Genomic DNA, 44,991 nt, shown 5'->3' with positions numbered 1-44,991 from the left:
TCCGAGACCCGCATAATCCACCGAACCGCCGTATACGGACCCGTACGTACGGTGGTGTGGGAGGGGCGACGCCGCGAGGCGTCCCCCTATCCCGATTTGGCGTTGGCCGAGAATTGAGAGAGACTGATCGTCCCCCGGGTCAGGATACCAGCCAGTTGAAGAACGCGATCGCGGCCCAGACCAGACCTGCGATCCAGGCCAGCATCACGATGCCGATGGTCGCAAGATATGCGATGCCGAGCGGGTCGGATCTTTCGCGTTGCGTCGGGGCGGCAACTCCGGCTGCGGCTTCTTGTGTCATGACGGGAAACACCTCCCATGCCTTCTCGCTCTCCTGGGAGCGATGAAGGCTGTTTAGCGGAGATGCCGGGCGCAGGCTGTGACGTACTTCACAGTTCGGTCTGTGTGGAGCGGCCTCTCGGCTTCGCGCGGCATATCCCTGGGGGTGGGTGGTAACCCCGCAATCATCCGGACGAAATTGCCATGCGTTTGTCCAGATCGTTCGGCTAGTCTGAGCCTCATGTGTACCAAGTACGATCCACAGCACGAAGCCGAGGCGGCGATGAAGCGCGCCGTGGCAGCCGACGGCCCCGACCGGCAGCGCCTCATCGAGCTGGCCCTGGCCTGGCATCAACTCGCCCGCGACCGGCGCGAGGATGGGGCGGATTGAGCGGACGCTCTCACGAGAAAAGCCCGTGTGCATACGAAAAACCCCGTGCTCGGGGGGACAAGCACGGGGCTCTCTAGGGCCGATCGGGGCTGGCAGATCGGCACCACTCAATATTCAACACGCTGATCGCAGGTTCGTTCCGCGTCCCTCAATCCATCCTCTCGGGATCATCAAGGGCGGCCGGGAGGAGCCGGTTGCGGTTCGCCGTAGGAACGTCCGTTCCCCGCCGGCGTTGAGCGGCCATGACCGACCCCGAATTACGCGCACAGTCCTTCGAGATTGCCTGGAAATATCTCGACCACTCCGGCCTGCTCACCGGTGAGCACAGGGAGGCGGCCCAGTTCATCCTGAACAGGATCGACCGCATGATGCTCCGCGGAGAACGGCGAAGATTGCTACTGTCAAACGCCGCGATCGATGCCTACCGGTTGCGGCCCGTGCTCGTGACGTTCGACGCCTGAGGCGAGCCGACGAAACGTGGCGTTAAGACTCGTTCCGAAGGCGATTTCCTGATCGCGATTCGTTTCAGAGAACGAAGCAGAGCGAGACCGTGAACAAACAAAAAGCCCCCGAAGGGGCTCACTGTTTCAGGCGGCTTCCGACTTCGGCACCGCGTCGGCATTCACCGAAAGCTTGACGACATCGCCTTCAACGGCACCGACATATTTCGTGTCGATGTAATGATGATGGTCCTTGTGACCCTCCGGGCTGTCCTTCCGCGTCAGCTTGATGCGGTTGCCCTCGACGCGATCGACGGTGCCGACATGGGCGCCGTCCTTGCCGATGAGTTTCATATGCTCTCTGATTTCGCTCATGTTGTTCTCCTTATGCAGCATTAACAGCGAGGACCGGTCTTCGTTGCAAAGCGGCAGTCGTGGTAGGACCCAGCGCGCCTCCGAAACGTTGAACGGCAGTTGCACTTTTCGGGTCCGCATGGAGAGCATTGAGGCCTATCTGGAACGGAAGCACAGGGAGATCAGGCTGTTGAACGATTGCCTGAGTCATCCGGTGCATCTCGCATGTCCGCGATCTGTCGACGACGTCATCAAGTCCAAATTCCGGGTCACGGCGGCGCTGCGGGCAGAGCACGAGTTGCATCAGTGGAAGGCCACGGAGACGGCCTGGTCGCACGCGGCGCCTCCCACCAGCGGCCCATTCACGTTCAGCTACGACTACCAGCGCGCCGACCTTAAGGTACGCGGTCCGTCATTTTATCAATGCGGCCGCACCGAACAGGCGATCTACACTGCCTCGGGCATGGCCGCGATCTCGGCTCTGCTGCTGGCCTCGACGCGGGTCATCGGAAAGGCCGATATTCTGGTGATGCCGGGCTGCTACGGCGAGACGATCGAGTTGATCGAACGCTTCGTTCCGCATTTGCGGCTTGTCAGCTTGAAGCTGCCGCTCGGCGATGCGTTGGCGCGGGCGGGCTCGCGGCGGATTCTGCTACTGGATTCATGCGTCCCGGCCGGCGCGTTCGAAGCGGCGCTTCGCGTTGATCCATCCGCGCTCGATCTGCTGGTTTTCGATACGACATGTTTTGCCGGCGGATCGGGCCGCATCCGGCGCGTGCTCGGTTGGGCCCGGCGATACGGAATCCCCGTCGTGATGGTGCGAAGCCATACCAAGCTGGATTCGCTCGGGGCGGAATATGGCCGGCTCGGTTCTGCGGCTTTCGTCAGACCGGGCGAGGGCGCGAACGCGTCGTTCTGCGAGCGCCTGGCGCGGGAAACGAGCGAGGCCGTGCGCCTGCTCGGCGGCGCGGCGCTCCCGGCGCACTTTCCGCCCTATGTGGGCACCGCCGCTTATTGGAGGCTGACAAGACAACGCATCGCCGCGATGCTGCGCAACGGCCGACGCATGCGCCGATACTTTGCCTCCGAATTGGCGCAGCTTTCAGCGGAGCTCCACTTCACCCACGGCCTCTATGTCACGCTGCGCGGCCAGCGTCCGCTCGACCAGGCCAGCGCGCAGCAAGCCGCCGAAGACATGAGCCGGGACCTGAGCGGGAAGGGATTTCCGATCCGCCACGCCGGCAGCTTCGGTTTTGATTTCGCCGCGACGGAGTGGTTTCACAACGCGACCACGGGTGAGTACAGCGTGCGGGTGGCGGTGCCCGATTTGCCGACGGAGCTGTGGGATGAGCTTGGCGCGGCCATCGCCGCGTGGTGGGCGTCGAGTCAATGACGGCTTGAAGATGAGTGAAAGAAGGGTGTCAGGTACGGCTGAGTTCGTTACTCTGGACCAATGACCAACCGGTCGGCCGATTTATTGCCGCGCCTGAATCAATCGGTCGCCAAGCATGCTTCCAAGGCCGGCTTCTGGTGGCCGCGACCCGCCCATGCCTGGACGGCGAAGGCGAGCTGATACTGACTCACCGCCGTGCCCGCGATGGAAGCCCGCGCCGTCTCGATTCGTTTTGTGATACCGCTGGAGCTCACGACGCCTGCGTCGATTGCCAAATACGACATTGCGATTACAGCCACCGCAGATGCGATCGCCATTCTCGTCCACTCGGATAGCGGCATCGGAGTCCTTATCGAGCTCAATTCGCCCGGCGGGTAGATAAGGCTGATCTGGCCGGTTGAAAGTTCGGGGTGACGCTTCCCACGCATTCGTGAAGGACGATGGATCGGCAGCTGCGCCGCATTAGGCTGCTTGGCGGACGCTGTCGCCGATGTCCCCGGTCTTGGAGACTGGCGATCCCGGCAGGAATCGAACCTGCAACCCTCAGAGTAGAAATCTGATGCTCTATCCAGTTGAGCTACGGGACCGTTTTGAGCCGCCCTGGTTTCGGGCCAGCTGTTCATCTACCATGCCATTATGAAAAATATCGTCTTTAGCCAAGCCTGAACCGAACCGTTTTCCTCGAAGCCGCGACAAAGCGGAACGGTGGGGTGTCAGGGTGCCGGGTTGAGCGGCAGCGGACTGGACGATGGATCACATCGCCGGGAACGCTTACCAGCTTCCGGGACACGGCCGACGGTCGACTGGTCCGGTATTGCTGCGCCATCAGGACGGCGTGCGCGGCGGTGTCTTGATCGGTCTCCTCTGGGCTTGCCTAGTCATGGCGAATACGACGATTTGCACCTTTGGTTCCATCGCCTTGAGTCCGTCACCTTTCCGCGCATTTCATGCGACAAGCGGCGTTCGTCCGCGATTTCCGGGAGTCCATCCATGATCGGTCTTGTTCGCGCCGTCACACTCTGCGCCACGCTGGCGTTCGGCCTTAGCGTAGCGCAGGCCGCCGACAAGGCCTTCAAGCGCGACGATCTCGCCGATTCCGCGATCAAGCTGGAGGCGCAGATCAAGGGCGAGGCGGGGCCGGTCGCCAAGACCCGCGCGAGCTTGCGCACCGACGCCGATGCTGCCTTCCGGCGCAATGACTATCGCACCGGCCTGTCGGTGCTCGGCCAGGTCGCGGCGACCGCGCCGGAGGATGCCGGCAACTGGCTGCACCTGGCAAAAGTCATCTTCCAGATCACGCCGAAGAGCTCGAGCGAGCAGACATTCCTGCTGGAGCGCGCCTCGACCGCCGCCTACATCGCCTATCAGCGCGCCGGTAATCCGGGCGAGGAGGCCGACGCGCTCGCCGTGCTCGGCAAGTCGCTGTCCGAACGAAAACTATGGCGGCCGTCGCTGGATGCGCTGCGGCTGTCGCTCGACATGCGCGAGGTCGCCGACGTCCGCGGCCAGTATGAGAAAATGCGCGACGAGCACGGTTTTCGGCTGCTCGACTACACCGTGGACTCGGACTCGGCGAGCCCGCGCGCCTGCTTCCAGTTCTCGGAGGAGCTGGCAAAACGCACCGATTTCGCGCCGTACCTCGCGCTGGCGGGCCAGGACAAGCCGGCTTTGTCGGCCGAGGGCAAGCAGCTCTGCGTCGACGGGCTGAAGCACGGCGAGCGCTACAACATTAATCTGCGCGCCGGCCTGCCGTCCACCGTGAAGGAGGGCCTGCCGAAATCGGCCGAGTTCAACGTCTATGTGCGCGACCGCAAACCGTTCGTGCGCTTCAACAGCCGCGCCTATGTGCTGCCGAGGACCGGCCAGCGCGGCATTCCCTTGGTCAGCGTCAACACGCCCGCGGTCAATATCAACGTGTTCCGGATCGGCGACCGCAATCTGATCAACACGGTGGTGGACAGCGACTTCCAGAAGACGCTGTCCAAGTATCAGCTCAGCGACCTCGGCGGTGAGCGCGGCGTCAAAGTCTGGACCGGCGAGCTCGCGACCGCGATGACGCTGAACCAGGACGTCACCACCGCGTTCCCGGTCGATCAGGCGCTCGGCGAACTCCAGCCCGGCGTCTACGTGATGACGGCCGCGGCCAAGGGGCCGGGCTCGGACGACGACTACCAACTCGCAACCCAATGGTTCATCGTTTCCGACCTCGGCGTCGCAGCCTATTCCGGCAATGACGGCATCCACGTGTTCGTGAATTCGCTGGCGTCCACCGACCCGGTCGGCAAAGCCGAGGTGCGGTTGGTCGCGCGCAACAACGAGATTTTGGCGACGCGCAAGACCGACGACAGCGGCCATGTGCTGTTTGAGGCCGGGCTTGCGCGCGGCGAGGGCGGCCTGTCGCCGGCGATGCTGACGGTCACGGGCGAGAAGGCCGACTATGCCTTTCTCAGCCTGAAGACCTCCGCCTTCGACCTGTCCGACCGCGGCGTTTCGGGCCGCGCGGTGCCTGCGGGCGCCGACGCCTTCGTCTATGCAGAGCGCGGCGTCTACCGCTCCAGCGAGACCGTCTATCTCACCGCTCTGCTCCGCGACGGGCAGGGCAATGCGGTCACCGGCGGGCCGATGACCCTGGTGATCGAGCGCCCTGATGGCGTCGAATTCCGCCGCGCTGTGGTGTCCGACCAGGGCGCCGGCGGCCGCACGCTGGCCGTGCCGCTCAACTCGGCCGTGCCGACCGGGACCTGGCGGGTGCGCGCCTTCACCGACCCGAAGGGCTCCTCGGTCGGCGAGACCACCTTCATGGTCGAGGACTACGTTCCCGACAGGATCGAATTCGACTTGTCTGCCAAGGACAAGCTGATCAAAGCTAACGCTCCAGTGGAGCTTAAGGCGGACGGTCATTTCCTCTATGGCGTGCCGGCCTCGGGTCTGGCGCTCGAAGGCGACATGCTGGTCGCGCCCGCATCGGAACGTCCGGGCTTTGCCGGCTACCAGTTCGGCGTCGCCGACGAAGAGACCACCTCGAACGAGCGCACGCCGCTGGAGAACCTGCCCGAGGCCGACGCCAACGGCGTTGCAACCTTCCCGGTCACGCTCGACAAGCAGCCGGCCTCGACGCGTCCCCAGGAAGCGCAGATCTTCGTCCGCATGGTCGAGACCGGCGGCCGCGCCGTCGAGCGTAAGATCGTGCTGCCGGTCGCACCCGTGGCCGCCATGATCGGCATCAAGCCGCTGTTTGGCGACAAGAACGTCGCGGAGGGCGACAAGGCCGAGTTCGAAGTCGTGTTCGTCTCGCCCGCGGGCGAGAGGCTTCGCCGCGACGGCCTGCGCTACGAGCTCCTGAAGATGGAGTCGCGCTACCAATGGTATCGCCAGAGCAATTATTGGGAATACGAGCCGGTCAAGTCGACGTCGCGCGTCGCTGACGGTGACGTCACCGTTGCCGCCGACAAGCCGTCGCGGATTTCGCTGACGCCGCAGCCAGGCCGCTACCGGTTGGATGTGAAGTCGAACGACGCCGACGGCCCGGTGACCTCGGTGCAGTTCGACGTCGGCTGGTATTCCGACGGCAGCGCCGACACGCCGGACCTGCTGGAGACCTCGATCGACAAGCCGCAATACGCTTCGGGCGACACCATGACCGTGTCGGTCAACGTCCGCAGCGCCGGCAAGCTGACCGTCAACCTGCTCGGCGATCGCCTGCTGACGACGCAGACCATCGACGTCAAGGAGGGCACCGCGCAGGTGAAGTTCCCGGTCGGCAAGGACTGGGGCACCGGCGCCTATGTGGTGGCGACGCTGCGCCGTCCGCTCGACACGGCCGCGCAACGCATGCCGGGCCGCGCGATCGGCCTGAAATGGTTCGGCATCGACAAGCGGACCCGCACGCTCCAGGTGAAGCTGACGCCGCCGGCGCTGATCCGGCCGAATGCGATGCTGAAGATCCCGATCAAGCTCGACGGGCTCAATCCGGGTGAGGACGCCAAGATCGTCATCGCCGCGGTCGATGTCGGCATCCTCAATCTCACCAGTTACAAGCCACCGGCGCCGGACGATTATTATCTCGGCCAGCGCCGCCTGAGCGCGGAGATCCGCGATCTCTATGGGCAACTCATCGACGGCATGTCGGGCACGCGCGGACAGATCAAATCCGGCGGCGACGCCGGTTCCGCCGAGCTCCAGGGCTCGCCGCCCGCGCAAAAGCCGCTCGCGCTCTATTCGGGCATCATCACCGTTGCCGCCGACGGCACAGCGGAAGTGAGCTTCGACATTCCGGAGTTCGCCGGCACCGCGCGCGTGATGGCGGTGGCGTGGACCGCGACCAAGCTGGGCCGCGCCAACGTCGACATCGTGATCCGCGACCCTGTCGTGCTGACCACGACCCTGCCGCGCTTCCTGCTCAACGGCGACCACGGCACGGTCGATCTCGAGATCGACAATGTCGAAGGGCAGGCCGGCGACTACGTCATCGACGTGAAGACGGGCGGCCCGGTGAAGATGACCGGCAATCCCGCAACCACGGTGAAGCTCGCCGCCAAGCAGCGCAATTCGTTCACACTCGCTGTCGACGCGACCGCGGCGGGGCAGGCGACGCTCGACGTCGACATCAAGGGACCGAATGGCCTGGCGCTGGCGCGCCACTATGCGCTCGATGTCAAGGCGGCAACCCAGGTGCTGGCGCGGCGCTCGATCCGGACGCTGGCGAAGGGCGAGAGCCTGACGCTGACCTCGGACATGTTCGCCGATCTCGTGCCGGGCACCGGCAGCGTCTCGGTCTCGGCGAGCCTGTCGACCGCGCTCGATGCGGCGACGATCCTCAAAGCGCTCGACCGCTATCCCTATGGCTGCTCGGAGCAGATCACCAGCCGCGCCATGCCGCTGCTCTATGTCAACGAGCTCGCTACGGGCGCGCATCTGGCCATGGATACCGAGGTCGACCAGCGCATCCGCGATGCCATCGAACGGCTGCTGGCGCGCCAGGGCTCGAACGGTTCGTTCGGCCTGTGGTCGGCCGGCGGCGACGACGCCTGGCTCGATGCCTACGTGACGGACTTCCTGACCCGGGCCCGCGAAAAGGGCTTTGTGGTGCCGGATGTCCTGTTCAAGACCGCACTCGACCGCATTCGCAATTCGGTCGTCAACGGCAACGAGCCGGAGAAGGACGGCGGCCGCGACCTCGCTTACGGTCTCTACGTGCTCGCGCGCAACGGTGCAGCGCCGATCGGCGATCTTCGCTATCTCGCCGACACCAAGCTCTCCAACCTCGCGACGCCAATCGCGAAGTCGCAGCTCGCGGCCGCGCTCGCGCTGGTCGGCGACCGCAACCGCGCAGAACGGGTCTATGGCGCAGCCCTCGACAGCCTTTCGCCCAAGCCCGTGCTGGAATTCGGCCGCACCGATTACGGCTCGCAGCTCCGCGATGCAGCCGCGCTGGTGTCGCTTGCCAGCGAAGGCAACGCGCCGAAGGCGACGCTGACGCAGGCGGTGTCGCGGGTCGAGACCGCGCGTGGGCTCACGCCCTACACCTCCACGCAGGAGAATGCGTGGCTGGTGCTGGCGGCGCGCGCGCTCGCCAAGGAGAACCTGTCGATGGAGGTCGACGGCCAGCCGGTCAAGACTGCGCTCTATCGCAGCTACAAGGCCACGACACTGGAAGGCAAGCCGTTGAAGATTACCAACACCGGTGACGCGCCGGTGCAGGCCGTGATCTCGGTGTCGGGCTCGCCGGTGACGCCCGAGCCTGCGGCATCGAACGGCTTCAAGATCGAGCGCAACTTCTTCACGCTCGACGGCAAGCCGGCCGATATCAGCAAGGTCAAGCAGAACGACCGCTTCGCTGTTGTGCTGAAGATCACCGAGGCGAAGCCCGAGTACGGCCACATCATGGTGTCCGACTATCTGCCGGCCGGTCTCGAGATCGACAATCCAAAACTGGTGTCGTCGGGCGACAGCGGCACGCTGGGCTGGATCGAGGACGGCCAGGAGCCCGAGGATACCGAGTTCCGCGACGACCGCTTCACGGCGGCCGTCGATCGGGCCTCGGATTCCAAGGCGGTCTTCACGGTGGCTTATGTCGTGCGTGTGGTCTCGCCCGGCAAATACGTGCTGCCGCAGGCCTATGTCGAGGACATGTACAATCCCTCGCGCTACGGTCGCACCGGGACGGGCACCGTCGAGGTGCGGGCGGCGAAGTGAGTGATGGCGAGATGAGCGATGTGGTGAGAGACCATTTGGATGGCCGGGATAAGCCCGGCCATGACGGAGCAAGGGGCAGGCGCCATCGCCTCCTCTCCGGCCTCGCGCTCACGCTCATCCTCGCCGTTGTCGGCTTCGTCGCCTGGGTCTACTCCCTCGGCCCGCTGCCCTTCGACGAAGCCCGCCAGGTCTCCACCACCATCGTCGACCGCAACGGCAAGCTGCTTCGCGCCTATGCGATGGCGGACGGGCGCTGGCGGCTGCCGGTCGAGACGAAGGCGAACGTCGATCCGACTTATCTAAAGCTGCTGCTTGCCTATGAGGACCAGCGTTTTTACGCCCATGACGGCATCGACCCGCTGGCGCTCGGGCGGGCCGCATTACAACTCGCCACGCGCGGCCACATCGTCTCGGGTGGATCGACCATCTCGATGCAGCTCGCACGGCTGATGGAGCCGCGGCGGCAGCGCTCGCTCTACGCAAAGCTGCGGCAGATAATTCGTGCGATGGAGATCGAGCGGAGCTTGAGCAAGGAGCAGATCCTCGATCTCTATCTCGCGCTCGCGCCTTACGGCGGCAACCTCGAAGGCATTCGCGCCGCCTCGATCGCCTATCTCGGCAAGGAGCCGAAGCGGCTGTCGCTGGCTGAGGCCGCGCTGCTGGTCGCGCTGCCGCAATCGCCGGAGACCCGCAGGCTCGATCGCTATCCCGATGCGGCGCGCAAAGCGCGTGACCGCGTGCTTGACCGTATGGTCGAGGAGCATCAGATCAGCCTCGACGACGCGACGCAGGCCAAGGCCGTTGCCGTGCCAAAGCTGCGCAAGCCGATGCCGATCCTGGCGCCGCACGCCTCCGATGCGGCGCTTGCGACGGCCAAGGACACGCCCGTCATCAAGCTGACGCTCGATGCCAACCTCCAAAAGGTGCTGGAGTCGCTGGCGCGCGACCGCGCCATTGCGCTGGGGCCGAACATCTCGGTCGGCATTATCGTGGTCGATAACGAGAGCGGTGACGTGCTCGCCCGCGTCGGCTCGGCGGATTATTTCGACGAGCGCCGGGCAGGGCAGGTCGACATGACCCGTGCCATCCGCTCGCCGGGCTCGACGCTGAAACCGTTCATCTATGGGCTCGCCTTCGAGGACGGTTTTGTTCATCCCGACAGTCTGATCGACGATCGGCCCGTGCGCTTCGGCTCCTACGCGCCGGAAAATTTCGATATGACGTTCCAGGGCACAGTGCCGGTGAAGAAGGCGCTGCAGATGTCGCTGAACGTGCCCGCGATCGTCCTGCTCGACCGCGTCGGCGCGAGCCGGCTGGCATCGCGGCTGCGCCAGGCCGGCGGCAATCTGGTGCTGCCCAAGGACGAGGCGCCGGGACTTGCCATGGGCCTTGGCGGTGTCGGCGTGACGCTGCAGGACCTCGCCCAGCTTTATGCGGGCTTCGCCCGGCTCGGCACCACCAAGCCGCTGCGCGAGGTCACGACTGACAGGGACGACCGCGAGCCGCTGCGGCTGCTCGATCAGGTCGCGGCCTGGCAGGTGGGCAATGTGCTGCTGGGCACCCCGCCACCGGAGAACGCGGCCCACAACCGCATCGCCTTCAAGACCGGCACCTCCTACGGCTACCGCGACGCCTGGTCGATGGGCTTCGACGGCCGCATGACCATCGGCGTCTGGGTGGGCCGGCCCGACGGCGCGCCGGTGCCGGGCCTGATCGGCCGGGTTGCCGCCGCGCCGATCCTGTTCGACGCCTTCGCCCGGACCGGCAAGATGCTCGTCCCGTTGCCGAAACCACCGAAGGGAACCCTGGTCGCCAGCAACGCGAAGCTGCCGTTGCCGTTGCGGCGGTTCCGCCCGGTCGGTGATCTGGTACGGGCTGGGGGCGAACAGGCTCTGCACATCCAGTTCCCGCTGAACGGCTCGCGGATCGATGTCGATCGCTCGGGTGGCGAGGGCGGTGCGGCCATGCCGGTCAAGGTCGCGGGCGGCGTCCTGCCCATGACCGTCATGGTTAACGGAACGGCGCTGGGCGAGATCGACGGACGGCGCCAGCGGCTGATCGATCCGCCCGGTCCGGGCTTTGCGCGGCTGACCGTCATCGACGCCACGGGCGCCGCGGACACAGTCGTCATTCGAATTCAATGACCCTGCCTCAAGCGGTTGTGGCAATAACGGTTTCAGCGTAAGCGGAACCAATGGCCGAGACCTACCCCACACCCCGTTTTGGAGCTCCCCGCGAGCCGAAATCCCCGGTGAATCCGGGTAGCCGGCTCGTGTCCATGTTCGACATCGCCACAGCCAGCCACGCCCGCGCGGTCGGCTTCCTTTTGGTTTGCGCGTTGCTGCTGTTCCTGCCGGGCTTCTTCACGATTCCACCGGTTGACCGCGACGAGGCGCGCTTTGCGCAAGCGACCAAGCAGATGGTCGAGAGCGGCGATTATGTCGACATCCGCTTCCAGGAGGACGTCCGCTACAAGAAGCCGGTCGGCATCTACTGGCTGCAATCGGCCGCGGTCGAGACGGCATCGGCGCTCGGCCTGCCGCGGGCCGAATTGCGCATCTGGGTCTATCGGCTCCCCTCGCTGATCGGCGCGATCGGCGCCGTGCTCATGACTTACTGGACGGCGCTCGGCTTCGTCACGCGGCGCGCCGCGGTGCTTGCCGCGCTCCTGATGAGTGCCTCCGTGCTGCTCGGCGTCGAGGCACGGCTCGCGAAAACCGACGCGATGCTGCTGTTCTGCGTGGTCGCCGCCATGGGCGCGATGGCACGGGCCTATCTGTCGTGGCAGCGCGCCGAGGACGAGACGCATCCGCCCTGGAGCTGGCCCGCGATCTTCTGGACCGCGCTCGCCGTCGGCATCCTGATCAAGGGGCCGTTAATCCTGATGTTCGCCGGCCTGACCATCGTCGCGCTCGCGATCCAGGACCGCGACGCCTCCTGGCTATGGAAGCTGCGTCCGCTCTGGGGCCTGATGTGGATGCTGGTGCTGGTGCTGCCCTGGTTCGTCGCGATCTTCTGGCGCGCGGGCGATGCCTTCTTCGCCGATTCCGTCGGTGGCGACATGCTGAGCAAGTTAGGCGCCCAGGAATCCCACGGCGCGCCGCCTGGACTGTATCTGGTGCTGTTCTGGATCACGTTCTGGCCCGGAGCGCCGCTGGCGGCGATGGCGGCGCCCGCAGTCTGGCGCGCGCGGCGCGAGCCCGGCGCGCAATTCCTGCTGGCCTGGCTGGTCCCGTCCTGGATCGTGTTCGAGGCGGTGCTGACCAAGCTGCCGCATTATGTGCTGCCGCTTTACCCTGCGATCGCGATCCTCACCGCCGGCGCGTTGGAGCGGCGCGTGCTGTCTTGGTCCTGGTTGATGCGCGGCTCGGCCTGGTGGTTCGCGATCCCCGTTGGCGGCTCGATCATCGCAGTCGTCGGCGCGGTGATGCTGACGCGGCAGCCTGCTTTCGTGGCCTGGCCGTTCATCGCGGCCTCGCTGATCTTCGGCCTGTTCGCGTGGTGGCTTCACGACAACAACCACGCCGAACGCTCGCTGCTCAACGCGCTGGTCGCAGCCCTGATGCTGGCGGTCGTGGTCTACGGCATCGTGCTGCCGTCGCTGACGCCGGTGTTTCCGAGCATCGAGGTCGCACGCGCACTTCGCAACGTCACCTGCGTCGGGCCGAAGGCGGCCGCGGCCGGCTATCACGAGCCGAGCCTCGTCTTCCTGACCGGCACGCAGACGCTGCTCACCGACGGTTCGGGCGCGGCGGATTTCCTGCGGCAGGGGAGCTGCCGTTTCGCGCTGGTCGAGCAGCGTTCTGAGCGCGGCTTCGTGCAGCGCGCCGAGGCGATCGGGCTGCGCTACAAGGTTGGCACGCGCATCGACGGCTATAATTTCTCGCAAGGGCGCGCGATCTCGATCTCGATCTTCCGCTCGGAAGGCACCGAGTAGGATGCCGGCGCCAACCGACGTCGCGCCGCGCCCGAGCTATCCCGCGCAATTGCTCGCGGTGTCGGGGCGCGCCCTGGCGCAACTGGTGCGGACGCCCTCGCATTCGCGCCGCGCCGAGGCCGCACGAAAGCTGGCGCGGCATTCGCTATGGCTCAGCGCGGCCGGCGCAGCCCTGGTCATCGTGCTGATGCTCGCGTTCGATCAGACCGAGATCCAGCTGATGCCGGCGCGTGGCGCGCCCGGCCTGTGGCCGATCCGCATCCTCACCGATTTCGGCAAGGACGAGTATGTGCTCTCGGTGCTCGGGGGTGCGCTGTTGGTCCTGGCGCTGGTTGCAGCGGGATGGCACGGGACCCGCCGCACGTTACTGCTCGGCCTCGGCACGCGGCTGCAGTTCATGTTTCTCTCTGTTGCCCTGTCCGTATTCGTCGCCGAGATCCTGAAATATCTCATCGGTCGCGGACGTCCGTTCGTCGGCGGCAAGGCCAATCCGTTCAACTTCATCCCGTTCGAGGGGACGGGGGCCTATGCCAGCCTGCCGTCGGGTCATGCGGTGACGGCGTTCGCGCTGGCGTTTGCGGTCTCGGCGCTGTGGCCGCGCCTGCGCGTGTTCATGTTCACTTACGCAATCGGGATCCTGCTGACGCGGCTGGTGCTGCTCGCGCATCACCCGAGTGACGTGGTGGCCGGCGCCTTGGTCGGCATGGTCGGCGCCATGGCGGTGCGCTACTGGTTCGCGGCCCGCAGGCTCGGCTTTGCCATTCGTTCTGACGGCACCATTGTGCCTCTTGCAGGGGCGGTCTCGGGCCACCTCAAAAGGGTTGCCCACGGGGCATCCGCCCCATAAAAGCGGCTGCCTGCCGGGACCGCCGGTTCCCGAGCCAAGCCCATTCCAACCACGAGCTTCGATTTGTCGTCCCAGCCTTCGGTTTCCATCGTCGTCCCCGTGCGCAACGAAGCCGACAATATCGCACCGCTGATCGCGGAGATCGGCACGGCGCTCGATGGCCGCTGGGCCTATGAGATCATCTACGTCAACGACGGATCGACGGATGCGACCGGCGACCGGCTCGCTGCCATCATGCAGCGGCGGGACAATCTGCGGCAGCTTCGTCATGCCAAATCGGGCGGTCAATCGGCGGCAGTGCGCAGCGGCGTGCGCGCCGCGCGCGGCGCCATCGTGGCGACGCTCGACGGCGACGGCCAGAACAATCCGGCTTTCCTGCCCGACCTGATCGCGGCGGTCGAGAAGGGTAGCAAGGTCGGACTGGCCGCGGGACAACGCGTCGGCCGCAAGGATACCGGCTTCAAGAAATTACAGTCGCGCGTCGCCAACGGCGTTCGCAACGCGATCCTGAAGGACGGTACGCGCGACACCGGCTGCGGATTGAAGGCGTTCCGGCGCGAGGTGTTCCTGATGATGCCCTATTTCGACGGGCTGCATCGCTTCCTGCCGGCGCTGGTGCGCCGCGAGGGTTTTGAGATCGCCTATGTCGACGTGATCGACCGGCCGCGCCATTCCGGCGTGTCCAATTACGGTTTCTTCGACCGGCTGTGGATCGGCATCATGGATCTCGTGGGCGTGTGGTGGCTGATCCGCCGCAAGAAGCCGACGCCGGATGTGTCTGAGGTGCAAGCATGATCATCCAGTACGGTCAGGCGTTGAACAATTATCTCTACGACGTCTTCGTCGCCAAGTTCGATTTCTGGCTGGCGTTCGGCCTCGTCGCGCAGCTGTTCTTCACCGCGCGCTTTCTGGTGCAATGGATCGCGAGCGAGCGCGCCGGCAACAGCGTGGTGCCGATGGCGTTCTGGTTCTGCTCCATGGGCGGCGGGCTGATGACGCTGGTCTATGGCGTCGTCAAGCGCGAGCCGGTCATCATCCTCGGCCAGGCGCTCGCGACCATCATCTATATCCGCAACATCATGCTGATCATCAAGAACCGCGGCCGCGGCTCACAGACGCTGGAGCGCTGATCCGAGGCGACTAGCGCGGAAGCGCCGACGCCGCACCTGCTGCGGGCAGCGCGGCGGTATCTGCCTCGTGCCTACGATAAGGCTCGCCCGCCGCGTCGAGCACGGGATAGGCGACCGAGCAGATGTGCGAATGGATGCGGCGCAAATCGCGCAGCACGTCGAGATGCAGCGACGTGGTCTCGAGGGTCTCGGGGCGGCCCTCGCGCAGGCGGTCGAGGTGGCGCTCGACTGCGGCAAGCTCGGTGTTGCGCAGCGCCGTCTTCTCGACCAGCAGCTTGCGCGCCTCGTTGGCGTCGCCCGACATGAAGATGCCGAAGGCGATGCGCAGCGAGTCCATCGTGCGCTTGTGGAAGGCGGCGAGCTCCTCGGCGCCCTCGGGCGAGAACTGAAAGCGACGCTTGATCTTCTTGGTGGCGAGTTCGCTCAGACTCTTGTCGATGATGTCGCCGATATGTTCCAGATTGATGGCGAAGGAGATGATCTCCATCGCCCGCCGGCCCTCGCTCTCGTCGAGGCTGCCCCGCATCAATTTCGTCACGTAGAGCTTGATGGCTTCGTCGAGGCCGTCGACGACATTGTCCGACTTAGAGACCTGGTCGACCAGCGCGCGGTCGCCGGTCATCATCGCCGCCATCACCTTGCGCAGCATCACCTCGACGAAATCGCCCATGCGCAAGGCCTCACGCGCCGCGTCGGCGAGCGCCAGTGACGGCGTCTCCAGTGCCGATTCGTCGAGATAGCGCGGCCGGGCCGGATCGTCTTCCTTGATGCGATCGGGCAGCAGCCGGGTCAGGAGACGCGACATGGTATCGAGCAGGCCGATGAAGATGACGGCTGTGCCGACGTTGAAGGCGATGTGGAAGGCCGCCGTCATCTTGGCGAGATCCGGCTGCCAGGCATGCATGTGCTCGGCGATCGTGCCGAGGAACGGCAGTACCAGTGCAACCCCGATCACGCGGTTGACGAGATTGCCGACCGGCAGGCGGTAGCTCGCGGCATCGTCGCGCCTGGCGCCTTCGAACACGGGGTTGATGGCGCTGCCAAGATTGGCCCCTAACACCAGGGCCAGCGCCGCATAGGGCGTGATGAACTGCGAATACGCCAGCGACATGATCAGCAGCACGCTGGCGACGCTCGAATGTACCGCCCAGGTCACGAGCGCGGCGATGACGATGCAGAGCACGGGATCGCCCGTGATCGCCGACATCATGGCACGAACACCCGGCGCGTTCTCCGCGGGCGCCAGCGTGTCGAGCAGGATGTGCAGCGACAGCAGCATCAGTCCGAGGCCGATGAGGACACGGCCGATATCCTTGATCCTCGACCGCGGGCCGGCGCGGAAGGCGACGAGCCCGAACACGAACAGGACGGGTGCGGCGGCCGCGATATTGAACGACAGCACCTGCACGATCAGCGTCGTGCCGACATTGGCCCCCAGCATGATGGCGAGCGCGGCGGCGACGCTCACGAGGCCTTCGGCCGCAAACGAGCTGGTGATCAGCGCAGTTGCCGTGCTGCTCTGGAGCAGGGCGGTGAGGCCGAGACCGGCGGCAAACGCGCTGAAGCGGTTGCTGAGCGCCTTGCCCAGCAGTCGCCGCAGGTCGGGGCCGAAGGCGCGCAAAATCCCGCTGTGGACCATGTGCAGGCCCCACAGCAGCAGCGCAACGCCGCCCATCAGATCGAGCAGAACCAACGTTCCCATACTCCGAGTCCGGATTAGAGTCGATCGGTGAGGCTAACGCCAAACGCCAGCGGATCAAACCCCTTGTTGGCGCATCAGCGTTAACGTTTGCGTCGGCTGCACGTTCCCCCGGCGCGGGTTGACGCGTCCGCCGGCGCGCGATTGCCGCGTCCCGAGGCGCGATGCCTTGTGAGCAGGCTCACATTGCTGCCTTGAGGGCAGCGAAGCCGCGATCGAGATCGGCCTTGAGGTCGTCGACGCTTTCGAGCCCGATGTGCAGACGCAGCGTCGGGCCGCCCGGCGACCATTTCGTGGCAGTGCGATAGGTGTCGCAATCGAAGGGAATCACCAGGCTCTCGAAGCCGCCCCAGGAGAAGCCCATGCCGAAGAGCTTGAGCGTATCGAGCATGGTGTCGACCGCCTTCTGCGGCGCCGGCTTCAAGACGATGCTGAACAGGCCAGACGCGCCGGTGAAATCGCGCTTCCAGATCGCATGGCCCGGATCGGTCTCTAACGCCGGATGCAGCACGCGGGCGACCTCGGGACGGCTCGCAAGCCAGCGCGCCATGTCGAGCCCGGAGCGATGATGCTGCGCCAGGCGCACCGACAGCGTGCGCAGGCCGCGCAGCGCCAGGAAGACGTCATCGGGGCCGGCGCAGACACCGAGCAGGCGGATGCCTTCGGCGATCTGCGGCCAGGCCTTGGCATTGGCCGAGATGGTGCCGAACATGATGTCGGAATGGCCGCCGATATATTTGGTGGCGGCCTGCATGCTGATGTCGACGCCCTGCTCGAGCGAGCGGTGATAGAGCGGCGTCGCCCAGGTGTTATCGTCGATGACGAGCGCGCCGCGGGCATGTGCGACCTCTGCGATGACACGGATGTCCGGCATCTCGAACGATTGCGAGCCGGGCGCCTCGACCAGCACCGCGCTTGTGTTGGGCTTGAACAGCTTGTCGATGCCGGCGCCGATCATCGGATCGAAGTAGATGGTTTCGATGCCGAAGCGGGTGAGCATGCCGTTGCAGAAATTGCGCGAGGGCCGATAGACGTTGTCGCAGACCAGAATGTGGTCGCCGGCCTTCAGCACCGAGAGCAGGGTGGTGGAGATCGCCGACAGCCCGGACGGCACGATGCCGACCCCGGCGCATTGCGGCCCCTCCAGCGCCATCAGGGTCTCCTGGAACGCTCGGGTGGTCGGCGTGCCGTGCCGGCCGTACTGGAACTCGCCGCGATGAGCGTGCAGGTCCTCGGCGGTCGGATAGAGCACGGTCGAGCCGTGGAAGACCGGCGGGTTGACGAACCCCTTCTGCGCCTTGGTGTCGCGGCCGGAGGTGACCAGCCGGGTCTCGGCGTGTTGCTCGGAGGGGTGCGAGGAATCCATGCGTCTGCTTTCAAAACCGCGTTTCCGCTCGGCGCTCGGCGCCTGACGGGACGGCCGGGGGCCGCCCTCGTTAATAACAGAACACAGAAGAGTCCGGTCAACCCCTTGACCCGGCTCGCCAGTCGTTCTGAGATGCGTACGTGCTATTCAGTCGCTGCATGTTGAGGGGCCTGCCGCGAGCTTCGATCCATCGCCTGACCGGGCCTTGCGCCACAGCCATAACGGCGGGCGCCTTTCGGCGGGGATTAAGGTATGGGCCTCCCGGGATCGGCGAGTGATCGGCAAGGTTTTCCAGCATGATTCTTGGTTTTCCAGCATGACTCTTGCAAGGCTGGTCTTGATACGGCTAGCCCTGGCAGAGACGATCCCAAAGACAACGTTCCAGACCTTGAGACGACTTTGAAAGGCCTAAAGCCCATGAAACGCGTAACCTTGGCTCTCACTCTTGCTCTCGCCGCCGGCCTGACTGCCCGAGCCGCCGATGCGCAAACGCTCAAGACCATCAAGGACCGGGGCATGCTGTCCTGCGGCGTCAGCCAGGGTCTGCCCGGCTTCTCCTCGCCCGACGACAAGGGCAACTGGACCGGGCTTGACGTCGACGTCTGCCGCGCGATCGCCGGGGCGATCTTCAACGATCCGACCAAGGTCAAGTACGTGCCGCTCTCCGCCAAGGACCGCTTCACGGCGCTGCAATCCGGCGAAGTCGACGTGCTGTCGCGCAACACCACTTGGACCATCTCGCGCGACACCTCGCTCGGCGCCAACTTCACCGGCGTGACCTATTATGACGGGCAGGGCTTCATGGTGAAGAAGTCGCTCAAGGTGAATTCTGCGCTCGAGCTCAACAGCGCCTCGGTCTGCGTCCAGACCGGCACCACCACCGAGCAGAATCTCGCCGACTACTTCAAGGCCAACAACATGAAGTACGAGGTGATCGCATTCGGCACCAACGACGAAACGGTCAAGGCCTATGAGGCCGGACGCTGCGACGTCTTCACCACCGACCAGTCGGGCCTGTACGCCAACCGCCTGAAGCTTGCCAATCCCGGCGATCACATGGTGCTTCCGGAAATCATCTCGAAGGAGCCGCTCGGACCGATGGTGCGCCACGGCGACGACCAATGGTTCGACATCGTGAAATGGACGCTGTTTGCCATGATCACCGCCGAAGAGCTCGGCGTGACCGCGAAGAACGTCGACGAGAAGGCGAAGCTGGAAAATCCGGAGATGAAGCGCGTCCTCGGCACCGACGGCAATTTCGGTGAGCAGCTCGGCCTGACCAAGGACTGGGTGGTGCGCATCGTGAAAGCCGTCGGCAATTACGGCGAAGTGTTCGACCGCAACGTCGGCGCGGGCTCGCCGCTCGCCATCAATCGGGGTCTCAACAATCTCTGGAACAAGGGCGGTCTCCAGTACGCGCCGCCGATCCGCTGATCCCGCTTGACCCACTGGCAGCGGCGATGAGCACCGAGGCTCGCAAACCGCCGCCCCAGATCGCGCTGAAGATCAGGCGCGTGCTGGGCGGCAAGACAGGCTGGAACGGCATCGCCGTCCAGTTTGCCTTCGCCGCGGTCCTGGGCTGGATTGCCTATGAAATCGTCTCCAACGCCCGCGCCAACCTCGAGAACCAGCACATTGCCGCTGGCTTCGGCTTCCTCGGGAACAATGCCGGTTTCGATGTCAATCAGACACTGATCTCGTATACCGGCTCGGACACGTTCCTGCGCGTGTTCGTGGTCGGGCTTCTCAACACGCTCGTGGTCTCGGTGGTGGGCATCGTCTTTGCTACCCTGATCGGCTTCATCGTCGCGCTGTGCCGGCTGTCGCCCAACTGGCTCGTGGCGCGCGTCGGCGAGATCTATGTCGAGGTGATCCGCAACCTGCCGCTGCTATTCCAGATCCTGTTCTGGTACCTGGCGGTGCTCGCGGCCTTGCCCAATCCGCGGCAGAGCATTTCGCTGTTCGGCATCGCCTTCGTCAGCAATCGCGGCCTCGTCATTCCCCGCCCGATCGGCGAGAGCGGCTTCGAGGCGTTCCTGGCGGTGCTGGTATTCGGCATCGTGGCTTCGCTGGCGTTGCGCGTCTATGCGCGCCGGGCGCTGTTTCAGCGGGGACAGATGATCCGGATCTGGCCTTATGTGCTGGGCCTGCTGTTCGGGCTGCCGCTCGTCACCATGCTGATATCAGGTCTGCCCTTCACCTTCGAGTTGCCGCAGCTCAAGGGCTTCAATTTCGCGGGCGGCTCGCGGATCATCCCCGAGTTCGTGGCGCTGACATTGGCCTTGTCGACCTATACCGCCGCCTTCATCGCCGAGATCGTGCGCGCGGGCATCCTCTCCGTCCACAGCGGACAGATGGAAGCGGGATCGTCGCTGGGCCTGAGCCGCGGCACCACGCTTCGCCTGGTCGTCGTGCCGCAGGCGATGCGCGTCATCGTTCCGCCGCTGACCAACCAGTACCTCAATCTCACCAAGAATTCGTCGCTGGCCGTCGCGATCGGCTATCCTGACCTCGTCTCCGTGTTCGCCGGCACGTCGCTGAGCCAGACCGGGCAGGCCATCGAGATCATCGCCATGACGATGGGCGTCTATCTCCTGATCTCGCTGATCACCAGCGCCATCATGAGCGTCTACGGTTGGCGCGTCAGCCGGAGTCTCGGCGCATGAGCGATATCGCCTCGCCCAGCTTCGTCCGCCAGGACCTTCTCGATGAGCGCCCCGCGCCGGTGAAGACCACGGGCTTCATCGGCCTCGTGCGGACGCGCCTGTTCAACTCGCCGACCAACGTCCTGCTTACGATCGTCGGCGCCTTGCTGCTCTGGTTCACCATCATTCCTTCCGTCAGGTTCCTGGTGGTCGATGCAGTCTGGACCGGCAAGGATCGCACGGCCTGCCTCGCAGAGAACGCCGGCTTTGCGGTCGGCGCCTGCTGGCCCTATATCCAGGCCAAGCTGCCGCAACTGATCTACGGCTTCTACCCCGAGGCCGAACGCTGGCGGGTCAACCTCACGCTCGTCCTGGCGGTGGTCCTGTTGTTGCCGTTGCTCATTCCGCGGCTGCCGTCGAAAGGCCTGAACGCCGGCCTGTTCTTCTTCGCGTTTCCAGTGGTTGCATTCTTTCTGCTGCACGGCGGCGGCATCAAGGGATTTGGCCTGAGTTCGACAGCCGACCTGCTGCAATTGTTCGACGACAGCATCATCGGCGCCGGGCAGGCTCTGCTCGGTCTCGGCAAGACGTCCGCTGCCGCGCCGCTGTTGTGGGTCGTCGGCAATTTCATCGTGCTTGTTGGTACTGCGATCTACTGGCTGATCTTTCCGCTGACCTGGCTGCGCGACCAGCTCCAGGGGACAGGCCAGTCGGTCTGGGTCGATTTCGCCATCACGGCCGCGATCGTCTCGCTGATCGCCTTCGTTCTCGGCGGCGGCGTTCGCACCGGCGTGCGGGCCCTGACATCCAGCATCGCGACCTTCGTCGCCATCGCGATCGTCATCGAGCTGATGGGGCTCGATCACGGCGGACTGCCGATCGTCACGACGAATTTGTGGGGCGGGCTTCTGGTGACGCTGGTGGTCTCCGTCACCGGCATCGTCACCTCGCTGCCGATCGGCATTGCGCTGGCGCTTGGGCGACGCTCGACCATTCCGCTGATCCGGATATTCTCGATCGCCTTCATCGAGTTCTGGCGCGGCGTGCCGCTGATCACCGTGCTGTTCTTCGCCACCTACATGCTGCCGCTGTTCCTGCCCGGTAATTTCACGGTCGACGGTCTCGTCCGCGCGCTGATCGGCATCGCGCTGTTCACAGGCGCCTATCAGGCCGAGAACGTCCGCGGCGGGCTGGCCGCGATCCCGCGCGGGCAGGGCGAGGCGGCTGCGGCGCTGGGGCTGTCCTGGTGGAAGACGAGCTCGCTGATCGTGCTGCCGCAGGCGCTGCGCCACGTCATTCCGAACCTCGTCAACAGCTTCATTTCGCTGTTCAAGGACACTTCGCTGGTCTCGATCGTGGCGCTGTTCGATCTCCTGGGCTCGCTGCGGGCGTCGTTCTCGGACCCGAAATGGTCGTCGCCGTCGACCGCGTTCACCGGCTTTGCCTTCGCCGGGATCATCTACTTCATCTTCTGCTTTGGGATGTCGCGCTACTCGCTCTTCGTCGAACACCGCCTCAACGCTCACCGCCGCAACTGATCGAGCTCACCAATGTCCGACTCCATCGTCAAGATTTCCGGCCTGAACAAATGGTACGGCGAGTTTCACGTACTGCGCGACATCGACCTCGAGGTCCGCAAGGGCGAGCGCATCGTGATCTGCGGCCCGTCAGGCTCGGGTAAGTCGACGCTGATCCGCTGTATCAACGCGCTGGAGGAATTCCAGGAGGGCGAGATCGTCGTTGACGGTATCGAGCTCGGGCCGAACCTCAAGCACGTCGACGCCGTGCGGCGCGAAGTCGGCATGGTGTTCCAAAGCTTCAACCTGTTCCCGCACCTGACCGTGCTGGACAATTGCACGCTGGCGCCGATCTGGGTGCGCAACATCCCCAAGAAGGACGCCGAGGAGGCGGCGATGAAGTTTCTGGAGCGGGTCAAGATCCCGCACCAGGCCAACAAGTTTCCGGGGCAGATGTCCGGCGGTCAGCAGCAACGCGTCGCGATCGCCCGCGCGCTGACGATGAACCCGAAGGTGATGCTGTTCGACGAGCCGACCTCGGCGCTGGACCCCGAAATGGTCAAGGAAGTGCTCGATACCATGGTCGACCTCGCCGAGGAGGGCATGACCATGCTGGTCGTCACGCACGAGATGGGCTTTGCCCGCGAAGTCGCCAACCGCGTGGTGTTCATGGACGCCGGCCAGATCATCGAGGCCAACACGCCCAACGAGTTCTTCGCGGCCCCGCAGCACGCCCGCACAAAACTGTTCCTGAGCCAGATCCTGCGCTGAGCACCTGCGATCCGGTGGCCTCGCCGGTCTAACTGCCCCGCCAGCCTGGCACCATGCGAATCGGCTAGCCTCTTTTCGGGCCATCCTCCGGAGAGAGACTTTGCAGAGCAGCGCCGGCGCGCGCGCATTCCAGAACGCGCGATTGCAGAAGAAGTTGAAGAAGCAGGCGGACGCGGTCATGTCCGTCGCGGTTCAGGCGCTCGGACAGGGCAGATATGCGGAGGTTGAGACGCTCTGCCGTCAGATTCTGACGGAGGTTCCGGATCATTTCGACGCCGCACACCTGCTCGGCCTGCGCGCGTATGATGGCGGGCGGCTCGACGAGGCGCAACAGCTGCTCGAGCGCGCGATTGCGCTCGATCCGCGTTCGCCCGATGCCCATGGCAATCTCGGGGCCGTGTATTTCAATCTCCAAAAATTTCAGGACGCCCGCGCATGCCAGGAGAAGGCCATTGCGCTGAAGCCGAATTCTCCGATCGTTCTGACCAATCTCGGCAATACGCTGCTGCACATCGGCCTCAGCGAGCAGGCGATCGAACTGCACGAACGCGCTATCAGGCTGAAGCCGGACTATGCCGATGCATTCTGCAATCGCGGCATGGCGGAGCTGATCAAGGGCCAGTTCGAGCGCGCCAAGGAGAGTTTCGATCGCGCTCTGGTGTTTCAGCCGCGTCATGCGGAGGCGATCGCGGGCAAGGGCATGGTGTGCATCGAGCTCCGGCATTACGAAGATGCGGCCGCCGCCATCGCAGCAGGGCTCGCGATCAAGCCGGATTCACCGAGGATTCTCGCGCAGCGCGGTCGGCTCAATCTCGATCTGTCGCGGCTGGAGCAGGCGCTCGCGGACTTCGACGCGGCGCTGGCGCTTTCGCCAAGGCTCGAAGTGGCCTTGCAGGGAAAAGCGCAAGTCAACATTCTCAAGGGCAACACGGCGGAGGCGATGGCGGCCGTCCAGACATTGCTCGAGGGAAATCCGCGGTCCGACATCGGAATTGCGCTTCTGGCTTCCTGCTATGCGAGCCAGGGAGAGATCGCGACGGCGCTCGAGCATCTCGACGCTGGGCTGGCAATCGCGCCGGACTATGCGGACTTGATCGGGCGCAAGATCTTCCTTCTGGACTATCTCCCAGGCGCCGATTTTGCGGTCCAGCAGGCCGCGCGAAAACATTGGTGGGACGCTATCGGCGCCAAACTGCCGCAACGGGCGTTGTCGCCTCGTAAGCTCGATCCGGACAAGCGGATCTCGATCGGATATGTCGCGTCCGAATTCAGGAACCACTCGGCAGCGTTCGCTCTGCTACCGGTGCTGCGCCATCATGATCGCGCCAGGTTCGAGATCGTTTGCTACTCGTGCTCGCCGTTACGAGACGAGATGACCGACAAATTCAGATCGACGGCGGACGTATGGGTCGACGCCTGGCAGTTTTCGGACGACGAACTGGCCGATCGCATCCAGGCCGACGGGATCGATATTCTGATCGACGTGTCCGGGCATTCGACCGGCAACAGGCTCCATGTCTTCGCCCGCAAGCCGGCCCCCATCCAGGTCACGGGATTCGGACACGCCGCCGGTACCGGCCTTCAGACCATGGACCATGTGCTCGCGGATCCCATCTTCATTCCGCAATCGGCGCGTCATCTGCTGGCCGAAAAAGTTCATGATCTGCCGTGCCTGATCACGATCGATCCCATCCTGGATGTGCCGCCTTCGGAGCCTCCAATGCTCCGCAACGGCTATGTAACCTTCGGCGTGTTCAACCGCATCTACAAGATCTCGGACGAGGCCATCAGCGTGTGGTCGACAGTGATGCGCGAGGTGACGGGTTCGAAGATCATCATCAAGCATACCCTGCTTGACGATCCCTTGCTGCGCGGCAGACTGGTCGCGCGTTTCGTGGCGCGGGGCGTTGCCGTGGAGAACATCGTCTGCCTGGGCTCGACCTCGCGCCATGAGCATCTGCTGGCCTATGCGAAGGTCGACATTTCGCTCGATACGTTCCCGCAAAACGGCGGCGTCAGCACCTGGGAATCGCTCTATGGGGGCGTTCCGGTCGTCGCCAAGCTCGGCAACGGGGCCTCGTCGCGTGCCAGCGGGTCGATCGTGGCTGCCGTCGGTCTCGACGGCTGGGTCGCCGAGGACGACGATGGCTATGCGGGGATCGCATGCAAATATGCGGCGCAGCCCGCTCATCTGACGAAGTTGCGCGCCGAGTTGCCGGCTCGGATCGCGGCGTCGCGCGCCGGCAATGTCGGACTCTACACGCGCGAGGTCGAAGCGGCTTACCGCCAGTTCTGGCGCCACTATTGTGGTTGCTGAACCAGATACTGCGCTGAGCCCCGGGAAATCCCGGGGGTATCACCGCGCCAGCCGACCGGCCGGCCGGGCTTGCGAATCAGTTAGACTCTTCCCGGGCCATCCTCCGGAGAGACACCTTGCAGAGCAGCGGCGGCGGCGCGCGCGCATTCCAGAACGCGCGATTGCAGAAGAAATTGATGAAGCAGGCGGACGCCGTCCTCTCCGCCGCTGCGGCCGCCTATGGCCAGGGCCGATATGCGGAGACCGAGGCGCTCTGCAGTGAGATCCTCAAAGCGCTTCCGGATCATGTCGATGCTACGCACCTGCTCGGCATGTGCGCGCATGACGGCCGGCGCCTGGAGGAGGCGCAAGAGCTGCTTGAGCGCGTGATTGCCATCGATCCCCGTTTGCACGATGCCCATAATAACCTCGCGACCGTGCATTTCGACCTCGGCAACTACGAGGAGGCGCGGCGGTGCCAGGAGAGGGCCATCGCGCTGAAACCGAATTTCGCGGTCGCGCTGACCAATCTCGGCAACACGCTGATGCATTTGGGGCTGTTCGGACAGGCAATCGATCTGCACGAGCGCGCAATCAAAGCCAAACCGGACTGTGCCGACGCGTTCTGCAATCGCGGCATGGTCGAGATGATGATTGGACAGTTCGCGCGCGCCAAGGACAGTTTCGATCGCGCCCTGCTGTTTCAGCCGCATCACGCGGAGGCAATCGTCGGCAAGGGCATGGTCAGCATGGAGCTTCGGCACCACGACGAGGCGGCGGCCAAGTTTGCCCTGGCGCTCGCGATCAAGCCCGGTTCGCCGAGAATCCTGGCCCAGCGCGGGCGGCTCCATTTCGAACTGTCGCGCCTGGACCAGGCGCTCGCGGATTTCGATGCGGCGCTTGCGATTTCGCCCAAGCTCGAACTGGCCCTCCGGGGCAAGGCACAGACCTGCCTCCTGCAGGGAAAGACCGCGCAGGCCATTGCGGCCGCCACGAGCTTGATCGAGCAAAATCCGCGCTCCGAGATCGGAGTGGCCCTGATGGGATTCGCTTATTCACACCAGGGAGAGATCGACACCGCGATCGAATATCTCGATGCTGCGCTGGCGATCAGACCGGACTATTCCGAAGCGATCAGGGGCAAGATCTTCTTGCAGGACTACCGCGCAGAGGCCGATTTCGTGGTCCAGCAGGCGGTGCGAAGAGATTGGTGGGACTTGATCGGCGCCAAGCTGCCGCGACGGGAACTGCCGAAGCGGCCGCTCGATCCCGAAAAGCGGATTGTGGTCGGCTATGTTGCCTCTGAATTCCAGCAACACTCGGCGGCGCTCACCTTGCTGCCGGTGTTGAATCATCATGATCACGCCCGATTTGAAATCATCTGCTATTACTGCTGGCCGACACAGGATGAGTACACCGCCAAGTTCAAGTCACTGGCGGACGTCTGGGTCAACGCCTGGCAGCTGTCGGACGACGAACTGGCCGATCGTATTCAGGCGGACAATGTCGATATCCTGATCGACGTTTCGGGGCACACGACCGGTAACAGGCTCCCTGTTTTCGCGCGGAAGCCTGCCCCCATCCAGGTCACGGGCTTCGGACACGCGACAGGCACGGGCCTTCAGACCATGGACTATGTGCTCGCGGATCCCATTTTCATTCCGCCCTCGGTTCGGCATTTGTTTGCCGAGAAAATCCACGATCTGCCGTGCCTGATCACGATTGAGCCGGTCTCGGATCTGCAGCCCTCCGAGCTTCCGATGCTTCGCAACGGCTACGTTACCTTCGGTGTGTTTAACCGCATCTACAAGATATCGGATGCTGCGATCCGTGTCTGGTCGCGCGTGATGCGAGAGGTGCCGGGATCCAAGATCATCCTCAAGCACGGTCTGCTCGACGATCCCTTGCTGCGCGATAGCCTGATCGCGCGTTTCGTGGCGCTGGGCATTGCCGAAGAGAATATTACCTGCATGGGCTCGACCTCGCGCAACGACCATCTGCTGGCCTTTGCCAAGGTCGATATTTCCCTCGATACGTTCCCGCAGAATGGCGGCATCAGCACCTGGGAATCGCTCTACAAGGGCGTTCCAGTCGTAGCCAAGCTCGGCAACGGGGCCTCCTCGCGCGCCGGCGCCTCCATCGTGGCTGCCGTCGGTCTCGGTGACTGGGTCGCCGAGGATGACGAGGGCTACGCCAAGATCGCCTGCAGATACGCGGCGCAGCCCTCTCATCTGGCGAAGCTGCGTGCCGAGTTGCCGGCCCAGATCGCAGCTTCGCCCGCCGGCAATGTCGGAGTCTACACGCGTGAGGTCGAAGCGGGCTATCGCCAGTTCTGGCGCGACTATTGTGCCGCCGCCTCCGAAGGCGGCGACGTTGCGTAGGCAGCCCGCACGAAGCTGTTCCTGAGCCAGTTCCTGCGCTGATAACCGGAAATCCCGGATGTTGCCGGGCCGGCTGACCGGCCGGTGACGCTTGCGAATCAGCTAGACTCTTCCCGGGCCATCCTCCGGAGAGATACCTTGCAGAGCAGCGGCGCCGGCGCGCGCGCATTCCAGAACGCGCGATTGCAGAAGAAATTGAAGAAGCAGGCGGACACCATCATCGCCGCTGCGGCGAGCGCCTATGGCCAGGGCCGATATGCGGAGACGGATGCTCTCTGCCGCCAGATCCTGCAAGCTGTGCCCGATCATTTCGACGCCACTCACCTGCTCGGCCTGTGCGTGCGTCATGGCGGGCGCATCGAGGAGGCGCGACAGCTGCTCGAGCGTGCGATCGCGATCGATCCGCGCTCGCACGAGGCCTATAACAATCTCGCGACCGTGCACCTGGACCTCAGGCAATTTGATGCAGCCCGCGCATGTCAGGAGAAGGCGATCGCGCTGAAGCCAAATTTCGTGCTGGCCCTCACCAGCCTTGGCAATACCTTGCTCCACATGAGCCTGCCCGAACAGGCCATCGAACTGTACGATCGCGCCATTGCGCTGAAGCCGGACTATGCCGACGCGCTTTGCAACCGTGGCATTGCCGAGCTGGCGCTGCACCGGTTCGACCGCGCCAAGCAAAGTTTCGATCGCGCCTTGTTGTTTCAGCCCCGTCACGCGGAAGCGCTCGTCGGCAAAGGCACGGTCAGCATTGACCTCAAGCACTACGATGAGGCGGAAGCCGCGCTCGCAGCGGCGCTCACGATCAGGCCCCATTCGGCCAAGGCCCTGGCACACCGCGGACGGCTCAATCTCGAGCTGTCGCGGTCGGAACGGGCGGCCGCGGATTTTGATGCAGCACTTGCGCTTTCGCCCAAGCTCGAGGTGGCCTTGGAAGGGAAGGCGAAAGTCTCGCTCAACGCAGGGAATACGGCGCAGGCGATCCTGGCCTGCACGACCTTGCTCGAGGAAAATCCGCGCTCCGCGATCGCAATGACGCTGCTGAGCGCCTGTTTTGCACAACAGGGTGAGATCGCATCCGCGATCGAACATCTCGACGCCGCGCTGGCAATGGCGCCTGATCATGCGGACCTGATCGCGCGGAAGATCTACTTTCTGGACTTTCTCTCTGATGCCGATTTCGCGGTCCAGCAGGCCGCGCGAAAACATTGGTGGGACGCGATCGGCGCCAGATTGCCGCAAAGGAAGCTCTCACCCCGGCACCTCGATCCGGACAGAAGGATCGTAATCGGATATGTCGCTGCCGAGTTCTGGTACCACTCGGCGGCGTTCGGCCTGCTGCCGGTGCTGCGCCATCATGATCACGCCAGGTTCGAGATCGTCTGCTACTCGTGCTCGCCGTTACGAGACGAGATGACCGCCCAATTCAAGTCGACGGCGGACGTCTGGGTCGACGCCTGGCAGCTTTCGGACGACGAGCTGGCCGATCGCATTCAAGCCGACAAGGTCGATATCCTGATCGATGTCTCGGGGCATTCGACCGGGAACAGGCTCCCTGTTTTCGCGCGGAAGCCGGCTCCCGTCCAGGTCACCGGTTTCGGACATGCGACCGGGACCGGGCTTCAGACCATGGACTATTTGCTTGCGGATCCGATTTTCATTCCGCCGTCGGCGCGCCATCTGCTGTCCGAAAAGGTTCATGATCTGCCGTGTCTGATCACGACCGATCCGATCCTGGACGTGCCGCCTTCGGAGCTTCCCATGCTCCGCAACGGCTATGTGACTTTCGGCGTGTTCAACCGCATCTACAAGATCTCGGACGAGGCCATCCGCGTGTGGTCGAAAGTGATGCGAGCGGTGACCGGATCGAGGATCATCGTCAAGCATACTCTGCTCGACGATCCCTTGCTGCGCGACAGCCTGGTCGCGCGGTTCGTGGCACGGGGCATTGCCGAAGAAAATGTCATCTGCCTGGGCTCGACCCCGCGTCATGAGCATCTGCTGGCGTTTGCGAATGTCGACATATCGCTCGACACGTTCCCGCAAAACGGTGGCGTCAGCACCTGGGAGTCGCTCTACGCGGGCGTGCCGGTCGTGGCCAAGCTCGGCAACGGCGCCTCGTCGCGCGCCGGCGGCTCGATCGTGGCTGCCGTCGGTCTCGACGACTGGGTCGCAGAGGACGACGACGGCTATGCCGCAATCGCCTGCCGATATGCGACACAGCCGGCGCATCTGGCGAAGTTGCGCGCGGAGTTGCCGGCTCGGATCGCGAGTTCGCCCGCCGGCAATGTCGAAATCTACACGCAAAGGGTCGAGGCGGGTTATCGCAAGTTCTGGCACGACTATTGTGCCTCGGCTTCGAAGGTTGGCGAGGGCGCCTGACCCTGCCGTCCGCGGCGAAGCATCAAATCGCGCAGGCCAGCTTAGTCGTCCGGAAACCATGAGCTGGCGTACGGGCGCGCCGGTTCACGGCTCGGAAAGCTGTTTCTGTGCCTATGGCGCCAAAAGGGTGCGCCAATGCTCGGTTTCGTCTTCGGCTTGAACGCCCGGCTCGGGCGGCTGCATTTCTTCCTCGCCTCGGTCGCGCTTGCGATCGTGATGACGGCGATCTGCTTTGCGATCGCAATGGCCGTGCTGCGCAGCACCTCGCCCAGTGCGATCCGGCCGGAAGACCTCACCAGGAGCTGGGCGATCATCGCTGCGATCGTCTTCTTCGGAGTGGCGACCTTCACGCTGCAATCGATGCGCATCCGCGACATCGGCTGGGATCCGGTCTGCGTGGTCCCGGCCTGGTTCGCGCTCATGATCGTCGATCATGTCGTCGCGGGCCGGTTTCCGGCCTGGGCGATCGGGCGGGAGCACCAGGCAACGGCGGTCGGCGCGCTCGTCAATCTCGTGCTGATGCTCGCGCTCATGTTCTGGCCGACCGGCGACAGCGAAGGCTCCTACGGCGCTCCCCTCCCGCCGCGCACGCGCGAGGTCAGGCCCTCGCTATCGAACGAGCGTCTCGCGCGGGTGTCGCAGGGATCGTCGCGGTCGACCTGGGGCTAGACGAACGGCAGCTTGATGTTGCTGCGCTTCTCCAGCCATTCCGGCACCGGAAGGTTCTTGGCGCGCATGAAGTCCGCGTTGAACAGCTTCGACTGGTAACGGCTGCCGGAATCGCAGAGCACGGTGACGATCGTTTTGCCCGGTCCGAGCTGCTTTGCAAGACGCATCGCGCCGGCAATATTGATGCCGGTGGAGCCGCCGAGACACAGGCCTTCGTGCTGGAGTAGTTCGTAGATCACCGTCACCGCTTCGGCATCGGGAATGAGATAGGCGTCATCGACCTTCGCGCTTTCGACGATTGCGGTCGCCCGGTTGAGGCCGATGCCTTCGGTGATCGAGCCGCCCGGCATCGCCTTGGCATCGCCCGTTCTGAAATATTCATACATGCCGGCGCCATGCGGATCAGCGCAGGCGATCCTGACGTCCTTGCTCTTCTCTTTCAGATAGCGGCTGATGCCGGCCAGCGTGCCGCCGCTACCGACTGAGCAGACGAAACCGTCGACCTTGCCGCCGGTCTGGTCCCAGATCTCGGGGCCGGTGGACTCGAAATGCGCCTTCGCATTGTCGAGGTTGTTCCATTGGTCGGCGAACAGCACGCCGTTAGGCTCGGTCTTGCGCAGTTCGTCGGCGAGACGGCGGCCGACGTGCTGGTAGTTGTTCGGATTGGAATAGGGCAGGGCCGGCGATTCCAGGAGCTCGGCGCCGCACAGCTTCAAAAAGTCCTTCTTCTCCTGGCTCTGCGTTTCCGGGATCACGATCAGCGTACGGTAGCCGCGGGCGCTCGCGACGACCGCGAGCCCGATGCCCGTGTTGCCGGCCGTCGCTTCCACCACGAGACCGCCCGGCTTGAGCTCGCCGCGTTTCTCCGCCTCCAGGATCATCCATTTGCCGGCGCGGTCCTTGACCGACTGGCCGGGATTCATGAACTCGGCCTTGCCCAGGATGGTGCATCCGGTCAGTTCGGAAGCACGCTTGAGCTTGATCAGCGGGGTGTTGCCGATGGCTTCGACAACGTCGTTTTTGATGGTCATGTCAGGGGAAATCACTGGCAAAGGGGTTGATCAGGTTGACCAGAACCTAGTGCTTGGGAGGCAAAAGGGGAAGGCTTTTGCGCTGCGGCGAAACAAGCGGAAGTGCCCGCCGAAGCAGTGACATTTTTCCGTGCAGCGATCGCCGAGGATGAATGCTGGGCTACGTGGCGGGCTTCGGTAGGAGGATATGGCCGGTCTCTGCCTGGACATGGAAAATAACGGTCGTCGTCAGCACTCTCACGACCCATCCTCGCCTTTGGCCGGGACGCGCCGATGTCTGCGAGCGTGGATAACGTGCGGAAGGCGGCAGACATATCTGCGCGACGTATGCCTATTCGTTTTCGACAATCGACTTCGTGCGACTGGTCCGGCCTGGCTTCTGGACTGCGTTGAAGCCGCATCGCGAGCGGTGCGGGCGGATTGAGGGGATTGGCATCGGTGTGGCGGCAATATCACATGAAATCTTGGTAAGCTTGAACGCGCTCCGGAATGGCTTTGGAATTCAAGAAACACCTGCAGGACAGGGGCTTTTATATTTTCATAGTTTTGGAATCGTCGCATTTTGGCGGCCATCTCGCAACTGCGGGACTGTCCCGCTGTTCCGCGCCCGGCTAGGATGGGTGTCCGGTTCCGCAGAAAGCATCACCGCTGTGAACGAGTTATCCAGAGACCCCCGACTGTCCCGCCGCGAATCGGCTAATCCGTCGCGGCGGCGGCTCGATCTGCCCGGCGGGGGGTGGATGTGACACAGGATGTTCCTGCGATCGCCGTGTGGCGGTCTCCAGGTTCCGCGTCCCGGACGCGGCGCGCGACGCGCTGGCTTGCAGTGCTTTGCCTCGCCGCCGGTTCGGGCGCTTGCGTGCTGACGCAGGATCTACCGGATCCGGCGCTCGACGTTCCCACGCAGTACAAATACGCCGGCAAGGCCGATGCGCCGCCCACGCTGGATTGGTGGCGCGGCTTCCGCTCGGCGGAGCTGACGCAACTGATGGAGGAGGCGCACACCGTCAACCTCGACATCGCCGCCGCCGTCGCGCGCATCGTCCAGGCCGACGCCCAGGCGCGGCAGGCGGGCGCTGCACTGCTGCCGAGCCTGTCAGGGGGCGGGTCGGAGACCTATTCGCGCACCTCGGGCTCGTCGTCCTCCGGTCTCACCAATGGCGGCCGCGAGGTCGTCAACTACTCGGCCTCGCTCAGCGCGAGCTACCAGCTCGACTTCTGGGGCCAGAACCGCGATGCGCTGCAAACGGCCGAAGAGACCGCCAACGCCAACCGCTTCGACCGCGAAGTCGTCGCGCTGACGACGCTGGCAGGTGTCGCCAATGCCTATTTCCAGGTGCTGGCCTCGCAGGACCGCCTTCGCACCGCCCAGCGCAACATTGCGAGCGCCCAGCGCATCCTCGATGCCATCCGTGAGCGCCGCAAGGCCGGCACCGGCACCGATCTCGACGTCGCACAGCAGGAGAGCGTGCTCGCCAACCAGAAGGCGCTGGTGCCGCCGCTGCGGCAGACGCTGGACCAGAACGTCAACGCGCTCGCGGTGCTGGTGTCGCGGCCGCCGGAGAGCGTGCGTGTGCTCGGCGGCTCCCTGAACAACATCGCGATCCCGCGCGTCACGCCCGGCCTGCCGTCGGAGCTTCTGACGCAGCGGCCGGATATTCGACGTCAGGAGGCGCAGCTTGCCTCGGCCACCGCGAACATCGGCAATGCCCGTGCGCAGTTCTTTCCGACCATCCAGCTCACCGGCAATGGCGGCTATCAGAGTTCAGCGCTGGTGTCGCTGTTCCAGCCGCATGCGGCGTTCTTCCAGCTCGTCGGCAGCGCGGCGCAGCCGATCTTCGACGGCGGCAAGATCCTCGGCAATTTCGAATTTGCCAAGGCGCGGCAGGACGAATTGCTCCAGACCTACCGCAAGACCATCATCCAGTCGTTTGCCGATGTCGACAATGCGCTGTTCTCGATCAAGCAGACTACGATCAAGCTGCAATTGCAGCGTGATGTCCTGACCGCCTCGCGCCGCGCGTTCGATCTCTCCGAGCAGCAATTGCGCGCCGGCACTGCCGACATCGTGACCGTGCTCAATACCCAACTGACCCTGTTTCAGGCGGAAGACGCGCTGTCGCAGGCGCAACTTGCCCGGCTTCTTGCTATCGTCAGCCTGTATCAGGCGCTCGGCGGCGGCTGGGAGCCGAGGATGGAGAAACCGGTCAATGCTCTTTAAGCCGGACACGAAGCAAGGCGCGAAAGAAGGGACGGCGAAAAGGTCGCGCGGCCGCGGCTTCGTCATGACCCTGATCACGCTCGCGATCCTCGGCGGGCTTGGCTATCTCGGCTGGACCGCTACGCATCAGCAGCCGCAGGCGAACAACCGCAACCAGCGGCCCGATCTGCCGGTGCCGGTGCTGGCGGCGAGCCCGCGGGTCCAGGACGTTCCTGTCTATCTCGACGGCGTCGGCGCGATCCGCGCACTCAACACCGTGACAGTGCGCTCGCAGGTCGACGGCAAGCTGATCGCGGTCAACTTCACGGAAGGCCAGGAGGTCAAGAAGGGCGACGTGCTTGGCGAGATCGACCCGGCGCTCTATCAGGCGACGTATGACCAGGTCGTTGCCAAGAAGGCGCAGGACCAGGCCCAACTCGCCAACCAGCGTATCGACCTCACACGCTACGAGCAGTTGGCTGCGTCCAACGCCGGCTCCAAGCAGCAAGCCGACACCCAGCGCGCACTGGTCGCACAGACCGAGGCGCTGGTGAAGGCCGACCAGGCCGCGATCGACAATGCAGCGGCGACGCTGAGCTACACCAAGATCGTGGCGCCGCTCTCGGGTCGCGCCGGCCTGCGCCAGGTCGACCAGGGCAACATCATCCACGCCTCCGACACCACGGGCCTCGTCGTCATCACGCAATTGCAGCCGATCGCGGTGTGGTTCAGCCTGCCGCAACAGCAGATCATGCGGGTCAACGCGGCTGCGTCGAAGGGCACGCTTGCGGTCGACGTATTCGGCAATGACGGCATCACCGTAATCGACACCGGCAAGCTCACAGGCATCGACAACCAGGTCGATCAGACCACCGGCACGCTCAAGCTCAAGGCCGAATTCCCCAACGCCAATTACCAGGTCTGGCCGGGCCAGTTCGTCAATGTCCGCCTCAAGGTCGAGACCTTGATGCAGGCACTGGTGGTGCCGACCTCGGCCGTGCAGCGCGGACCGATCGGCACCTTCAGCTATGTGATCAGCGAGGACAATGTCGTCTCGGCCAAGCCCGTGACGGTGACACAGCAGAACGAGCATGACGCCGTCATTGCGAGTGGCCTGTCGGCGACCGACAAGGTCGTCACCACAGGCTTTGCCAATCTGTCCGACGGCTCCAAGGTGGTCATCGGCCGCGACGACCAGACCCCGTCGGCCGATCTCGCACCGCGCAAGCGCTCGCGCGGGCCGGATGGTCAGAAGAAGGATGGTGCAAAAGACGGCCAGAAGGATGGACAAGGCAAGGACGGCGAGTTTCGCGCCAAGCGGAAGAGCAGCGAAGGCGACCAGAAGGGCCAGACCGGACCGGCACCAGGGCCGGGAGCATCGGGAAGTGGAGCCAAGCAGCCATGATCCCGACAACAGCCGCCTGAGCGGCAGGCGTATCCCATGGGCGTCTCCGAACCCTTCATCCGACGGCCGATCGCGACCTCGCTGCTCGGCATCGCGCTTCTGATCGGCGGGCTGCTGGGCTATTTCGCGCTGCCGGTCTCTGCGCTGCCGCAGGTCGATTTCCCGACCGTGCAGGTGACGACGCAATTGCCGGGCGCGAGCCCCGACGTGATCGCCTCGCTGATCACCGCGCCGCTGGAGCGGCAGCTCGGCCAGATCCCGTCGCTGTCGGCGATGAACTCGACGAGTTCGTTCGGCGTCAGCCAGATATCGCTCCAGTTCGATCTCAACCGCGACATCGACGGCGCGACCCAGGATGTTCAGGCCGCGATCAATGCCGCGGCCGGCGTCTTGCCAAAAACGCTGCCTTATCCGCCGACCTACGCCAAGGTGAATCCGGCCGATGCGCCGGTGATGACTTTGGCGCTTCGCTCCGACACGATCTCGATGCGGGCGATGAGCGACATCGCGGACACGCTTTTGGCGCAACGTTTGAGCCAGATCTCCGGCGTCGGACGGGTCTCGGTGCTCGGCGGGCTGAAGCCGGCGGTCCGCATCCAGGCGGATCTCGCGCGGTTGGCTGCCTATGGCATCGCCATGGAGGATCTGCGCACCGCGATCGCCAATGCCAACGTCTCGGGGCCGAAAGGCTCGCTCGACGGCGCACAGCAATCCTACATCATCGCCGCCAACGACCAGATCGCCGCCGCCGACGCCTACAAGCCTGTGATCATCGCGTACCGCAACGGCTCGCCTGTTACCATCGCCGACGTCGCGCAGATCGTCGACGGGCTGGAAAACGACCGCACCGGCGGCTGGTACCAGGGTTCGCCTGCCGTCATCATCGATATCCAGCGTCAGCCCGGCGCCAATGTGATCGACGTCGTCAGCCAGATCCGCGCGGAAATCCCAAAGGTCCAGCGCGCTATTCCGGCCGGGGTGAACCTCACCATCGTCTCCGACCGCACCGTCACCATCCGTGCCTCGGTCCGCGACGTGCAGTTCACGTTGATCCTGAGCGTCGTGCTGGTGACGCTGGTGGTGCTGCTGTTCCTGCGCTCGCTACGCGCCACGCTGATCGCCGGCGTAGCGCTGCCGCTGTCGCTGATCACCAGCTTCGGCATCATGTATTTCGCCGGCTTCAGCCTCGACAATCTGTCGCTGATGGCGCTCACGATCGGCACCGGCTTCGTCGTCGACGATGCCATCGTGATGATCGAGAACATCGTCCGTCACATGGAGAACGGCGACGGCGCGATGGAGGCTTCGCTCAAGGGCGCCAGCGAAATCGGCTTCACGGTGATCTCGCTGACGGTGTCGTTGATCGCGGTGTTCATCCCGCTGTTGTTCATGTCGGGCCTTGTGGGTCGCATGTTCCGCGAATTCGCGCTGACGCTGACGATCGCGGTCGTGACCTCGGCCGTGGTCTCGCTGACGCTGACGCCGATGATGTGCTCGCGGCTGCTCAAGCACGCTCATGAGGAACTGGCGGTACCGGGACTGGCTGCGATCAGCCGCTTCATCGACCGGACCGTCGAGGGTTATCACCGGACGCTTCTGTGGGTGCTGGAACGTCAGCGCGCTACGCTGGTCGTGACTTTTGCTACGCTGGTGGCAACCCTGGTTCTCTACGTCGTCGCGCCGAAGGGCTTTTTGCCGCTGCAGGACACCGCCTCGATCACGGCGGTGACGGAAGCCGGTGCCGACGTGTCGTTCGCGGAGATGCAGAAGCGGCAGGGCGAGGCCGCCGACGCCATCAAGGCCGACCCTGATGTGACCGGCGTGGTCTCGGTCATTGGCGCCGGCTCGGTCAACCCGACCACCAATGTCGGGCGACTTGTCATGACGCTGAAACCTCGTGGCGAGCGGCGCGACGATGTCAGCGCGGTTATCGCCCGGCTGAAGGAGACGGTATCAGGCATCCCCGGCATGACCGTTTATTTCCAGCCGGTGCAGGACGTGCAGATCTCGACCCAGTCGAGCCGCTCGCAATACCAGTACACGCTGACCGGCACCGACGCGGCGCTGGTGTCGGAATGGGCGCGCAAGCTGGTCGCCGAGATGCGGCGCGATCCGCTGTTCCGCGACGTCTCCTCGGAGGCGCAGGAAGGCGGATTGCGGGCGCAGCTCACTGTCGACCGCACGCGGGCCGGCCAGCTTGGCGTCAGCCTGCAGGGCATCACCGACACGCTCAACGACGCCTTCGCGCAGCGCCAGATCTCGACCATCTACGGCCAGGCCAACCAGTACCGCGTGGTGCTGGAAGCGCTGCCGATGTACCAGCGCGATCCCTCGGTCCTGTCGAAGCTTTATCTGCCGGGCGGGGCGAGCGCGACCGCCGGCGCGCCCAACGCGCAGGTGCCGCTGTCCGCCGTCGCGACGCTGACCCGGACCACCGCACCGCTGGCGATCTCGCACCAGGCGCAATTCCCGTCGATCTCGCTCAGCTTCAACCTCGCGCCGGGCGCGGCGCTCGGCGATGCCGTCGAGGCCGTGAAGACCATCGAGACCCGGATCGAGATGCCCAACAGCATCGTCGGCGTCTATGCCGGCGACGCCGCGGAATTCTCCAAGGCGCTTGCCGGTCAGCCCTGGCTGCTGCTCGCCGCGGTGATCACGATCTACATCGTGCTCGGCGTGCTCTATGAGAGCTATATCCACCCGATCACGATCCTGTCCACGCTGCCGTCAGCCGGCGTCGGCGCGATCCTGGCGCTGATGCTGTGCGGGCAGGACCTCTCGGTGATAGGCCTGATCGGCATCATCCTGTTGATGGGCATCGTCAAGAAGAACGCGATCATGATGATCGACTTCGCTCTGGAAGCGGAGCGCAACCAAGGCATGCCGCCGCATGAGGCGATCGTGCAGGCTTGCTTGCTGCGCTTCCGCCCGATCATGATGACGACGCTGGCCGCGCTGTTCGGCGCGCTGCCGCTGGCGATCGAGAGCGGCACCGGCGCCGAGCTGCGCTTTCCGCTCGGCATCTCCATCATCGGCGGTTTGCTGCTGAGCCAGTTGCTGACGCTCTACACCACGCCGGTGATCTACCTCGCGCTCGACCGCATCAACCGCCGCCTCGAGCAGACGCTGCCGCCGGCGGAATCCGGCGGCCCGCCCGTCGCGGGCGCGACCGAGGGGATGCAGTGATGGCATCGATCTCGGAGCCCTTCATCCGCCGCCCGGTCGCGACCACGCTGCTGTCGATCGGGTTGTTCCTGCTGGGTGGGGTCGCCTACGAGTTCCTTCCCGTCGCCTCGGTCCCGAACGTCGATTTCCCCGCCGTCTTCGTCTCGGCCAGCCGTCCGGGCGCCGACCCCTCCGTGATGGCCGCGACTGTTGCGTCGCCGCTGGAGCGCCGGCTTGGCGAGATCGCGGGCATCAACCAGATCACTTCGACGTCGTCGCTCGGCACCACCAACATCCAGCTCCAGTTCGATATCGGCCGCAACATCGACAAGGCCGCGCGCGACGTGCAGGCGGCGATCAACGCATCGCTGGTCGACCTGCCGAGCGATTTGCCGACGTTGCCACGCTTCCGCAAGGCCAACACCGCCGGCGCCCCCGTGTTCGTGCTGGCGCTGACCTCGAAGACGTTGTCGGCGAGCGCGATCTACGACGTCGCCGATACGGTTTTGGCGCAGCGCATCTCGCAGGTGCCGGGCGTCGGCGACGTCACGGTTTCCGGCGCCGATCAGCCGGCAGTGCGGGTGCAGCTCAACCCCGTCGCGCTGTCCAACGCCGGCATCGCCACCGACGACGTGCGGACCGCGATCATCAATGCCAACCCGCTCGGTCCCGTCGGCATCTTCAACGGCGAGCGCCAGAGCGAGACGCTGTCGCTCAACAAGCAGATGCGAACGGCGAAAGAGTTCCGCGACATCGTCATCAAGAGCTCGAACGGCAATTTCGTCCGGCTGGCCGACGTCGCCGACATCGAGGACGGCGTCCGCAACGCCCGCTCGATCGCCTGGTTCAACAAGCAGCCGGCGGTGCTGATCCAGATCACCAAGCAGGGCGATGCCAACGTTATCGACACCGTCGACCGGGTGAAGGCGCTGATCCCCGAGTTGAAGCAATGGATCCCGGCCGGCGTCGATATTTCCACTTTGGTCGATCGCACCAGCACGATCCGCGCCAGCGTGCTCGACATGCAGTGGACCTTGCTCGCGACCGCCATCCTGGTGATGGTCGTCGTGTTCGTGTTCCTGCGGCGGCTGACGCCGACGATCGCGGCTGGAATCTCCGTGCCGCTGGCGCTGGCCGGGACCTGCGCCGGCATGTGGGTCGCGGGCTTCTCGATCGACAATCTGTCGCTGATGGCGCTGGCGATCTCCGTCGGCTTCGTGGTCGATGACGCCATCGTCATGATCGAGAACATGTACCGCAATCTCGAGCACGGCATGCGGCCGCTCCAGGCGGCATTGGACGGGGCCCGGCAGATCGGCTTCACCGTTGTGTCGATCAGCCTGTCGCTGATCGCAGCCTTCACGCCGCTGATTTTCATGGACGGCATCGTCGGCCGGCTGCTGCGCGAGTTCTCGCTGACGCTGACCTTCGCGATCCTGGTCTCGACCCTGGTGTCGCTCACGGTGACGCCGATGATCTGCGCGCATTACATTCGGGAGGCCACGTCCGGGACGGCGACCCTGTTCGACCGCATCATCGAAGGCTCGCTGTCGCGCATCGTCGCGTTCTATACCCGCACCCTGCGCACTGTTCTCGAATATCCGCTGCTGACGCTGCTGGTGTTCTTCGCCACCATCGGCCTCACAATCACGCTCTACATCAAGATCCCCAAGGGCTATTTCCCGACCGACGATTCCGGCTTCGTCATCGGCGCGACGCGCGCCTCGGCCGACATCTCCTTTCAGTCGATGCTGAGCCTGCAGCAGCGGCTCGCCGACATCGTGATGCAGGACCCGGCCGTGGCCGGCATCGGCTCGACCGTCGGCAGCGGCGGCGGGCCGGGCGGCGCGACGTCCAATCGCGGCATCATGTACATCAGCCTGAAGCCGCCGGAGGAGCGCGACCACGTCTCGACCCAGGTGGTGATCGACCGTCTCAGACGCGCCCTGTACCCGGTGCCCGGCATCCGCCTCTTCATGTTCGCCGCCCAGGACGTGCGCGCCGGCGGCCGACAGAGCGATTCCGACTATCAGTACACGCTGACCAGCACCGATCTCGGCCTGTTGCAGAAGTGGGCTCCCATTGTGGCCAAGCGCATGGAGAGCGTGGAGGGCATCACCGATATCTCCAGCGACCGCGATCCCGGCGGACTTCAACTGACCTTGTCCATCGACCGCCAGAAGGCTTCTGCGCTCGGCGTCCGCGTCCAGGACATCGACAACGCGCTCAACAACGCGTTCTCGCAGCGGCAGATCGGGATCATCTACACCCAGCGCAACCAGTACATGACCGTGCTGGAGATCGATCCGAAATTCCAGGTCGACCCGTCCAACCTCGAACGCATCTATGTCGCCGGCGCGGGCGATGCGCAGGTGCCGCTGTCGGCCGTGGTGCACGCGACGCGCGGGCTCGCCGCGCTCGCGGTCTATCATTCGCAGTCGTTCCCATCGACCACGGTGTCGTTCAACCTGCTGCCGGACGTGCAGATCCAGGCCGCAACGCAAAACATCCAGCGCGCGGTCGAGGAATTGCACATGCCGGAGGGCATCCGCGGCAGTTTTGACGGCAATGCCGGCGATTTCGCCAAGACCAGCGGCCGCCAGCCGCTCCTGATCCTCGGCGCGCTGGTGGCGATGTATATCGTGCTCGGCGTGCTCTACGAGAGCCTCGCCCATCCGCTCACAATCATCTCGACGCTGCCCTCGGCGGGCCTCGGCGCTCTTCTTGCACTTCAGATCACGAATACGCCGCTCACGGTGATCGCCTTCGTCGGCATCATCCTGTTGATCGGCATCGTCAAGAAGAACGGCATCATGATGGTGGATTTCGCGCTCGACGCCGAGCGCCAGCGCGGCCTGTCCTCGGCGGAGGCGATCTTCGAGGCCTGCCAGGCGCGCTTCCGCCCGATCCTGATGACGACCATGGCGGCATTGTTCGCCGGCATTCCGCTGGTGGTCGCGACCGGCCCCGGCACGGAGCTGCGCCGTCCGCTCGGCATCACCATCATCGGCGGGCTGTTCGTCTCCCAGATCCTGACACTCTACACCACGCCCGTGATCTACCTGCTGATCGACCGCCTGCGCCGGCGCTCCGAGCCGCGCCCGCTGGCCGCGCCGGCTGAATAGGCAGGTTGTTGAACCGCCGTGCAAAGCGTATAGCGGCGGCCATGTCGAACCTCACCGCCGCCACGCCGGCCGATCCGATCCCTGAATGCCCGCACTGCCAGAAGCCGATGCCGCTGTGCATCTGCGACAGCGTCACGCCGCTTAAGAACCGCCTTGGGCTCCTGATCCTGCAGCATCCGCAGGAGCAGGACAGGGCACTCGGAACCGCCCGGCTGCTTGCGAAGCATTTCGCCGATGCCACCTTGCGCGTCGGCCTGTCCTGGCCGAGCCTGTCCAAGGCGCTGGGGCAACCGATCGAGAACGCCTCGCACTGGGCCGTGCTCTATCTCGGCTCGGCGCACGCCGCCGATCTCGGGGCCGAGGGCGAAATCCTGGCGCTCAACCGCAAGGGCGAGGTCGCGGACAACCAGCGAGCGCTCCTCGGCAAGCTCGAAGGCGTGGTGCTGCTGGACGGCACCTGGAGCCAAGCCAAGGCACTGTGGTGGCGCAACCCCTGGATGCTGAAATGCCAGCGTGTCATCCTTAATCCCGCCGCCCCCTCGCGCTACGGGCGCCTGCGCAAGGAGCCGCGGAAGGACGGACTGTCGACCATCGAGGCCGCCGCGACGATCTTCTCCGGTCTGGAGAAGCGCCCCGACATCGCCGAGACGCTCAATGCCAGTTTTGAACGGATGTTAACATGCTACCGCGAGGTCCAGACCGAGATGCCCGAATTGGCGCCAAAGCCGGTGGCCAAGGACCGGCGGCGCGGTGTCCGGCGGGGCAAGCGAGCCTGACTTCGGCCTGGATCATTCGTACGGTCGATTGCCCCGCGAGGGACGGACAGATAGAGACGATCGGCCAACAGGCCGCGATCTGCTATCCTGTCGCACCATCGCAGCGCCGGGAGCGGAAGGGGCCGTCGAATTCAGCTTGCAGCGAAGGAGATCCTTGGCCAGGCGGCGCGGTTCGATCGTTGGGGCACGCTCGCCCTGATGGACATTTCGCTGCGCTATCGACGCACCGTGGTCGGCCCGCTCTGGATCACGCTGACGCTCGCGGCGACCATTGCCAGCGTCGGTACGGTCTATGCGGCACTGTTCAAGCAGGACGTCACGAGCTTTCTGCCGCCCTTCGCCGTCGGCCTGATCGTCTGGACCCTGATTGCGACGACGCTTCAGGAAGGCTTAAACATCTTCGCGGCGTCGGGCCATCTGATCAAGGCGGTGCCGGCACCGACCTGCTTGAAGATGCGGCCGACCGATCGTGAGCTCGTCCCAGATTACGTCGTAGTCATCCGGTGCGGTTTCGCCGCCGATGACGTTCCGGCGCATGGAGAGATCGTCGGTCATCGCCCTGCCAAATCACGCCGCCGCAGGCTGCGCAAGAACGAAGCGCGCACATGCATTTCAGAACTGCTGCGGAATTGGCATTTCAGAACTGTGCTCCAAGGCGGCCCGACGGCAGTTGCCTAACCCGTTGATCTCAGGTAACGATCCGCCCTCGTTGGGGCCACGTGGCGGAGTGGTTACGCGCCGGTCTGCAAAACCGTTTACTCGGGTTCGAGTCCCGACGTGGCCTCCATCACAACCTCTTGATATTTCAGCAAATATTCGATTGCGTCGCGGGTGCCATTGGTCGCGCGCAGGCGCTGCCGCTGGCCGCGGACACCGGGTTTGCCCGGGGCCTGGCGGAAATCCGCCATTCAGCCCCGCTGGCATAGTCTTCGCATCAGCGAAGTGATGCATTTCCCGTTCGAGCGCTGGAGAGCACGTGAGCGAAATCGTCCGATTTGTCCCGAAATCCGAGCTGGAGCGGGCTCGCCTCATTCGCGAGGCCCGCGCGATCTACGACAGCATCTTTCCGTCGGCCGCAGCCGACCGGATGCCGCAGGACAACGGGGACCACGTCAAGACCTGATCGCGGCCGCACCGGGTTGTCGGCGTAGGGACCATAGCAAAACGCCCGCTAAGCGCGGGCGCATCCGTTCACGGTGAAGATGATGGCCTCAGCAGGCCGCGTACCAGCCCTCGGGAAAGGGCAGGAGTGGCCAGGCGCCCTCGTTATCGTTGGCGGCCTTGGGCGTTGCGGCGTACGTCCACGAGCGGGGCACGAAATTCTCCTCCGACGCGAACGCCGGATCTTCATGGACCATGGCGTCCTGGACGGAATCCAGCAGCAAGTTGAATTCGGCTTCGCTCATCACACCCTCCGGACCGCGGATGGCGCACTGTCGCAAAGACGGTTTGTTTCCCGATTGAGCCGATCGTTGGCATTTTAACGATCCGGCGATCAGGCCCCGATTGGTTAGCGATTCATGAAAATCCTCGCGCGAACCTTAGGTTCCTGCCGAGCGCCGTCAGTGTGAAGGAGATCACATCGGCGGCGGTTTAATTCTCCTACCCCTTCGCAACCGGCCAATTCAGGCCGGGGCGGGCAGGGCAGAACGGGAGACTGGTCATGACGGCGAGGTTCTCGCGGTTTGCGGGCGTGAAAAGCCGGGCGCGTCGCGCCTCGACGCTCGGGATGTTCCTGACTCTGTTTGCCTCTGCGGCGCACGCCCAGGGAACGCAGGAGCAACGGCAGGCCTGTACGCCTGACGTCTACCGGCTCTGCGCCGGCGAGATTCCCAACATCCGCGCCATCACAGCCTGCCTGCGCCGCAACCGCGCCAGCCTGAGCGAAGCGTGCCGCGCCGTGTTCGGCCAGGCCGGCGGCTGAGCGGCCTGTGGGTTTGTGCGCAGCAAGTGGCTCGCGCGCACTCACGAATCCAGCATAGTCGGCCTGTGGATATGCTGCGGATAGGCTGTGGAGCAACGGCGTGCCGCAGATGCCGCGCGTAGATGCGTCTGCAGCTCGTCATATCTTTGTCAAACGATCTCACCGGATAATTCGCCGATCGTGCAGATCGCTGCCGCCGTCAAGATTATTTGGTTCTTCCGAATTCGGAATTGCATGTCTCGCCATCCCCTGCGGGATGCGTAGCCCAGAGGGGCATATCGCGATCGTCACGAGCAACGGCGCCGCAGTGCCGGCGCCCACGCCGGAGAAAACAAACTCCGCCGATCTATGAATGCCGGTTCATTGCTGCGGAGAATTCGAATCGATAAGAACTGGCTCGTTGCGTGTCTCGCGTCGCGCAACGAGCCGGAGCGCGGATCGATAGATCGCGTCTTGAACCTTCCGATTGCGTCCCGGACCAATCCCTCAAGGCAACGCCATTGGTTGCCGCGGCGCCTGCGCCGATCGACGTCAGGCGCCGGAGCCCTGTTTCGATCGGGGGAATTTTATATGAAATATTTTCTGTCTGCACTGATCGCGATCGGTCTATCGATTGCCGCCGCGCCGTCATTCGCGGCTGACGCCCGTAACGTCACCGTCGTCAACGAGACCG

General features: G+C 64.6%; 34 protein-coding genes and 2 tRNA genes (1 of these 36 running past the window's edge). 28 read left to right on the top strand and 8 right to left on the bottom strand.

Annotated elements, in window-relative coordinates; genetic code table 11:
• Positions 1–139: 139 nt before the first annotated feature.
• Positions 140–301, bottom strand: coding sequence for a hypothetical protein (locus tag ABIB06_RS31815; protein WP_354050637.1), 162 nt, complete (start codon positions 299–301; stop codon positions 140–142).
• 219 nt (positions 302–520) lie between these two features.
• Between ABIB06_RS31815 and ABIB06_RS31810 the strand changes: the two genes are divergently transcribed.
• Positions 521–670 carry a hypothetical protein gene (locus tag ABIB06_RS31810; RefSeq protein ID WP_354050635.1) on the top strand — a complete coding sequence of 50 codons (150 nt, stop codon included), beginning with the start codon at positions 521–523 and terminating at the stop codon, positions 668–670.
• A 242-nt stretch (positions 671–912) separates the two neighbouring features.
• Positions 913–1,131, top strand: coding sequence for a hypothetical protein (locus ABIB06_RS31805; protein ID WP_247349068.1), 219 nt, complete (start codon positions 913–915; stop codon positions 1,129–1,131).
• Between the two features lie 126 nt (positions 1,132–1,257).
• Here ABIB06_RS31805 and ABIB06_RS31800 read toward each other — a convergent pair whose 3' ends face one another.
• Positions 1,258–1,485 carry a DUF2171 domain-containing protein gene (locus tag ABIB06_RS31800; protein ID WP_354050633.1) on the bottom strand — a complete coding sequence of 76 codons (228 nt, stop codon included), beginning with the start codon at positions 1,483–1,485 and terminating at the stop codon, positions 1,258–1,260.
• A 118-nt stretch (positions 1,486–1,603) separates the two neighbouring features.
• On the opposite strand from ABIB06_RS31800, the gene ABIB06_RS31795 reads away from it, so the two are divergent.
• Both ABIB06_RS31795 and ABIB06_RS31790 read left to right on the top strand, forming a co-directional pair.
• Positions 1,604–2,857 (top strand): hypothetical protein, encoded by a 1,254-nt coding sequence (locus tag ABIB06_RS31795; protein WP_354050644.1) that lies wholly within the window; start codon positions 1,604–1,606, stop codon positions 2,855–2,857.
• Between the two features lie 204 nt (positions 2,858–3,061).
• Positions 3,062–3,235 carry a hypothetical protein gene (locus ABIB06_RS31790; protein WP_354050631.1) on the top strand — a complete coding sequence of 58 codons (174 nt, stop codon included), beginning with the start codon at positions 3,062–3,064 and terminating at the stop codon, positions 3,233–3,235.
• A 132-nt stretch (positions 3,236–3,367) separates the two neighbouring features.
• Here ABIB06_RS31790 and ABIB06_RS31785 read toward each other — a convergent pair.
• Positions 3,368–3,444: transfer RNA gene (locus ABIB06_RS31785), tRNA-Arg, on the bottom strand.
• 403 nt (positions 3,445–3,847) lie between these two features.
• Here ABIB06_RS31785 and ABIB06_RS31780 point away from each other — a divergent pair.
• The 6 genes from ABIB06_RS31780 (at position 3,848) to ABIB06_RS31755 (ending at position 14,966) form a co-directional block, all read left to right on the top strand.
• A complete protein-coding gene (locus ABIB06_RS31780) occupies positions 3,848–9,052 on the top strand; it encodes an alpha-2-macroglobulin family protein (RefSeq protein ID WP_354050629.1) in 5,205 nt (1,734 codons plus the stop codon).
• Between the two features lie 35 nt (positions 9,053–9,087).
• The gene (pbpC, locus tag ABIB06_RS31775) at positions 9,088–11,196 is read left to right on the top strand and encodes a penicillin-binding protein 1C (RefSeq protein WP_354125686.1); all 2,109 of its coding nucleotides are present in this window, start codon (positions 9,088–9,090) and stop codon (positions 11,194–11,196) included.
• Between the two features lie 50 nt (positions 11,197–11,246).
• The gene (locus ABIB06_RS31770; protein WP_247445664.1) at positions 11,247–12,989 is read left to right on the top strand and encodes an ArnT family glycosyltransferase; all 1,743 of its coding nucleotides are present in this window, start codon (positions 11,247–11,249) and stop codon (positions 12,987–12,989) included.
• 1 nt (position 12,990) lies between these two features.
• Positions 12,991–13,836, top strand: coding sequence for a phosphatase PAP2 family protein (locus tag ABIB06_RS31765; protein ID WP_354050627.1), 846 nt, complete (start codon positions 12,991–12,993; stop codon positions 13,834–13,836).
• Between the two features lie 63 nt (positions 13,837–13,899).
• A complete protein-coding gene (locus tag ABIB06_RS31760; protein WP_354050626.1) occupies positions 13,900–14,631 on the top strand; it encodes a glycosyltransferase family 2 protein in 732 nt (243 codons plus the stop codon).
• Complete coding sequence (locus tag ABIB06_RS31755; protein ID WP_247353463.1) at positions 14,628–14,966, top strand: lipid-A-disaccharide synthase N-terminal domain-containing protein; 339 nt, start codon at positions 14,628–14,630, stop codon at positions 14,964–14,966. The genes ABIB06_RS31760 and ABIB06_RS31755 overlap by 4 nt, the downstream gene beginning before the upstream one ends.
• 10 nt (positions 14,967–14,976) lie before the next feature.
• Here ABIB06_RS31755 and ABIB06_RS31750 read toward each other — a convergent pair whose 3' ends face one another.
• Both ABIB06_RS31750 and metC read right to left on the bottom strand, forming a co-directional pair.
• The gene (locus ABIB06_RS31750; protein ID WP_354050625.1) at positions 14,977–16,668 is read right to left on the bottom strand and encodes a Na/Pi cotransporter family protein; all 1,692 of its coding nucleotides are present in this window, start codon (positions 16,666–16,668) and stop codon (positions 14,977–14,979) included.
• Positions 16,669–16,846: 178 nt separating this feature from the next.
• On the bottom strand, positions 16,847–18,031 hold the full coding sequence (gene metC, locus ABIB06_RS31745) for a cystathionine beta-lyase (protein WP_354050624.1): 1,185 nt from the start codon (positions 18,029–18,031) through the stop codon (positions 16,847–16,849).
• A 417-nt stretch (positions 18,032–18,448) separates the two neighbouring features.
• Between metC and ABIB06_RS31740 the strand changes: the two genes are divergently transcribed.
• The 8 genes from ABIB06_RS31740 to ABIB06_RS31705 all read left to right on the top strand — a co-directional run bounded on the left by ABIB06_RS31740 (position 18,449) and on the right by ABIB06_RS31705 (position 30,692).
• Positions 18,449–19,465 carry an amino acid ABC transporter substrate-binding protein gene (locus ABIB06_RS31740; protein ID WP_354050623.1) on the top strand — a complete coding sequence of 339 codons (1,017 nt, stop codon included), beginning with the start codon at positions 18,449–18,451 and terminating at the stop codon, positions 19,463–19,465.
• 26 nt (positions 19,466–19,491) lie between these two features.
• The gene (locus ABIB06_RS31735; protein ID WP_354050621.1) at positions 19,492–20,697 is read left to right on the top strand and encodes an amino acid ABC transporter permease; all 1,206 of its coding nucleotides are present in this window, start codon (positions 19,492–19,494) and stop codon (positions 20,695–20,697) included.
• On the top strand, positions 20,694–22,214 hold the full coding sequence (locus ABIB06_RS31730; RefSeq protein ID WP_354050620.1) for an amino acid ABC transporter permease: 1,521 nt from the start codon (positions 20,694–20,696) through the stop codon (positions 22,212–22,214). The genes ABIB06_RS31735 and ABIB06_RS31730 overlap by 4 nt, the downstream gene beginning before the upstream one ends.
• Positions 22,215–22,226: 12 nt before the next feature.
• Positions 22,227–22,964, top strand: coding sequence for an amino acid ABC transporter ATP-binding protein (locus ABIB06_RS31725; protein WP_249811694.1), 738 nt, complete (start codon positions 22,227–22,229; stop codon positions 22,962–22,964).
• A 100-nt stretch (positions 22,965–23,064) separates the two neighbouring features.
• A complete protein-coding gene (locus ABIB06_RS31720) occupies positions 23,065–25,281 on the top strand; it encodes a tetratricopeptide repeat protein (protein ID WP_354069811.1) in 2,217 nt (738 codons plus the stop codon).
• A gap of 116 nt (positions 25,282–25,397) precedes the next feature.
• The gene (locus ABIB06_RS31715; protein WP_354050617.1) at positions 25,398–27,641 is read left to right on the top strand and encodes an O-linked N-acetylglucosamine transferase, SPINDLY family protein; all 2,244 of its coding nucleotides are present in this window, start codon (positions 25,398–25,400) and stop codon (positions 27,639–27,641) included.
• Between the two features lie 138 nt (positions 27,642–27,779).
• Positions 27,780–30,023, top strand: coding sequence for an O-linked N-acetylglucosamine transferase family protein (locus ABIB06_RS31710; protein ID WP_354050615.1), 2,244 nt, complete (start codon positions 27,780–27,782; stop codon positions 30,021–30,023).
• Positions 30,024–30,158: 135 nt separating this feature from the next.
• Entirely contained in the window at positions 30,159–30,692 is a 534-nt protein-coding gene (locus tag ABIB06_RS31705) for a DUF805 domain-containing protein (protein WP_247445674.1), read from the top strand.
• Here ABIB06_RS31705 and ABIB06_RS31700 read toward each other — a convergent pair.
• The gene (locus ABIB06_RS31700) at positions 30,689–31,723 is read right to left on the bottom strand and encodes a cysteine synthase A (RefSeq protein ID WP_354069813.1); all 1,035 of its coding nucleotides are present in this window, start codon (positions 31,721–31,723) and stop codon (positions 30,689–30,691) included. The genes ABIB06_RS31705 and ABIB06_RS31700 overlap by 4 nt on opposite strands.
• A gap of 736 nt (positions 31,724–32,459) precedes the next feature.
• Here ABIB06_RS31700 and ABIB06_RS31695 point away from each other — a divergent pair.
• The 7 genes from ABIB06_RS31695 to ABIB06_RS31665 all read left to right on the top strand — a co-directional run bounded on the left by ABIB06_RS31695 (position 32,460) and on the right by ABIB06_RS31665 (position 43,181).
• Positions 32,460–33,944: an efflux transporter outer membrane subunit gene (locus ABIB06_RS31695; protein ID WP_354050612.1), complete on the top strand. Its 1,485-nt coding sequence runs from the start codon at positions 32,460–32,462 to the stop codon at positions 33,942–33,944.
• Positions 33,934–35,328, top strand: coding sequence for an efflux RND transporter periplasmic adaptor subunit (locus ABIB06_RS31690; protein WP_354050611.1), 1,395 nt, complete (start codon positions 33,934–33,936; stop codon positions 35,326–35,328). Before ABIB06_RS31695 ends, ABIB06_RS31690 begins: the two co-directional genes overlap by 11 nt.
• A 36-nt stretch (positions 35,329–35,364) precedes the next feature.
• Entirely contained in the window at positions 35,365–38,514 is a 3,150-nt protein-coding gene (locus tag ABIB06_RS31685) for an efflux RND transporter permease subunit (RefSeq protein ID WP_354050610.1), read from the top strand.
• Positions 38,514–41,618 carry an efflux RND transporter permease subunit gene (locus ABIB06_RS31680; RefSeq protein ID WP_354050608.1) on the top strand — a complete coding sequence of 1,035 codons (3,105 nt, stop codon included), beginning with the start codon at positions 38,514–38,516 and terminating at the stop codon, positions 41,616–41,618. The genes ABIB06_RS31685 and ABIB06_RS31680 overlap by 1 nt, the downstream gene beginning before the upstream one ends.
• 41 nt (positions 41,619–41,659) lie before the next feature.
• Positions 41,660–42,394, top strand: coding sequence for a tRNA-uridine aminocarboxypropyltransferase (locus tag ABIB06_RS31675; RefSeq protein WP_354050606.1), 735 nt, complete (start codon positions 41,660–41,662; stop codon positions 42,392–42,394).
• Between the two features lie 198 nt (positions 42,395–42,592).
• Complete coding sequence (locus tag ABIB06_RS31670) at positions 42,593–43,072, top strand: hypothetical protein (protein WP_354050605.1); 480 nt, start codon at positions 42,593–42,595, stop codon at positions 43,070–43,072.
• Positions 43,073–43,107: 35 nt separating this feature from the next.
• A tRNA-Cys gene (locus ABIB06_RS31665) sits at positions 43,108–43,181 on the top strand.
• On the opposite strand, the gene ABIB06_RS31660 is transcribed toward ABIB06_RS31665, so the two are convergent.
• Positions 43,150–43,302 (bottom strand): hypothetical protein, encoded by a 153-nt coding sequence (locus ABIB06_RS31660; RefSeq protein WP_247353429.1) that lies wholly within the window; start codon positions 43,300–43,302, stop codon positions 43,150–43,152. The two genes, ABIB06_RS31665 and ABIB06_RS31660, sit on opposite strands and share 32 nt — an antisense overlap.
• Positions 43,303–43,370: 68 nt before the next feature.
• Here ABIB06_RS31660 and ABIB06_RS31655 point away from each other — a divergent pair, with 68 nt between their 5' ends.
• Positions 43,371–43,517, top strand: a complete 147-nt coding sequence (locus ABIB06_RS31655; RefSeq protein ID WP_354050603.1) for a hypothetical protein — start codon at positions 43,371–43,373, stop codon at positions 43,515–43,517.
• An 88-nt stretch (positions 43,518–43,605) separates the two neighbouring features.
• Here ABIB06_RS31655 and ABIB06_RS31650 read toward each other — a convergent pair whose 3' ends face one another.
• Positions 43,606–43,800 carry a hypothetical protein gene (locus ABIB06_RS31650; RefSeq protein WP_247445682.1) on the bottom strand — a complete coding sequence of 65 codons (195 nt, stop codon included), beginning with the start codon at positions 43,798–43,800 and terminating at the stop codon, positions 43,606–43,608.
• 257 nt (positions 43,801–44,057) lie between these two features.
• Here ABIB06_RS31650 and ABIB06_RS31645 point away from each other — a divergent pair, with 257 nt between their 5' ends.
• Together ABIB06_RS31645 and ABIB06_RS31640 are read left to right on the top strand one after the other, a co-directional pair.
• The gene (locus ABIB06_RS31645; protein WP_354050602.1) at positions 44,058–44,318 is read left to right on the top strand and encodes a hypothetical protein; all 261 of its coding nucleotides are present in this window, start codon (positions 44,058–44,060) and stop codon (positions 44,316–44,318) included.
• Between the two features lie 570 nt (positions 44,319–44,888).
• On the top strand, positions 44,889–44,991 hold the beginning of the coding sequence (locus tag ABIB06_RS31640; protein ID WP_247353421.1) for a hypothetical protein. Its footprint extends 266 nt past the window's final position; 103 of the gene's 369 nt are visible here — the first part of the coding sequence; it begins with the start codon at positions 44,889–44,891; the stop codon falls past the right edge of the window.

The sequence above is a fragment of the Bradyrhizobium sp. LB8.2 genome, from assembly GCF_040548035.1.
In the GTDB taxonomy this organism is placed as follows: Bacteria; Pseudomonadota; Alphaproteobacteria; order Rhizobiales; family Xanthobacteraceae; genus Bradyrhizobium.
Note: the sequence above shows the minus strand (reverse complement) of the source record. Positions and strands in the feature narration are given on the sequence as shown.

What these genes read in the sequence shown, in the direction of transcription:
- ABIB06_RS31810 (WP_354050635.1), top strand. Translation starts at nt 521, where the DNA reads ATGTGTACCAAGTACGATCCACAGCACGAAGCCGAGGCGGCGATGAAG.
- ABIB06_RS31805 (WP_247349068.1), top strand. Translation starts at nt 913, where the DNA reads ATGACCGACCCCGAATTACGCGCACAGTCCTTCGAGATTGCCTGGAAA.
- ABIB06_RS31740 (WP_354050623.1), top strand. Translation starts at nt 18,449, where the DNA reads ATGAAACGCGTAACCTTGGCTCTCACTCTTGCTCTCGCCGCCGGCCTG.
- ABIB06_RS31675 (WP_354050606.1), top strand. Translation starts at nt 41,660, where the DNA reads ATGTCGAACCTCACCGCCGCCACGCCGGCCGATCCGATCCCTGAATGC.
- ABIB06_RS31730 (WP_354050620.1), top strand. Translation starts at nt 20,694, where the DNA reads ATGAGCGATATCGCCTCGCCCAGCTTCGTCCGCCAGGACCTTCTCGAT.
- ABIB06_RS31650 (WP_247445682.1), bottom strand. Translation starts at nt 43,800, where the DNA reads ATGAGCGAAGCCGAATTCAACTTGCTGCTGGATTCCGTCCAGGACGCC.
- ABIB06_RS31735 (WP_354050621.1), top strand. Translation starts at nt 19,492, where the DNA reads ATGAGCACCGAGGCTCGCAAACCGCCGCCCCAGATCGCGCTGAAGATC.
- ABIB06_RS31750 (WP_354050625.1), bottom strand. Translation starts at nt 16,668, where the DNA reads ATGGGAACGTTGGTTCTGCTCGATCTGATGGGCGGCGTTGCGCTGCTG.
- ABIB06_RS31700 (WP_354069813.1), bottom strand. Translation starts at nt 31,723, where the DNA reads ATGACCATCAAAAACGACGTTGTCGAAGCCATCGGCAACACCCCGCTG.
- ABIB06_RS31765 (WP_354050627.1), top strand. Translation starts at nt 12,991, where the DNA reads ATGCCGGCGCCAACCGACGTCGCGCCGCGCCCGAGCTATCCCGCGCAA.
- ABIB06_RS31755 (WP_247353463.1), top strand. Translation starts at nt 14,628, where the DNA reads ATGATCATCCAGTACGGTCAGGCGTTGAACAATTATCTCTACGACGTC.
- ABIB06_RS31660 (WP_247353429.1), bottom strand. Translation starts at nt 43,302, where the DNA reads ATGGCGGATTTCCGCCAGGCCCCGGGCAAACCCGGTGTCCGCGGCCAG.
- ABIB06_RS31790 (WP_354050631.1), top strand. Translation starts at nt 3,062, where the DNA reads ATGGAAGCCCGCGCCGTCTCGATTCGTTTTGTGATACCGCTGGAGCTC.
- metC (WP_354050624.1), bottom strand. Translation starts at nt 18,031, where the DNA reads ATGGATTCCTCGCACCCCTCCGAGCAACACGCCGAGACCCGGCTGGTC.
- ABIB06_RS31725 (WP_249811694.1), top strand. Translation starts at nt 22,227, where the DNA reads ATGTCCGACTCCATCGTCAAGATTTCCGGCCTGAACAAATGGTACGGC.
- ABIB06_RS31795 (WP_354050644.1), top strand. Translation starts at nt 1,604, where the DNA reads ATGGAGAGCATTGAGGCCTATCTGGAACGGAAGCACAGGGAGATCAGG.
- ABIB06_RS31670 (WP_354050605.1), top strand. Translation starts at nt 42,593, where the DNA reads ATGGACATTTCGCTGCGCTATCGACGCACCGTGGTCGGCCCGCTCTGG.
- ABIB06_RS31685 (WP_354050610.1), top strand. Translation starts at nt 35,365, where the DNA reads ATGGGCGTCTCCGAACCCTTCATCCGACGGCCGATCGCGACCTCGCTG.
- ABIB06_RS31780 (WP_354050629.1), top strand. Translation starts at nt 3,848, where the DNA reads ATGATCGGTCTTGTTCGCGCCGTCACACTCTGCGCCACGCTGGCGTTC.
- ABIB06_RS31770 (WP_247445664.1), top strand. Translation starts at nt 11,247, where the DNA reads ATGGCCGAGACCTACCCCACACCCCGTTTTGGAGCTCCCCGCGAGCCG.
- ABIB06_RS31690 (WP_354050611.1), top strand. Translation starts at nt 33,934, where the DNA reads ATGCTCTTTAAGCCGGACACGAAGCAAGGCGCGAAAGAAGGGACGGCG.
- ABIB06_RS31680 (WP_354050608.1), top strand. Translation starts at nt 38,514, where the DNA reads ATGGCATCGATCTCGGAGCCCTTCATCCGCCGCCCGGTCGCGACCACG.
- ABIB06_RS31815 (WP_354050637.1), bottom strand. Translation starts at nt 301, where the DNA reads ATGACACAAGAAGCCGCAGCCGGAGTTGCCGCCCCGACGCAACGCGAA.
- ABIB06_RS31705 (WP_247445674.1), top strand. Translation starts at nt 30,159, where the DNA reads ATGCTCGGTTTCGTCTTCGGCTTGAACGCCCGGCTCGGGCGGCTGCAT.
- ABIB06_RS31800 (WP_354050633.1), bottom strand. Translation starts at nt 1,485, where the DNA reads ATGAGCGAAATCAGAGAGCATATGAAACTCATCGGCAAGGACGGCGCC.
- ABIB06_RS31645 (WP_354050602.1), top strand. Translation starts at nt 44,058, where the DNA reads ATGACGGCGAGGTTCTCGCGGTTTGCGGGCGTGAAAAGCCGGGCGCGT.